The 57,671-nt window shown below is 43.5% G+C and carries 43 protein-coding genes and 3 pseudogenes (2 of these 46 only partly in view); 36 read left to right on the top strand and 10 right to left on the bottom strand.

Annotated features, from left to right (window positions below; all coding sequences use genetic code 11):
- The 5 genes from CHF41_RS06010 to CHF41_RS06030 all read left to right on the top strand — a co-directional run.
- On the top strand, positions 1-4,534 hold the 3' portion of the coding sequence (locus CHF41_RS06010) for a YSIRK-type signal peptide-containing protein (protein ID WP_119876432.1). 281 nt of this gene lie to the left of the window's left edge; 4,534 of the gene's 4,815 nt are visible here — the last part of the coding sequence; its start codon lies off the left edge, out of view; the stop codon is at positions 4,532-4,534.
- 597 nt (positions 4,535-5,131) lie between these two features.
- Positions 5,132-6,829, top strand: a complete 1,698-nt coding sequence (locus tag CHF41_RS06015; RefSeq protein WP_119876433.1) for an FAD-dependent oxidoreductase — start codon at positions 5,132-5,134, stop codon at positions 6,827-6,829.
- A gap of 2 nt (positions 6,830-6,831) precedes the next feature.
- Positions 6,832-8,148, top strand: a complete 1,317-nt coding sequence (locus CHF41_RS06020) for an APC family permease (RefSeq protein ID WP_119876434.1) — start codon at positions 6,832-6,834, stop codon at positions 8,146-8,148.
- A gap of 19 nt (positions 8,149-8,167) precedes the next feature.
- On the top strand, positions 8,168-9,430 hold the full coding sequence (locus CHF41_RS06025; RefSeq protein WP_119876435.1) for a YeeE/YedE family protein: 1,263 nt from the start codon (positions 8,168-8,170) through the stop codon (positions 9,428-9,430).
- A gap of 113 nt (positions 9,431-9,543) precedes the next feature.
- On the top strand, positions 9,544-10,200 hold the full coding sequence (locus CHF41_RS06030; RefSeq protein ID WP_162911924.1) for an ArsR/SmtB family transcription factor: 657 nt from the start codon (positions 9,544-9,546) through the stop codon (positions 10,198-10,200).
- Between the two features lie 265 nt (positions 10,201-10,465).
- Here CHF41_RS06030 and CHF41_RS06035 read toward each other — a convergent pair whose 3' ends face one another.
- On the bottom strand, positions 10,466-11,470 hold the full coding sequence (locus CHF41_RS06035) for a lactonase family protein (protein ID WP_119876437.1): 1,005 nt from the start codon (positions 11,468-11,470) through the stop codon (positions 10,466-10,468).
- Between the two features lie 144 nt (positions 11,471-11,614).
- On the opposite strand from CHF41_RS06035, the gene CHF41_RS06040 reads away from it, so the two are divergent.
- From CHF41_RS06040 to CHF41_RS06055, 4 genes are all read left to right on the top strand, one after another.
- A complete protein-coding gene (locus CHF41_RS06040; protein ID WP_119876438.1) occupies positions 11,615-12,787 on the top strand; it encodes an AI-2E family transporter in 1,173 nt (390 codons plus the stop codon).
- Complete coding sequence (locus CHF41_RS06045) at positions 12,777-14,006, top strand: tetratricopeptide repeat protein (protein ID WP_119876439.1); 1,230 nt, start codon at positions 12,777-12,779, stop codon at positions 14,004-14,006. The genes CHF41_RS06040 and CHF41_RS06045 overlap by 11 nt, the downstream gene beginning before the upstream one ends.
- Positions 14,007-14,009: 3 nt before the next feature.
- On the top strand, positions 14,010-14,726 hold the full coding sequence (gene budA, locus CHF41_RS06050; protein ID WP_119876440.1) for an acetolactate decarboxylase: 717 nt from the start codon (positions 14,010-14,012) through the stop codon (positions 14,724-14,726).
- Positions 14,727-14,949: 223 nt separating this feature from the next.
- Positions 14,950-15,180, top strand: coding sequence for a hypothetical protein (locus CHF41_RS06055; RefSeq protein ID WP_119876441.1), 231 nt, complete (start codon positions 14,950-14,952; stop codon positions 15,178-15,180).
- A gap of 270 nt (positions 15,181-15,450) precedes the next feature.
- Here CHF41_RS06055 and CHF41_RS06060 read toward each other — a convergent pair whose 3' ends face one another.
- From CHF41_RS06060 to CHF41_RS06070, 3 genes are all read right to left on the bottom strand, one after another.
- On the bottom strand, positions 15,451-15,921 hold the full coding sequence (locus tag CHF41_RS06060) for an 8-oxo-dGTP diphosphatase (protein ID WP_119876442.1): 471 nt from the start codon (positions 15,919-15,921) through the stop codon (positions 15,451-15,453).
- Positions 15,922-15,953: 32 nt separating this feature from the next.
- Positions 15,954-17,603, bottom strand: coding sequence for an Rqc2 family fibronectin-binding protein (locus CHF41_RS06065; RefSeq protein ID WP_119876443.1), 1,650 nt, complete (start codon positions 17,601-17,603; stop codon positions 15,954-15,956).
- A 121-nt stretch (positions 17,604-17,724) separates the two neighbouring features.
- Positions 17,725-18,678, bottom strand: a complete 954-nt coding sequence (locus CHF41_RS06070) for an IS30 family transposase (protein WP_119875415.1) — start codon at positions 18,676-18,678, stop codon at positions 17,725-17,727.
- Between the two features lie 648 nt (positions 18,679-19,326).
- Here CHF41_RS06070 and trpX point away from each other — a divergent pair.
- The 3 genes from trpX to CHF41_RS06085 all read left to right on the top strand — a co-directional run bounded on the left by trpX (position 19,327) and on the right by CHF41_RS06085 (position 22,027).
- The gene (gene trpX, locus CHF41_RS06075; RefSeq protein WP_119876444.1) at positions 19,327-20,325 is read left to right on the top strand and encodes a tryptophan ABC transporter substrate-binding protein; all 999 of its coding nucleotides are present in this window, start codon (positions 19,327-19,329) and stop codon (positions 20,323-20,325) included.
- An 80-nt stretch (positions 20,326-20,405) separates the two neighbouring features.
- The gene (locus CHF41_RS06080) at positions 20,406-21,272 is read left to right on the top strand and encodes an ABC transporter permease (RefSeq protein ID WP_119876445.1); all 867 of its coding nucleotides are present in this window, start codon (positions 20,406-20,408) and stop codon (positions 21,270-21,272) included.
- On the top strand, positions 21,269-22,027 hold the full coding sequence (locus CHF41_RS06085; RefSeq protein WP_119876446.1) for an ABC transporter ATP-binding protein: 759 nt from the start codon (positions 21,269-21,271) through the stop codon (positions 22,025-22,027). Before CHF41_RS06080 ends, CHF41_RS06085 begins: the two co-directional genes overlap by 4 nt.
- 100 nt (positions 22,028-22,127) lie before the next feature.
- Here CHF41_RS06085 and CHF41_RS06090 read toward each other — a convergent pair whose 3' ends face one another.
- Positions 22,128-23,093 carry a DDE-type integrase/transposase/recombinase gene (locus tag CHF41_RS06090; RefSeq protein ID WP_119876081.1) on the bottom strand — a complete coding sequence of 322 codons (966 nt, stop codon included), beginning with the start codon at positions 23,091-23,093 and terminating at the stop codon, positions 22,128-22,130.
- Positions 23,094-23,283: 190 nt separating this feature from the next.
- On the opposite strand from CHF41_RS06090, the gene CHF41_RS06095 reads away from it, so the two are divergent.
- The 7 genes from CHF41_RS06095 to CHF41_RS06125 all read left to right on the top strand — a co-directional run bounded on the left by CHF41_RS06095 (position 23,284) and on the right by CHF41_RS06125 (position 33,126).
- Positions 23,284-24,237, top strand: a complete 954-nt coding sequence (locus CHF41_RS06095) for an IS30 family transposase (RefSeq protein WP_119876374.1) — start codon at positions 23,284-23,286, stop codon at positions 24,235-24,237.
- A gap of 180 nt (positions 24,238-24,417) precedes the next feature.
- Entirely contained in the window at positions 24,418-26,079 is a 1,662-nt protein-coding gene (locus CHF41_RS06100) for a ribonuclease J (protein WP_119876447.1), read from the top strand.
- A gap of 372 nt (positions 26,080-26,451) precedes the next feature.
- The gene (locus CHF41_RS06105) at positions 26,452-27,237 is read left to right on the top strand and encodes an alpha/beta hydrolase (RefSeq protein WP_119876448.1); all 786 of its coding nucleotides are present in this window, start codon (positions 26,452-26,454) and stop codon (positions 27,235-27,237) included.
- A gap of 36 nt (positions 27,238-27,273) precedes the next feature.
- Positions 27,274-29,178, top strand: a complete 1,905-nt coding sequence (locus CHF41_RS06110) for an ABC-F family ATP-binding cassette domain-containing protein (protein ID WP_119876449.1) — start codon at positions 27,274-27,276, stop codon at positions 29,176-29,178.
- Positions 29,179-29,392: 214 nt separating this feature from the next.
- The gene (locus tag CHF41_RS06115) at positions 29,393-30,466 is read left to right on the top strand and encodes a galactose ABC transporter substrate-binding protein (RefSeq protein ID WP_119876450.1); all 1,074 of its coding nucleotides are present in this window, start codon (positions 29,393-29,395) and stop codon (positions 30,464-30,466) included.
- A 124-nt stretch (positions 30,467-30,590) separates the two neighbouring features.
- Positions 30,591-32,123, top strand: a complete 1,533-nt coding sequence (locus CHF41_RS06120) for a sugar ABC transporter ATP-binding protein (RefSeq protein ID WP_119876451.1) — start codon at positions 30,591-30,593, stop codon at positions 32,121-32,123.
- On the top strand, positions 32,116-33,126 hold the full coding sequence (locus tag CHF41_RS06125) for an ABC transporter permease subunit (protein ID WP_240622940.1): 1,011 nt from the start codon (positions 32,116-32,118) through the stop codon (positions 33,124-33,126). The genes CHF41_RS06120 and CHF41_RS06125 overlap by 8 nt, the downstream gene beginning before the upstream one ends.
- A gap of 681 nt (positions 33,127-33,807) precedes the next feature.
- On the opposite strand, the pseudogene CHF41_RS06130 reads toward CHF41_RS06125, so the two are convergent.
- From CHF41_RS06130 to murT, 3 genes and pseudogenes are all read right to left on the bottom strand, one after another.
- Positions 33,808-34,056, bottom strand: a pseudogene (locus tag CHF41_RS06130) (LapA family protein); the annotation flags it as partial.
- 9 nt (positions 34,057-34,065) lie between these two features.
- Positions 34,066-34,854, bottom strand: a complete 789-nt coding sequence (gene gatD / locus CHF41_RS06135) for a lipid II isoglutaminyl synthase subunit GatD (RefSeq protein ID WP_119876453.1) — start codon at positions 34,852-34,854, stop codon at positions 34,066-34,068.
- 1 nt (position 34,855) lies between these two features.
- Entirely contained in the window at positions 34,856-36,199 is a 1,344-nt protein-coding gene (gene murT, locus CHF41_RS06140) for a lipid II isoglutaminyl synthase subunit MurT (protein WP_119877152.1), read from the bottom strand.
- Positions 36,200-36,378: 179 nt separating this feature from the next.
- Between murT and cdaA the strand changes: the two genes are divergently transcribed.
- The 14 genes from cdaA to CHF41_RS06210 all read left to right on the top strand — a co-directional run bounded on the left by cdaA (position 36,379) and on the right by CHF41_RS06210 (position 51,366).
- Entirely contained in the window at positions 36,379-37,233 is an 855-nt protein-coding gene (gene cdaA / locus CHF41_RS06145) for a diadenylate cyclase CdaA (protein WP_119876454.1), read from the top strand.
- On the top strand, positions 37,223-37,939 hold the full coding sequence (locus CHF41_RS06150; protein ID WP_119876455.1) for a CdaR family protein: 717 nt from the start codon (positions 37,223-37,225) through the stop codon (positions 37,937-37,939). The genes cdaA and CHF41_RS06150 overlap by 11 nt, the downstream gene beginning before the upstream one ends.
- Before the next feature lie 19 nt (positions 37,940-37,958).
- Positions 37,959-39,311: a phosphoglucosamine mutase gene (gene glmM, locus CHF41_RS06155; protein ID WP_119876456.1), complete on the top strand. Its 1,353-nt coding sequence runs from the start codon at positions 37,959-37,961 to the stop codon at positions 39,309-39,311.
- A 104-nt stretch (positions 39,312-39,415) separates the two neighbouring features.
- On the top strand, positions 39,416-40,957 hold the full coding sequence (locus tag CHF41_RS06160) for an ABC-F family ATP-binding cassette domain-containing protein (RefSeq protein ID WP_119876457.1): 1,542 nt from the start codon (positions 39,416-39,418) through the stop codon (positions 40,955-40,957).
- A 246-nt stretch (positions 40,958-41,203) separates the two neighbouring features.
- Complete coding sequence (gene pepV / locus CHF41_RS06165) at positions 41,204-42,601, top strand: dipeptidase PepV (RefSeq protein WP_119876458.1); 1,398 nt, start codon at positions 41,204-41,206, stop codon at positions 42,599-42,601.
- Positions 42,602-42,670: 69 nt separating this feature from the next.
- Positions 42,671-43,255 carry a uracil-DNA glycosylase family protein gene (locus tag CHF41_RS06170; RefSeq protein WP_119876459.1) on the top strand — a complete coding sequence of 195 codons (585 nt, stop codon included), beginning with the start codon at positions 42,671-42,673 and terminating at the stop codon, positions 43,253-43,255.
- Between the two features lie 37 nt (positions 43,256-43,292).
- On the top strand, positions 43,293-44,078 hold the full coding sequence (locus CHF41_RS10270) for a TPM domain-containing protein (RefSeq protein ID WP_119876460.1): 786 nt from the start codon (positions 43,293-43,295) through the stop codon (positions 44,076-44,078).
- Between the two features lie 110 nt (positions 44,079-44,188).
- The gene (locus tag CHF41_RS06180; RefSeq protein WP_119876461.1) at positions 44,189-44,767 is read left to right on the top strand and encodes a LemA family protein; all 579 of its coding nucleotides are present in this window, start codon (positions 44,189-44,191) and stop codon (positions 44,765-44,767) included.
- Positions 44,768-44,896: 129 nt separating this feature from the next.
- On the top strand, positions 44,897-45,571 hold the full coding sequence (gene rpiA, locus CHF41_RS06185; RefSeq protein WP_119876462.1) for a ribose-5-phosphate isomerase RpiA: 675 nt from the start codon (positions 44,897-44,899) through the stop codon (positions 45,569-45,571).
- 86 nt (positions 45,572-45,657) lie between these two features.
- Positions 45,658-46,869 carry a phosphopentomutase gene (locus CHF41_RS06190; protein WP_119876463.1) on the top strand — a complete coding sequence of 404 codons (1,212 nt, stop codon included), beginning with the start codon at positions 45,658-45,660 and terminating at the stop codon, positions 46,867-46,869.
- A gap of 1 nt (position 46,870) precedes the next feature.
- Complete coding sequence (locus tag CHF41_RS06195; protein WP_119876464.1) at positions 46,871-47,410, top strand: ClbS/DfsB family four-helix bundle protein; 540 nt, start codon at positions 46,871-46,873, stop codon at positions 47,408-47,410.
- Positions 47,401-48,210 carry a purine-nucleoside phosphorylase gene (locus tag CHF41_RS06200; RefSeq protein WP_119876465.1) on the top strand — a complete coding sequence of 270 codons (810 nt, stop codon included), beginning with the start codon at positions 47,401-47,403 and terminating at the stop codon, positions 48,208-48,210. The genes CHF41_RS06195 and CHF41_RS06200 overlap by 10 nt, the downstream gene beginning before the upstream one ends.
- 11 nt (positions 48,211-48,221) lie before the next feature.
- Positions 48,222-48,932 carry a purine-nucleoside phosphorylase gene (gene deoD, locus CHF41_RS06205; protein WP_119876466.1) on the top strand — a complete coding sequence of 237 codons (711 nt, stop codon included), beginning with the start codon at positions 48,222-48,224 and terminating at the stop codon, positions 48,930-48,932.
- A 169-nt stretch (positions 48,933-49,101) separates the two neighbouring features.
- Entirely contained in the window at positions 49,102-51,366 is a 2,265-nt protein-coding gene (locus tag CHF41_RS06210; protein WP_119876467.1) for a glycogen/starch/alpha-glucan phosphorylase, read from the top strand.
- Positions 51,367-52,247: 881 nt separating this feature from the next.
- On the opposite strand, the pseudogene CHF41_RS06215 reads toward CHF41_RS06210, so the two are convergent.
- Positions 52,248-52,846, bottom strand: a pseudogene (locus CHF41_RS06215) (transposase); the annotation flags it as partial.
- Between CHF41_RS06215 and CHF41_RS06220 the strand changes: the two are divergent.
- Both CHF41_RS06220 and pcrA read left to right on the top strand, forming a co-directional pair.
- A pseudogene (locus CHF41_RS06220) lies at positions 52,835-53,524 on the top strand (ISAs1 family transposase); the annotation flags it as partial. The pseudogenes CHF41_RS06215 and CHF41_RS06220 sit on opposite strands and share 12 nt — an antisense overlap.
- Positions 53,525-53,715: 191 nt before the next feature.
- Positions 53,716-55,992, top strand: coding sequence for a DNA helicase PcrA (gene pcrA, locus CHF41_RS06225; protein WP_119876468.1), 2,277 nt, complete (start codon positions 53,716-53,718; stop codon positions 55,990-55,992).
- Positions 55,993-56,035: 43 nt separating this feature from the next.
- Here pcrA and CHF41_RS06230 read toward each other — a convergent pair whose 3' ends face one another.
- A complete protein-coding gene (locus tag CHF41_RS06230; protein ID WP_119876469.1) occupies positions 56,036-56,239 on the bottom strand; it encodes a hypothetical protein in 204 nt (67 codons plus the stop codon).
- Positions 56,240-56,398: 159 nt separating this feature from the next.
- Between CHF41_RS06230 and rexB the strand changes: the two genes are divergently transcribed.
- A protein-coding gene (gene rexB / locus CHF41_RS06235; RefSeq protein ID WP_119876470.1) for an ATP-dependent nuclease subunit B crosses the window boundary here: on the top strand, positions 56,399-57,671 show its 5' end (the start). It continues 1,973 nt past the right edge of the window; only the first 1,273 of its 3,246 coding nucleotides appear in the window; its start codon is at positions 56,399-56,401; its stop codon lies beyond the right edge, outside the window.

Genomic DNA, 57,671 nt, shown 5'->3' on the forward strand with positions numbered 1-57,671 from the left:
TGATCCAGACCAAGATGACGATCAGGATGGCTTGACCAACAAAGAAGAACTCTATGTCTACGAGGTAGAGGGTAAGAAATATTATGGCTATCATAGCCATCCCAAGTTAGCAGATACGGATGGCGATGGATGGTTGGATGGTGACGAGGCAAAACAGCGCCAGACAAATCCACGAAAATGGGAAGACATTACGGATCGTGAAGCAGTCCTATTTATGGAATTGGTCTACCGAGACGATGCCTATATTCGTCACGTTCTTGATCCGACTCTTTACACGATTGATCGCTATCAAGGGCGTAAAGAGTATGAGATCATGCATAAAGAACTAGCTCCATTTTGGGCTGTGAAAGAGACCTATCATGAGGCTAATGGTTTTGATGCGGTATTATTTGAGAACCGATTCCATAGGGAAAAGTATGGGGAAGTTCCAGGAGACTACTTAGACGATGAGAAACTCCAAGTCCTTGCCATTAGAGGAACTGCAGGGGCTGAGGATGTGAGAGACGATGCAAAGATTGCCTTTGGACTCAATCCTAGTCAGGCACAGTCCATCAGTAATTTGCTCAAGAAATTAAATGATGAAAAAATGGTGGACAATCTCTACCTCACAGGTCATTCTTTAGGAGGTTATTTAGTCCAGCGTGGTATGGTTGAAGCTCATGACAAGGGTTATTCCTGGATTCGGAAAGGTTACACCTTTAATGCACCGAAGATTTCAGGGAATATCTTTAATGGGCTAAACAACGTTGCAAAAAGAGGAGATAAACTCACAGAGGTTGGAAAGGTCACGCATTATGTTGTTTCTAATGATAATGTCACATCTTGGACTGGTAATTTTAAACATTCTATCAATGTCGGTCGTACGCAGGAGGGGCACGGTTCCAGAAGTTATTTCGAGGATCGGATTTCAAGAGAGTTTCCAGGATTTGTGAATGGGAAAAAGGGCAGTTTGGCAGGTACTGGCTATCAAGACGAGTGGCTTTATCATTTGAAATTTACTTCAAAAGAGGATGATTCGACACGCTATCAACCGACTGCTAAGGAGGAGTCGATTGTTCTGCCAGTTGGTTCATCGCTACCAGCAAGTCTGCCAAATTCAGAAGAGATGATAACAAATCGGCAGGAGCTGCCACAGTCCGACACCTATCTCTACTGGGATTTGACTACCTTGCCAGATTCTAGCACCGCAGGAAGTAGGACTGCGACGCTGATTGTAGAGTATCCAGATCGGTCGAAGGATTTCATTGAGGTACCGATTACCTTCGTTGGACCTACCAAGCCAGTTGAAGCCCCAGAAGATAGTACAGAGCCAGCTCAGACAAATCCAGCGGATTCAAGTCCCGCTACTGAAAATCAACCCGATACCCCAGAAGGAGGCACCTCTGACACTCCAGCATTACTTGATAATCCTAAAGCAACGAATCCAGCACCTGATACGGATAGCCCTGCCCTTGCAGAGCCTGATTCGGAATTGCCAACTGAGACTGTGGAGATTCCAGTTGACTCACCTGATTCGTTAACGCCGACTGAGGAGGAACATTCTACTGACACAGAAGATAAACCTGACTCTGCAACTGAGGAGCCAGCAAGTCCAGCTGAGCAACCAGATACTCCCGAACCATCTGACAAAGAAACCGAGACACGAGAACCCGATTCGGATAAAACAGGGTCTGAAATTTCAGAGCCCAAAGTCGATGAGAACAAGCCTGCACCAGCAGAGCCAGATTCAGAACTACCGACTGAGCCGGAAGAGACTCCAGTTGACTCACCTAATTCGGCAACTCCGACTGAGGAGGAACATTCCACTGACACAGAAGATAAACCTGACTCTGCAACTGAGGAGCCAGCAATTCCAGCTGAGCAACCAGATACTCCCGACCCATCTGACAAAGAAACCGAGACACCAGAACCCGATTCGGATAAAACAGAGTCTGAAACTTCAGAACCCGAAGTTGATGAGAACAAGCCTGCACCAGCAGAGTCAAACTCGGGAACACCAGCTGATGCTTCTGACAAGAAGAATGATTCTCCAGTAACTGACTCAGACAACAGCGCCCCAGACACACCAAGCGAAGAGCCTACCGAGACTGAGTCATTAAATTCTGAAACTGAACAAGCTGATTCAAGTATAGCTGAACCGTCAGATACTGATGAAGCCAAGTCAGAGGAATCTTCTGACAAAGAAAACGAGACACCAGAACCCGATTCGGATAAAACAGAGTCTGAAATTTCAGAGCCAGAAGTCGATGAGAACAAGCCTGCACCAGCAGAGCCAGGTTCAGAACTACCGACTGAGCCGGAAGAGACTCCAGTTGACTCAACTAATTCGGCAACTCCGACTGAGGAGGAACATTCCACTGACACAGAAGATAAACCTGACTCTGCAACTGATGAGCCAGCAAGTCCAGCTGAGCAACCAGATTCTCCCGAACCATCTGACAAAGAAACCGAGATATCAGAACCCGATTCGGATAAAACAGAGTCTGAAGCATCAGAACCCGAAGTTACTCCAGCTCAACCTATTTCAACTGATCCTAGCGCAACTAATCTTGATTCAGAAATCCTGACTGAATCAGTGGAAGACAAACCAGCAGAGCCTGATTCGGAATTGCCAACTGAGACTAAAGAGACTTCAGTTGACTCACCTAATTCGGCAACTCCGACTGAGGAGGAGCATTCGACTGACACAGAAGATAAACCTGACTCTGCAACTGAGGAACCAGCAAGTCCAGCTGAGCAACCAGATACTCTCGAACCATCTGACAAAGAACCCGATTCGGATAAAACAGAGTCTGAAATTTCAGAGCCAGAAGTCGATGAGAACAAGCCTGCACCAGCAGAGCCAGGTTCAGAACTACCGACTGAACCGGAAGAGACTCCAGTTGACTCACCTAATTCGGCAACTCCGACTGAGGAGGAACACTCTACTGACACAGAAGATAAACCTGACTCTGCAACTGAGGAGCCAGCAAGTCCAGCTGAGCAACCATATTCTATCGACCCATCTGACAAAGAAACCGAGACACGAGAACCCGATTCGGATAAAACAGGGTCTGAAATTTCAGAGCCCAAAGTCGATGAGAACAAGCCTGCTCTTGCAGAGCCTGATTCGGAATTGCCAACTGAGCCGGAAGAGACTCCAGTTGACTCACCTGAGCCAGCAACTCCAAACGTGGAGGAACACTCTACTGACACAGAAGATAAACCTGACTCTGCGACCGAAGATTCAAATTCTTCTGAGGTAGCTGAAAAAGAACCAGGAACTCTAGAACCAGACGCCGCTCCAGCTCAACCTAATTCAGCAAACTCGACCGAATCAGGTGAAGACAAACCAGCTGATACTTCTGATAAAGAGAATGATTCTCCAGTAACTGACTCAGACAGCAGCAAGCCAGTCACCCCAATTGAAGAAACAACCTCTACTGAACCATCAAATTCTGAAACTGGTCAAGCTAATACCAACACCGATGAATCACCAGAATCAGATACACCTGTTGAGGTTAGCCCGACTGAAAGCTCTGACAAAGCTCCTGAAACCTCAGAACCAGAAGTCGATGAGGACAAGCCTGTTACAACAGAGTCAGACTCAGAACGACCAACAGAGCCAGAGGGAGAAGTACCAGATGAATCACCTGAACCAGCAACTCCGACCGAGGAAAATAATTCGACTAACACAGAGGACAAACCTGACTCTGCAACTGATGAGCCAAATTCTTCTGAGGTAGCTGACAAAGAGCCCGAAATATCAGTACCAGATACAGTTACAGAAGCTCCAGAATCTGAAACTACAGAGTCAGAAGTTGATGAGGACAAGTCTGCACCAGCAGAGTCAGACTCAGAACTATCAACCGAGTCAGAAGGTGAGAAGCCTGTTGAGTCAACCAATCCGATAACTCCGACCGAGGAAGGCAGTTCGACTAACACAGAAGATAAAACAGACCCTGCGACCGAAGATTCAAATTCTTCTGAGGTAGCTGAAAAAGAACCAAGAACTCTAGAACCAGACGCCGCTCCAGCTCAACCTAATTCAGCAAACTCGACCGAATCAGGTGAAGACAAACCAGCAGAAGTTGTTGAACCATCAGAGACTAAAGGCGGGAAAGATAATTCATTTGGAGACAGCTTACCAAATTCTCCTGCACCATCACAATCCATCCAATCTTCTCAAGCGGGGACATCTGACGGGAAGTCGGATACCAACCAGTTTGCTGATACAGACACCCAGTCGCAAGAAATACCTCCATTAGCAGAGGATGGATTAAATATGTCGCATGATTTGGGGCTCACAAAATCTAAGGAAGTTCCACATGTTAACCTCTCTACTGACTCTATGGACAACTTAACAGCACCTAATAGCTCGAGTAGCTCAGATATGGGAGAAGTAAAAGCTAGTCAGGGTGCTCAGGGAAGCCAACATAAAAGGTTGCCTAATACAGGTAGTACCTCCACTCTACCAACAGCAGGGCTTATGCTCCTCTTTGCTACCCTATTAGGGCTTCCAAATCGGAAGCGGAAAGAGAAGCCTGAAGAGTGAGGTATCTATAGGCGGCTCATTTTTCGAAGCAACTCAGCGGATTGTAAACACTAAATGCTACTTCACATTCGCATATATAAACCCTATCTGATTGTCTGTCAGATAGGATTTTTTTCGCTGAAGAAGATATATTCTGCAAGTTATCATTATAAAATATGAGGGAAATGGAATGCGAGCAGTCATCAATTGCCCCAAGCTATGGTTATGATGGGATGAGAATATATATATCGCACATACGAAGAACCTAAGAAAAGAATCAAGATTCTCTATTATTGACACTATTTAGAGAGGTGAGATTTCTCCTTGGGAAGCCCCCTAATTATTTCTTGAGAACTTATACGGTAAATGACTTAATAGAGGTAATGAAGGAGGCCTTGTAAGCTGAAAGACCTTGTCAGAAAGAACTGGCAAGGTCTTTTTGTCTCGCATTATCTCCGCACTGTTTTTAGTAATTGCTCCTCAAATTGTGCCTGTTGCGTAGCTATTTAGGAGGGAGATAAAAAAGATGATGATATATTTATTTGAAAACGTTGACAAACATTCAATTGAATGTTAAAATAAGTTTGAAAAAAATATCACAAACTCAGGAGGATGAAAATGACGAAAAAATATATTGTCGTCGGTGGTGTCGCAGGAGGAGCTTCTGTTGCGGCTAGACTGCGCCGACTCGATGAACAGGTGCCTATTCAAATCTACGATAAAGGATATGACGTTTCCTTTTCAAATTGTTGCTTGCCCAACTACTTCAGTGGAGAAGTAGCGGACATTGAAGATTTGATTTTCTATAATCCAGCTAGTCTAAAACAGACTTATAACCTAGACGTCAAGGTTCGTCATGAGGTGGTGAAGATTCTTTCAGATGAGCACAAGGTCGTAGTGAAAAATCTGGAAACTGGTGAGGAGTTTGAAGACAGCTATGATGCCCTGATTCTATCACCCGGAGCAAAAGCAATCTTGCCACGCTCTATCAAAGGAATTGACAGCTCCCATGTCTTTAGCTTGAAAAATGTGTCTGATGTTCGAGCGATTGACCAGCATTTGACAGTAGCCGATGCAGCAGAGGTCGTTGTTGTTGGGGGTGGCTTTATCGGTGTAGAAGTTGCCGAATGCTTGAAAAAGGCCGGTAAAACTGTTCACTTAGTCGAAGCAAGTGCGCAAATTATGACACCTTTTGATGAGGACATGGTGCAGATGTTGCACAAAGAACTTCTAGATAATGACGTCAACCTTATTTTGGAAGACGCGGTAGAGGAGATTACAGCAGATAGCGTACGTCTCTCTAGTGGTAATACCCTATCTGCTCAAGCAGTAATCATGGCAATTGGTGTCACACCAGATGTTGATTTTGCTGTTGCCTCTGGTATTCAGCTGGGTGAAACAGGAGCGATTGCGGTTGATGCGACCTACCAGACCAATTTACCAGATGTCTATGCGATTGGAGATGCAATTGAAGTGACCAATCGTCAGACAGGCAAGAAAATGCGCCTGCCGTTAGCGGGACCTGCCCAAAAGCAAGCACGTAATCTAGCAGATTCCCTAGCTGGTCAACCACAACCAAATCGTGGAGTGATTGGTTCTTCTTGTATCCGAGTTTTTGGTCTAAACGCTGCAGCTACTGGTCTCAATGAAAAGACTTGTCAAACCCAAGGAATTGATTATCGGGTTGCTCTCGTGATTCCAAATGATCGTGTTGGCTTAATGCCAGAAGCTTCGCCCATGCACTTTAAACTCGTTTATGAATACCCAACTGGTAAGGTTCTAGGTGCCCAAGCTATTAGTAAGGGGAATCCAGTTAAGAATATCAATGTCATTGCGACTGTCATCAGCATGGGTGGCTATCTAGAAGATTTGAAAGACTTGGAATTGTGTTATGCGCCAGCCTTTTCTACAGCGAAAGATGTCGTGAATTTTGCAGGAATCGTTGGCTTGAACTACTTACACGGTGTCTATGAGCAAGTACCTGTTACAAGCGTTCGCAGTTTGGTTGAACAGGGCGAATTTATCCTCGATGTTCGTGGGAAAGAGGCCTTTGACGCTGCTCATGTCAAGGGTGCAGTTAATATTCCGCTCGATGAAATTCGTGAGCGTCTGGATGAAATTCCAAAAGACAGACCAGTCTACATTCATTGTCGGACTTCTTGGAATAGCTACTATGCCATCTGCGCTCTAAAAGGATATGGATATGATAATATCATCAATATCCAAGGCTCTTTCTTAATGCTCAGCTATTATGAGTACTTTAAAGATCAGACGACAGGGCGTAAGCCGATTGTCACAGGCTACAATTTTGATTAGCTATGTCAAAGGGATTATCGAAATTAGACGTGATTGCCCTCGTGATTGGAGCTGTGATTGGTTGGGGGTCCTTCTACCTGCCGGGCAATAAATTTTTACCAGAAGCAGGAGTAATCAATACTGCCATTGGTTTTGTGGTTGGAGGTATCTTAATCTATGCCATTCAAGTCGGCTACCATACGATGATGTTTCACCATCAGGAACAAGGAGGAGAATTCTCCTATACGCTGGTTCATCTCGGAAAGAAACACGGATTTGTCGTTGGTTGGGCACTCAGCTTTTGTTACCTAACGCTGATTTCCTTAAATGCAACAGCCGTTGTCTTGGTGCTTAGAGAAATCTTGGGGACTGTTTCCTATGGCTATCTCTACACGATTGCAGGCTATCCTGTTTACCTATCAGAGATTGGCATAGGGATGGGCATTATCTATTTCTTTTACTGGATTAACAAGCGCGGTTTAGTCCTGTCGATGACCTTTCAAAAAATCTTGATTCTCTGTTTGGTTGCAACGGTTGTTATCTTGAGTATATGGATGTTTTTCCATGGAAATAAGCAGCAGTTCTACGCGTCTTATGTCGCACATTATCAGCTTGATTGGGCAGCGATTATCAGAGTGGTCGCCATTATCCCCTTCTTATTTGTTGGCTTTGATATTGTCCCTCAGGTGATGACGGATTTAGGCTTTTCCATCAAGGCGGCGACCAAGGTGACCCTGCTTGCGACAATGGTCGGTGTCTTGATTTATAACTTGTTAAATCTGATGACGGCTCTGGCCTATTCACCTACTCAGGCCAAACACCTAGCCTGGGCAAGTGGCAGTGCAGTCTTGACCTATGCAGGCTGGTTAGGCTTTGGAGCTCTTTGTATCGCCTTGTTTGCAGCGGTTGTGGGCGGAATTAACGGCTTTCTAATTGCAAGTAGTCGGGTGGTGTCCTCGCTTGCTCTTTATGAGTTGCTGCCGAGTCGCTATGCACAACAAAATCGACACCAAGTAGCAGAGCAGGCCTTGAAGTTTGTATCGCTGATTGCAGCTTTGCTCTTATTTTTAGGGCGCGAGGTCATCTTGTATATTGTCGATTTATCAAGTCTCATGGCGGCAGTCACCTATGCCTATGTTTGCTTTATCAGCGCTAAACTGGCTAAAAGTCCAGTTGATAAACGATTGAGCCAGTTAGGTGTTGCTATTAGTTTCTTCTTTATCGGATTACTTCTAGTACCAGGTTCTCCTAGTCAACTAGGTGGTATTTCGATGGGGATTTTAGTTGGTTGGATATTGCTAGGCTTTTTATACTTTAGAGTGACTAGCAATCGGAAATAAAAAATTTAGGAGAATAAAAATGAAAAATCTCGAACGTACTATGGGAATAGTAGGGATTGTTGCTATTTTGCTTTTTGGGCACTATTATCTGTCATCAGACATGCTATTTTTCCGCTTAGTGATTGGTGCTGGTCTAGGTTATACCTTAAGTAGAGGTTATACGGGCTTTGCAGGAAGTGTTAATCGTGCCTATCGAACAGGTTCTACGCGTCTTATGCGGACGATGATGATGATGTTCTTTATTACCTGTTTGCTCAGCGCAGCTTTCTTATTCAATGTGGATGCTTCCACTTACGATTTATGGGTCAATCCAATTAACTGGGGCTTGTTGCTAGGAGGTATTCTCTTTGGATTTGGGATGACGTTCTCATCTTGTTGTGCTTCAGGTGTGTTGACCGATTTGGTTACAGCTCTTCCTAGAGGACTCTTAACCTTGATTTTCTTCTGTTTGGGTGTCTTTATCGGATTCCCTATCCAAAACAGTGCTTCTTGGATTCAAAAATCTTGGGTAACAAGTGAAACTGGTGAGAAACTTTACGGTGGAGTCTACTTGCCTGACCTCTTTAAGTTTGACGGCTTGGATGGTTATCTAGGTGCACTCGTATTGACAGGTGTCTTGTGTCTTATCGTGATTTGGATGGCCTATCGTTATGAAGCTCGTCGCAAACAAGAGGGGACCTACTCTGGTCACTTTGGCGAAAAAATCCAAGATATGGAAGTTGCAGAAGCAACTACTGAAGCACCTGTAACTGCAGGAGATTGGTACGATCGTCTATTTGTAAAAGCGTGGTCTTTACGGACAGCAGCAGTTGTACTTGCTATTCTCTTTACTCTCCTAATGGGGATTACCAAGGCTGGCTGGGGTGCAAGTACCCCTTATGGTCTCTGGTTTGGACAGGTATTGCTATTGTTTGGTGTAGATGCTAGTAGTCTTGCAAGCTTCACCCTCATGCCAGAAGGAGCCTTTACAACTCCATTTTTAGAACATCCTATCAGTGTTCAAAACTTGGGAATTGTGCTTGGTACAATCGTCTTCTTGCTAACTTCAGGAACCTTCACCAAGGTCTGCAAATCTGAACTACGGATTACAGGCAAGCAATCCTTCTTCTATATTCTCGGAGGATTCCTCATGGGATTTGGAACGCGTTTGGCAAATGGATGTAATGTCGGTGCTCTCTTTACACCGATTGCAAATTTCTCTTTATCTGGCTGGGTCTTCCTCATCTTCCTTGTGAGCGGTGGTATTCTTGGAAATATGGCTGCGAAAAAATTTGATGTCTAAGATACAGTTGCTCTTTCTTCTACACGGAAGGAAGAGCTTTTTTCATTCAGATAAAAAAAGATATGGTATAATCAATACTGAAGAATGAATGGGGAAGAGGAGTGTCAAGGACTTTGGTAGATAGTAGACAGTACATGGATCAGATTTTCAAGGAATACGTGCGCATTGGAAAAGCATTATCCAGTGAAAAACGATTAGAAATCTTACATAGGCTTATCCATGGTCCGAAATCCGTAGAGCAGCTGGCTAGAATGACGGATATGACCATTGCGAATACCTCTCGGCATTTGCAAGTGTTGAAAGAGGCTAGTTTAGTCACTTTACAAAAAGAAGGGAAATATGTCTGGTATAGTGTTTCATCAGAAATGGTTGAGCGCTTGTTACGAGATATTCATCAGATTAGCGAAGAGCAGTCACCGATGTTAGAGTTTATTGAGCAGCGATTTATTGCGACGGATAATCAGATAAAGACCATTGACTTGGCAGAAGCTAAAAATAAGGTCTTTGCCCGCCAGGCCCAACTAGTTGACTTGCGGTCTGAGGTCGAGTTTGAAATTGATCATGTAGAAGGTGCGCTCAATATTCCCTATGCCGTGTTAGAGGATAATTTAGAAAAACTGGATAAGGATAAGACAATCATCTTATACTGTCGAGGCTTGTTTTGTACCTATGCTAACCAAGCGGCCGCGGTTTTAAATCGCAGTGGCTTTGAAGCTTACAGCGTCAACGGGACCCATTTTGATTGGAAACGGGAAGATGAAGAAAAATAAGAGCAGGGTTTGGCATGGCTTTCGAGTCATGCCAATTCTTGCTCTTTTGCGTTTAGATGTTAGGGAGAATGTGGTCTTAGACAGCTCTAACTCTGGTATTTTTCCCTGAGTCTGCTTTCCCTAAGCTCTAGTCTTTGTGTTTGTCATTGAAACTGTGTTTCCTAGGTTCTCAGTCTGCTATTTTTCCTTGAATCTCTCTTCCCTGAACTCAAGTCTAGCTAAAAAAGCTTAAAACCAACGACAGGTTTTAAGCTTTTTTAGTTTTTTAGTCAAATGTGACGCAGACAGCTTCAGGGACGATAAAGTCTGAAGAAAGGCTAGTCAGTTTGCCTGTTTCTGCATCGCGCCTAAAGACGCTGATGTTATCTGAGTCTTGGTGAGCTACAATCAGGAAGCGATTGTCAGGGCTAAGGATGAAGTCGCGCGGGGTTTTACCAAGGCTCGGTACGATTTCGACCAACTCAAGGCTAGCGTCTCCTAGTACCTTGTACACTGCAATTGAATCATGACCGCGGTTTGAGCCGTAGAGGAATTTCCCGTCGTTTGACAGGCGGATGGCTGCGGTGCCATTAAAGTCTGTGTAGTCTTCTGGCAGGGTAGAAATGGTCTGCATATGCTCAAATTCCCCTAAGCCGTCGTAGATGAGTACCTCAATGGTTGAGTTCAATTCGCAGATAAGGTAGGCAATTTTAGCCGTTGGGTGGAAAATGATGTGACGAGGACCAGCACCTGGTGTTGCATGATAACGGGCGAGCGGTGCTAGCTTTCCTTGGTCGGATACCTTGTAAGTCACGACTTCATCCGTCCCTAAATCGCAGGTGACAAGATGCTGATCAGGCGTCAAACCAGCGAAATGCACGTGTGGGCTCGCCTGATTCTCATGAGGACCTGAGCCTTTATGCTGCTGAACGTCTGTGAGTGTCAGTCCCCCATTTTCCAATCGTTTGTAGGCCAAGACTTGTCCCTTGTGGTAGTTGGCACCGTAGACAAGACCACGTTCTTCATCAACAGATACGTAGCAGTGTGGCGCACCTTCTGTGACGGAGTGATCAATGAGGTCAAAGCTTTGCGAAAAAGCGGCTAGTCCGCCCTGACCGTCCTTAGCTCCTACAGAATAAAGAGCATGATCGTTTGCAAAGGCAAGATAGGTTGGATTTGGTTCAGCTACTACCAAACGACGGTTGGTCAATTCACCTGTTGCTGAATCAAAGTCCGCTGCATAGATACCTTTTGAATCTCTTCGAGTATAGGTTCCAAAATAAAGTGTCATGATTTCTTCCTCACTTTGTTTTCTTTTGGAAATTATATCATATTTTGAGGATAAAGTCCCTTTCCACTGATTTCTATGACCCGAAAATCAGGGATACATGGTATAATAGAAGCAACTATACGACTATACAAGAAGAGGTTTACTATGAACGATAAGAAACAGAAGTTTTACACGTCTTGGTTTTTCAAATGGTTTGTCAACAATCAAGCTGTCACTTTTTTTCTCGTGACGCTCTTAGTTCTGTTGACCGTCTTGGTCTTGACTAAAATTAGTTTTATTTTTAGTCCGATTAAAAGCTTTTTAGAGATTATTCTTCTGCCGATGCTACTGACAGGGTTGCTCTATTATTTGCTTAATCCAATCGTTGATATACTGGAAAAATACAAGGTATCACGAACCGTTGCTATTGGGATACTTTTTGTCATAATCGTCTTTCTATTGGTGTGGGGCTTGGCAGTTGCGATTCCTAGCATTCAAAAACAAGTCGTTAGCTTTGCTCGCAATCTCCCGACCTATATTCAGGACATTGAGCTACAAGTGACTACTCTGCTACAAGATGATCGCTTTGAGCAGTTCCGTCCGACGGCCCTTGAAGTATTAGAAAATGTCAATAGCCATATTATCTCCTTTGCACAAAAATTGTCGTCAAGTGCAGTCGATTGGGCTAAAAACTTGATTAGTGCGACCTCGCAGGTGGTGGTAGCGGTCTTGATTATGCCCTTTATCCTCTTTTACCTCTTGCGGGACGGGCAATACCTGAAAGCTCATATTACCAAATATCTCCCAACCAAATGGCGTTCTTCTATCGGTGATGTCTTGACAGAAGTCAATAGTCAACTCTCTAATTATGTTCGTGGACAGGTAACAGTCGCAGCGATTGTGGCCTTGATGTTTTCGATTATGTTTTCTGTGATTGGGCTTAGCTATCCGATTACGTTGGGAATCGTGGCTGGTTTCTTGAATCTGATTCCCTATCTTGGGTCTTTCCTTGCCATGATTCCAGCGCTAATCTTGGGAGCTATTGCAGGGCCGTTTATGCTGATTAAGGTCGTCATTGTCTTTGCGGTGGAGCAGACGATTGAAGGACGGTTTGTGACACCGTTGATTATCGGTAGTTCCTTGAATATCCACCCAATTACCATTCTCTTTGTTCTCCTGACAGCTGGGCAGATGTTTGGCGTAGTGGGAGTCTTGCTTGGAATTCCAATCTATGCTTCTATCAAGGTGGTTTTAAAAGCGATTTTTGAATGGTATCAAGAATACAGTGGCTTGTATGGGCCAGAACAAGAAGTAGTTGAGGGTCTCGATGAAGAATAGTGAAAAAATGTTGGTATGCTTAGAGCAACAAGAACTGCAAAAAGCGATGAAATATTTTCAGCGCGCCTTGGAGACGGACTCCGATGAGGTCTTGCTAGACTTGGCAGTGTATTTAGAAAGCATTGGTTTTCTTCCACAAGCAAAGGAAATCTACCTGCGTTTGCAGGATAGCTATCCTGAGCTTGCCATTCAGCTCGCCCAAATTGCCAACGAGGACGGTTTGACAGAAGAAGCATTTGGCTATCTGGAGATGATTCAACCAGACAGTCCAGCCTATCTAGAAGCCTTGCTAGTCAAGGCGGACTTGTATCAGTCAGAGGGGCTAGCGGACGTAGCACGAGAAAAACTCTTGGAAGCGAGTCGATTGTCTGATGATCCGGTCATTTTGTTTGGTCTAGCCGAGCTAGACATGGAGTTGCAGGAGTACAAGGAAGCAATTCAATACTATGCCCAGTTGGATAATAGAGATATTTATGAGTGGACAGGCGTGTCCACTTATCAACGGATTGGGCTTGCCTATGCCAGTCTTGGAAAGTTTGAAGTGGCCATTGAATTTTTAGAAAAAGCAGTAGAACTGGCTTACGATGATCAGACAGTCTTTGAGCTTGCGACCTTGTTGTTAGACCGAGAAGACTATCAGAAGTCAGCCCTTTATTTCAAGCAATTAGACACCATGAATCCAGAATTTGAAGGCTATGAGTATGCCTATGCTCAAGCTCTTCATGGGGAACATAAGTTGGCAAAAGCGCGTGAAATGGTGGCAAAGGGGCTTGCGAAAAATGAATATGACCCAGCCCTGCTATTGCTGGCTTCTCAGTATGCTTACGAGGACCACGATGTCAAGGCAGCAGAAGCCTATCTCCTACAGGCGAAGCCTGATGTGGAGGATGAAAATGAAGTTGTTCTGCGCTTGACCAACCTTTACTTGGAACAGGAACGGTATGAGGAGACTATTGCTCTTTATTCGGAAGAGTTGGACCATGTCCTAGCGGTGTGGAATATCGCAAAAGCCTATCAGGCCTTGGAACGAGAGGAGGAAGCACTTGCTCTCTTTGAACATTTGCAGCAAGATTTGACTGAAAATCCAGAGTTTTTAGCAGATTACACTGAGCTCTTGCGGCAGTTGGGAAGACGAGAAGAAGCGAAGAATGTGGCAGGTCGGTACCTACACTTGGTGCCAGATGATCTCCTCATGCAAGAATTTTATAATCAAGGGTAATAAATGGAAGCAAACAAATTATTTCAGTATAATACACTAGGCGCCTTGATGGCTGGTCTGTACGGTGGTTCGTTGACAGTCGGTGAATTGCTCGAACACGGTGATTTAGGACTTGGAACGCTTGACTCGATTGATGGAGAGTTGATTGTTCTAGACGGGAAAGCCTATCAGGCCAAAGGTTCAGGCGACAAGCCAGAAGTGGTTGAGGTATCACCAGATGTTAAAGTTCCCTATGCAGCTGTCATTTTTCATCAGGCAGAAGTGATTTTCAAGCAGCGTTTTGCAATGACAGATAAGGAATTGCAGGCACGTATCGAATCCTACTACGACGGAGAAAATCTCTTTCGCTCGATTAAAATCCGTGGTCATTTTTCCAAAATGCATGTGCGGATGATTCCCAAATCGACGTCTGATATGAAGTTTGCAGAAGTCGCAACGCATCAGCCAGAATACACCGCAGAAGATATCTCAGGCACTATTGTGGGAATCTGGACACCTGAGATTTTCCATGGGGTCAGTGTCGCAGGTTATCATCTGCATTTTATCTCAGATGACTTCAGCTTTGGCGGGCATGTCATGGACTATGTCATCGACCAGGGCTTTGTGGAAGTGGGCGCCGTTGACCAACTGGACCAACGCTTCCCTGTTCAAGACCGCCAATTCCTCTTTGCCAAATTCAACGCCAAAGAAGTACGGGAAGATATTGACAAGGCGGAGTAATCGTTTTTACGAGCTTGGGACAAAAGTCTGATTAGAAAAGTAAAAAACGAATAAAGGAAGAGCTAAAACCTTAAGACTCTCTCTTTGTTCGTTTTTTTGTATATATTTTAGTAAAAAAGACTATGTGAAATGATTGAATTTCTAACGTGGAACTCTTTTGTTCTAAGCTCATTTTGACATGTAGTGCATTGAATAAAGGTTAAGACCTCGTTAAGTCGCTTTGATGAATACCAATGCCAGTTTTATCTGTAGCTCCTTGTCTTGTCCAATTTCTTTCGCAATCCACTATACCATTGCTGTCCTTCGTGGTCTCGGCTTTGAAGTATCAGATAGGTGTGGTATCTTACCAGAAAATGACTCTACCGAAGAAGATTTGCGCTTCTATTTTTCTCCAGAAATATGGCAGGAAGTCTTGGCAGATATTCAGCAGTATGAAAGAAAAAGAGGCAACTAGCCTCTTTCAAAATGTAGAAAAAACCGAGATTTATTTAAACAAATTCAAGAGTTCTGCTAACTGAACAGTTGATTTTTACGATTTTCGCGAGCGGAGCGAGCCTCATCAGATACTTTTCTCTGTGGTAAAAGTAGCGTCATGACTGGTCCTGACGCTACTCGGAAATGTTGAGACTTTAGGCTCAACATTTAGGTATGGAATTCCGTAGGAAGTCGCTACCGTCCGCACCACCTAAGAAAAGTATCTCAAAAAACTTTTTCCTTTTATCATCTAATCGTACAATATTTCTTTCGTATGGGAGATGCAGTGGTTTTCTTCATCCCAGTAGTGGATGCGCTCAAATGAGCCTTTGCGCCAGTAAAGGGGCAGTCGTTCACGGATGTCATCTTGCATGTCAAGCTGATCGAGTTGGTCAATTTGCCACCATTTTGGTGTACCTTCGGGTGAGCTTTTTAGAACCTCGCCGTCGAACTCCTCGCAGAGAAAGTCGTAGTAGACATAGCGCTCATTTCCGATTGGATTGGTAAATCCTGAAATCCCTTTGAGTTGCAAGTTGAGAACAGTCAGACCTGTCTCTTCCTTGACCTCACGGACTGCTGCTTCAAAAAAGCTTTCGGGAAATTCCACCTTGCCACCAGGCTGAATCCAGCCCTTGAAATCATCATGTTGACGGTCTAAGAGCAGGACTTGGTCGTCCTTTTTAATACAAACATTGACATAGTTTTTAATCGTTTCGCGCATAGTCCCCTCTTTTTTGCTGTGAATACAGATCCTTATTGCTTCATGGACTTAATCTTTGTTTCATCTGGTGTCACTCGGAGTGTTTTTTGCCCTCGGTAGGTGACAAAGCCCGGTTTTCCGCCAGTTGGTTTATGCAATTTCTTGGCTTCAATCATGTCAACCTGTACTAGATTGGAATAGCGGGCCTTGGAGAAGTAGGCCGCTAATTCTGCGGCATCGGTCTTGACTTCGTCACTCGGGTCCAGATTGTCCGTGATGATGACATGGCTTCCTGGAATGTCCTTGGCATGGAACCATAATTCCCCTTTTTTTGCCATTTTAAAGCTCAATTCATCATTTTGGAGATTGTTTTTTCCAACGAGAATAATGGTTTTTCCGTCTGTTGCCAGATAGCGTTCTGGCTTTTGGCGTTTAGCAATTTTTTCCCGATGACGGCGCTTGAGATACCCTGTCTCAATCAGTTCTTCTCTGATTTCTTCAATTTCAGAAAGACTCGCCTGTCCTAGCATGGTATCCACACTTTCAAGGTAGTCAATTGTTGCCTTGGTTTCCTCAATCAGGTTGTTTAAGTGCTTGACTGCTTCCTTTAATTTTTGATATTTTTTAAAATAACGCTGAGCATTTTGGCTAGGGGTAAGGGCTACATCTAGCGCAATGGTCAAGGGCTCACTGGTATAGTAATTGTCTAAAGTGACACTTGCCTGGTCGTTGGGTACTTGGTGGAGATAGGTCGTCAGTAATTCCCCTTTTTGACGGAAGAGTTCGGCACCTTCGGTGTCAAGGAGTTCCTGCTCCTGCTTGAGGAGTTTCTTGCGATTTTTCTCTAATTCACTCGCCACCCGTTTGATCAATTCCTGCGCTTGCTGAGCCACCCGATCTCTTTCTGCCTTGTCCTGATAGTAGTAGTCAAGGAGCTGAGAAAGGCTGGAAAATGTTTCCTGACTGTCTGCAAACGATGCGGCGGAATAGGATTTCGTCGTTATCGTCGGCTTACAGGCTTGTCCAAAAAAGTTGCGGAAGGTCTTGAGTTTGTCTGTGGTCAAACGCTCTGCCAATTCCGTTGCGGTATCGCGACCCAAGCCTTGAAAAAGTACTTGAAGTCGCTTGGGGACGAGTTCTTCTGTACTCAAGAGTTCAAATAATTTCTCATCACCGATCGTAAAGGGATTGAAGCTGTTGGTCTCAGGAGGGCGGACATAGCTCGACCCCGGTAGAATGGTCCGATAGGAATTTTGTGAAAAGCCGACGTGCTTAATAGCTTCGATAATCCGCTCCTCGGCCTTATCAATGAGGAGAATATTACTGTGTTTGCCCATGATTTCAATGATGAGACTGACCTTGATATGATCGCCAATCTCGTCTTTGTTCGATACGACAAATTCCAAAATACGGTCATTGTCCCACTGGCGGATAGTCTCGATAATGGCGCCCTGCAAGTATTTTCGTAAAATCATAGTAAAGGTGTTTGGAACCTTAGGATTGGTAAATTCAGTCTGGGTCAGCTGGGCGCGACCAAAGACTGGATGAGCAGAGAGTAGTAGTTTGTGGCTTGTCCGATTGCTACGGATATGGAGGACGATTTCCTGCTCAAAAGGTTGGTTAATCTTCTGAATTCGACCGCCCTCAAGTGCCTCTTGCAATTCAGCTGTCATGTGATGTAAAAAAAATCCGTCAAAAGACATGTCTATTCCTCGTGTTTCTAGTACCTGTAGAGTCGCTTATTTTTATATCTATTCACTTTTATCTATCCTAAAAAGGCTGTACAGCGACTTCGCCTCCCAATTGGCAAATTTCAAGTTCAAGTTAGCCAGTCTGTAAAAATTCTCTAGGAGATTTGTAACCCAATATCTTCTTTGGATAGTTGTTAATCCAGTTTTCAATAAATGCGACTTGTTGCTGCGTCGCCTTTTTGCTTCCCTTAGGCAACCAACGCCTGATGAGTCTATTATGATTCTCATTAGTTCCACGCTCCCAAGAGGAATAAGGGTGGGCATAGTAGATATGATCGGGGCCAAAAACTTCTGCTAAACGACTGAATTCAGTCCCGTTATCAGCTGTGATTGAGTTAATTTGATAATCTCTGAGGATCATTTTCAGAGCTTGATTGACTGAAGACGCGGACTTATCGGGAATGAGTCGGATGATTTGATAACGACTCTTTCTATCAGTTAGAGTCAACAGACACTCATTTTTTGCCCGTGTTTGAATAACCGTATCAATTTCAACATCACCAACATTCTCACGTTGATTAATGCTTTCTGGCCGTTCCTCAATCGATTTTCCAGCCGGCTTAAAGTTGGGACTCGCTTGTTTTTTCTTCGTTTTCTCCTTGCGAGGATAAAGCATGCCATCCTTGGTCAATCCTAAGTGTCCATGATGAATCCAGTAGTAAATGGTGGAGACGGAGACAGATATCCCTTTTGCTTTTACCATCATCTCAGGAGAGTATTTCTGCTTGATATAGTGAAGAATCTTTTCTTTGAGTTCCTTGGTTAGGGAAGTCTGCCTCACAGAATGTTTACGATTATTTTGATAGTTTTTTTGAGCGAAGTCAGCTGAGTAGATTATTTCAAATTTTCCTTTACGCACTTGTTGCCTAACCAGACCACGTTTGACTTCGTTGTGAATGGTTTGAGGAGCCTTCTCTAATCTTCTAGCGATTTCACGATTTGAGAGCCCTTCTTGAAGCCAACGCTCAATCATTCTACGTTCAGCTAGTGTCAAATGTTTCCTTTTTGGTGTATAATAGTGTTGCATCTCAGAGTCTTTCTAATTGTTCTTGTGGTGATTACAATTATATCTCTCTGAGATGTTTTTTTATACCCTTGAGTGGCTAACTTCATTTTAGAACTTTCGTTCGCCTCCCAATTATAACATTTTTTAGAAAATTTACAAAAAACTATTGACAAAGTAAAAAAGAAGCCCTATAATGTTTACTAATCAGAAGAAGTAGTAAACGAGAAGTTTTCAGGAAGCTTGTGGGTATTGCGAACAAGCAGCGGACGTTTATGAAATGGGCTGAGGATTTATATTGAATTCAAAACAATGAGAATTCGGTTGGCACCCCTTACCGTGCAACTCCTTGATAGAGGAGCTTGAGATATGGAGAGATTCTAGACAATCTCCATAAGTGAGGTGGCACCGTGTCATTGACGCCCTCGCATACAGTTTTTGTATGCGGGGGCTTTTTCTATAGTGTTATGGATAACATAGCGCTGTATAAGGAGGATAATATCATGAACAAGCGATGGCGTTGGCAGTATGTGTCAAAATGACTTTTTAGAATGATGGATAGTCAGCTTAGAGGAAACTGGTGTCACTAGCCTTATCTTCTATCTAAATATCAAAAGGGTAAATAGAGCCTAAACATATATAAATAGTTTGTGAACCAAAGGGAGATTGGATATGAAAAACAAGAATTTATTGTTAACGATTGTAGCGTTAGTAGCCGTTGTTGTTGGGGGAATTTTCCTCACTAACAAAAAGGATGACAAGAAAACCCAGACCGAGGGTGAAGCGGTTAAGGTTGGAGTGCTTCAGTTTGTAACCCATGAAGCGCTTGATGAGATTTACCGTGGGATTCAAGACGGCCTTGCAGAAGAGGGGTACAAAGGCGATAAGATCAAGATTGATTTTATGAATGCTGAGGGTGACCAAGGGAAAATCGCAACCATGAGTAAGCAATTGGTCTCAAACGGCAACCAAGTCTTGGTCGGAATCGCTACACCAGCAGCTCAAGGTCTTGCCAACGCAACCAGTGATTTGCCAGTTGTGATGGGAGCTATCACAGATCCGGTCGGTGCGAAATTGGTTAAAACTCTTGAGGAGCCAGGTGCCAATGTAACAGGAGTTGCCTGCCCAGAGCCGATTGCTCAGCAACTTGATTTGATTAAAAAAATTACGCCAAATGCAAAAACAATCGGTGTTCTCTATTCAAGCAACGAAGACAATTCAAAACTGAATGTGGAAAAATTCACCGAGTTAGCAGAAAAAGAAGGCTATACTGTACTTGCTTATCCGGTACCGTCTAGCAATGAAATTGCTGCAACCATGTCTGTCATGACCAGCAAGGTCGATGCCATCTGGATTCCACAAGACAATGCGATTGCTTCAGCCTTTAAGACAGTAGTTGCCAGCAACAAAGAAGCAAAAGTGCCAATCTTCCCAAGTGCGGACACCATGGTCAAAGAAGGTGGTTTGGCATCTGTTGTTGTCAGCCAACACGGTCTTGGAGTTTCAACAGGAAAAATGGTAGCGAAGATTTTGAAAGGTGCAAAACCAGCTGAGACACCAGTTGATGTGGTGGATCAAGGTGCACCAATCATTAACAAAAAAGTAGCAGCAGAATTAGGCATTACCATTCCAAACGATGTCGAAAAAGCTGCTGGTGAAATTGTCGAGTAAACACAAAAAAGAGAAGAGAGTGAGGATGTACTATCGACTCAATTGGATCGCTCTTTTCTTACAAGTAATAGGAAGAAAATATGATTGTATCAACAGTATCACAAGGTCTCGTCTGGTCTATCTTGGGGCTTGGCATTTACATGACCTTCCGTATTTTGAATTTTCCAGATATGACAGCAGAAGGAAGCTTTCCTTTGGGAGGAGCGGTAGCGGTCACTCTGATTAGTAGTGGTATCAATCCCTTTCTTGCGACCCTCTTAGCTGTTCTTGCAGGTTGTGTGGCAGGCTTAGCAACGGGGCTCCTTTATACAAAGGGGAAAATTCCAACGCTTCTTTCAGGAATCTTGGTTATGACCTCTTGTCACTCCATTATGCTGATGATTATGGGACGGGCCAATCTTGGACTGTTAGGAACGAAGCAGATTCAGGATTATCTCCCCTTTAGCAACGCGGTTAACGACTTGGTTGCAGGCCTGATTTTTGTGGTATTGGTCATTGTCGCCCTTCTCTTTTTCCTTGACACCAAGCTAGGACAAGCCTATATCGCAACAGGGGACAATCCTGATATGGCACGGAGTTTTGGTATCAATACGGACAGCATGGAGCTGATGGGCTTGGTCTTATCAAACGGGGTGATCGCTTTAGCAGGGGCTCTGATTGCGCAACAAGAAGGCTACGCAGATGTCTCACGTGGAATAGGGGTTATCGTTGTTGGTCTTGCCAGTCTGATTATCGGAGAAGTTCTCTTTAAGAGCCTGACCTTGGCCGAACGCCTGATGACGATTGTGGTCGGTGCGATTGCCTATCAATTTCTTATCTGGGCGGTGATTGCGCTTGGCTTTAACACGAGCTATCTCCGCATTTATAGCGCTGTAATCTTGGCAATCTGCCTCATGATTCCAACCCTAAAAGCAAAATTCTTCAAAGGAGTGACCATTAGCAAATGACAGCAATTGTAGAATTAGAAAATGCCACCAAAGTGGTCAATAATGGCTTTGATGAAGAAAAGATTATCTTAAATCAGGTTTCTTTGACCATTCATGAGCATGATTTTATCACGATTTTAGGGGGAAATGGAGCAGGAAAATCAACGCTTTTCAACGTGATTGCAGGGACCTTGTCCCTTACGAGCGGGACCATTCGCATCATGGGCGAAGATGTGACTAACCTCTCACCTGAAAAGCGGGCCAAGTACCTAGCACGGGTCTTTCAAGATCCTAAAATGGGAACAGCCCCTCGGATGACGGTTGCAGAAAATCTCTTGATTGCCAAGTTCCGTGGTGAAGGGCGTGGACTTGTGCCTAGAAAGCTTGCCAGCTATAAGGAAGAATTTCAAACGACCATTGACCAGATTGGCAACGGACTTGAAAAACATTTGGACACGCCGATTGAATTTCTCTCAGGGGGGCAACGCCAAGCCTTGAGCCTCTTGATGGCGACCTTGAAACGCCCAGAATTGTTGCTCCTAGACGAGCATACAGCAGCTCTTGACCCTAAGACGAGTGTAGCTCTCATGGAATTGACAGACCGCTTTGTCACAAAGGATCAGCTGACAGCTCTTATGATTACCCACCAAATGGAAGATGCCCTCAAGTACGGTAATCGTCTTCTTGTCATGAAAGATGGACAGATCATCAAAGATCTAAACAAGGCTGAAAAAGAAGCTATGACCTTGGAAGATTACTACCATTTGTTTGAATAAACGATTATCCCCAGTTAGGCGAGAGACTGGGGATTTTTTGAGCTATGTACCTTTGTCAATGATGTGAGACCAAACTTTAATTTTTAGAAACCATGATATGCTATTCTATCTCCAAGGAGCTAGCTCCTTGGAGAAATTTTCTTGTTTCAATAGGGGATTTCCAACCTAGGCTCTGCATGGGGAGTCTGTTAGAGGTGTAGAGGTATCGTTTCATCTGCCTGATGAGGTCATCGTAGGAGTAGAATCGCAAGTGTTGGTAAAAGCGTCTGTTATCGTTTCTGTGGCTGCGTTCCACTTTGCCGTTGTGTCTAGGTGTTCGCGGTCGAATGAGCTTGTGCACCATGCCCAGCTCTTTACAAAGCACATCCAAGGGGTGAATCTGCTTGGTTTCCTTGAAGTGAGTAAACTCAAATCCATTGTCGGTCTGAATAATTTGTGGCTTGTAGCGAAAGTGTTTAATGGCCATTTTGACAAACTGGACAGTGGAGTAAGAGGACTGTTCCTTGAAGGGATAGATAAATCGCTCTCTGCTTGCTTCGTCAATGACAGTGTACTGGTAAAATTTTTCAGGCATCGTGCCAGTGTAACAGTGCTTAGGGACGTACTTCACGTCCATTTGCCACTTGATTCCTAATTTCGTGGGTGTATCATAGGGTTTAGGAACATAGGCCTCTTTCTTGGTTTCAGCCGCCTTGAAGAATCCCATTTTTCTCAAGAGCCGAAAGAGAGAGCAAGGGTGTCTGTCGTATCCCTTGTTGGCTCTTAGCTTGTAGAAAATCTCGATGAGGGTTGCATTTGGATTTCTGCGGATGCAGTTTTTAATCCACCTGATTTCTTGCTCAGTATGAGCTTTGGGGTGAGTTTTGTGTGGTCTGTGGGACTTATCTTTGAGAGAGTCCTTGGTTCCGTCAAATCGCTTATTCCAGCGCATGAGAGAGGCTTTTGAGACCTTATACCGCCTGCAGATGAATGCGACAGAAGCCCCACCACGATACGTTTTCACCGCGTGGTAACGTGTGTCGAGCGTGTGTGGCAAATAACGAAGGTTTTGTGGTATACTAGTCATGAGAAGATTCCTTTATGAGAAGTGTGGTTACTTTTATCATATCAGGTTTCTTCTTTTTTGTACTCAGGTCTCACATCTATTGTAAGGTAACCGAAAGTTCTACAATGAAGTTAGCCAGTCAAGGGTATAAAAAAACATCTCAGAGAGATATAATTGTAATCACCACAAGAACAATTAGAAAGACTCTGAGATGCAACACTATTATACACCAAAAAGGAAACATTTGACACTAGCTGAGCGTAGAATGATTGAGCGTTGGCTTCAAGAAGGGTTCTCAAATCGTGAAATCGCTAGAAGATTAGAGAAGGCTCCTCAAACCATTCACAACGAAGTCAAACGTGGTCAGGTTAGGCAACAAGTGCGTAAAGGAAAATTTGAAATAATCTACTCAGCTGACTTCGCTCAAAAAACCTATCAAAATAATCGCAAACATTCTGTGAAGCAAACTTCCCTAACCAAGGAACTCAAAGAAAAAATTCTTCACTACATCAAACAGAAATACTCTCCTGAGATGATGGTAAAAGTAAAAGGGATACCTGCCTCCGTCTCCACCATTTACTACTGGATTCATCGTGGGCACTTAGGGTTGACCAAGGCTGACATGCTTTATCCTCGGAAAGAGAAAACGAAGAAAAAACAAGCGAGTCCTAACTTTAAGCCGGCTGGAAAATCGATTGAGGAACGACCAGAAAGCATTAATCAACGTGAGAATGTTGGTGATGTTGAAATTGATACAGTTATTCAAACACGGGCAAAAAATGAGTGTCTGTTGACTCTAACTGATAGAAAGAGTCGTTATCAAATCATCCGACTTATTCCCGATAAGTCCGCGTCTTCAGTCAATCAAGCTCTGAAAATGATCCTCAGAGATTATCAAATTAACTCAATCACAGCTGATAACGGGACTGAATTCAGTCGTTTAGCAGAAGTTTTTGACCCCGATCATATCTACTATGCCCACCCTTATTCCTCTTGGGAGAGGGGAACTAATGAGAATCATAATAGACTCATCCGGCGTTGGTTGCCTAAGAGAAGCAAAAATGTGACTCAACAACAAGTCACATTTATTGAAAACTGGATTAACAACTATCCAAAGAAGATATTGGGTTACAAATCTCCTAGAGAATTTTTACAGACTGGCTAACTTGAACTTGAAATTTGCCATTGTAAGGTAACACGAGAGACTGGGGATTTTTTGAGCTATATTTTGAAAAAATACTGAAAAAAGGGTATAATAGTATGGATATGCAAGAAATTGCAAGACTGTAATTCGACTTGGAACTCCAAGGACCGTTAGTAATTATCATCAATTAAAGGAGTTATCATGACTGACATAAAAATTATGGCTTTGGGCGGTGTCCGTGAGAATGGGAAAAATCTCTACATCGCTGAAGTCAATGAGACGATTTTCGTCTTGGATGCTGGACTGAAATATCCAGAAAATGAACAGCTTGGTGTCGATGTAATCGTACCGAACTTTGAGTATTTAGTGGAAAATAAGAAGCGGGTAGCGGGTGTATTTTTAACCCACGGACATGCCGATGCGATTGGGGCTTTGCCTTATCTACTAGAAAATGTACGAGTACCTGTCTTTGGCTCTCATTTGACCATTGAACTCGCTAAATTAGTCGTTAAAAACTACAATGCGACTAAGAAATTTAAAGATTTCCACGTAATCAATGCCGAAACAGAGATTGATTTTGGAACATCTATCGTATCTTTCTTTAAAACGACCCACTCGATTCCTGAAAGTTTAGGAGTTGTCATTAAGACCGATGAAGGAAATATCGTCTATACAGGCGATTTCAAGTTTGACCAGGCGGCAGATCCCTTCTACAAGACTGATTTTGGTCGCTTGGCAGAAATTGGAAACGAAGGGGTGCTTGCGCTCTTATCTGATTCTGCTAACGCAGACAGCAACATTCAAGTAGCGAGCATGCACGAAGAAGCAGAAGAGATTTTCAACACCATTGCGGATTGGGAAGGGCGTGTCATTGTGGCTGCCGTTGCAAGTAATATTGTCCGTATCCAGCAAATCTTTGACGCTGCTGAAGCAACGGGTCGCCGTGTGGTCTTAACGGGTCACGATGTGGAAAATATCGTCCGCACAGCTATTCAGTTGAAAAAATTGCGCTTGGTCAGCGAACGCTTGTTGATTAAGCCAAAAGAAATGAATAAGTTTGATGACAATGAGTTGATTATCTTGGAAACAGGTCGTATGGGTGAGCCCTTGAACGGCTTACGCAAGATGTCAGTCGGTCGTCACCGCTATGTTGAGATCAAGGACGGAGACTTGGTGTACATTGTCACAACCCCAACTATTTCAAAAGAAGCAGTTGTGGCGCGGGTGGAAAATATGATCTACCAAGCAGGTGGTGTGGTCAAATCCATCACCAAGAATTTACGTGTATCGGGTCACGGAAATGCGCGTGATTTGCAATTGATGCTCAATATCTTGCGTCCGAAGTATTTGTTCCCAGTGCAGGGAGAATACCGCCAACTCGACGCGCATGCACGAGCAGCGCTTGAAATCGGCCTTTATCCAGAGAATATTTTCATTGTTAAGCGTGGCGATATTATGAGCTATGAGCAGGGCGAATTTGTCCATAGTGGTTCTGTCCCTGCGGGCGATGTCATGATTGACGGAAATGCGATTGGTGATGTAGGCAATATCGTCTTGCGTGACCGTAAGATTTTGTCAGAAGATGGTATTTTCATCGTAGCAATTACGGTCAACCGTCGTGAGAAACGCATCATCTCAAAAGCCAAGGTCAATACGCGTGGATTTGTCTATGTCAAGAAGAGTCGCGACATTTTACGGGAAGCTTCTGAATTGGTTAATACAACGGTTGAGCAGTACTTTACTAAGGATAGTTTTGACTGGACAGAGCTCAAATCGTCTGTCCGCGATGAACTGGCAAAATACCTCTTTGACCAAACCAAGAGACGACCAGCGATTCTGCCTGTTATCATGGAAGTGAAATAGATACTCGTCAAAAATCAAACTCTGACGTTGTTAACTCACCTTGCTGAACTGTTGAGAAAAGTAGTTATTTTTCTTATTTCCAAACTCTCACAATCTTCAATTGCAAGGAGCGAGCTACGCTTGTTTTATTTCTTACCTTTCACAATTCTTAATTGTGCAAGGTAGTCAGACTTTTGTTTTTATAGAGTATCCGTTTCTATTGATGATATTGTAAACGCTTCTTGCTTCGACAGTCCAGTAGGAATGTTGAAGATCGGAAACAAGAATGATGGACTGGCTGATAGACTATAAATAGCATACAAGAATAAAGAGAGAAAGGTGGCAGCTGCTTGAACAGGGCAGCACCTTTTTCTATTGAAAAGGAGAAAAACGATGGCCCTAATGAGTATTACCTACTATTCCCCAGTGATGGACTTGGACTTGTCGGTGCAGGTCTTGTACCCAGACAAGGGGCGGGTGGACAATCCTGATGATACGGATATTCCTGTCTTGTATTTGTTACACGGAATGGGTGGGCGTGATACGACTTGGTTGCGATTGTCCGCCTTGGAACGCCTGGTGCGTAAGACCAATCTTATCGTCGTGATGCCAGATACCCACAATGGCTGGTATGTCAATACCCAGTACGGATATCCGTATTTTGATGCGATTGCTGTCGAATTGCCAGATGTGTTGAAACGCTTCTTTCCTAATATGACAGATAAGCGGGAAAAAACCTTTATTGCAGGGCTGTCTATGGGTGGCTACGGTGCTATGCGCTTAGCCTTAGAAACCAATCGTTTTTCTCATGTCGCTAGCTTATCAGGGGCGCTGAGTTTCAAGGATTTTGATCCGAGAAAGGAAAGTCTGGGCAGCCCTGCCTATTGGACAGGGACTTTTGGAGAGATTGAAGACTGGGAAAGTCCAGAAAATTCGCATTCTCTCATTAATCTTGCCAAAACAGCCGACAAAAAAACGCGGATGTATATCTGGTGTGGTGAGCAGGATTTTCTCTATCCTGCCAACAACTTTGCAGCACAAGCTTTTAAGAAACTGGGCTATGAGGTGGACTATCAGACAGCACCTGGCAAGCACGAGTGGTACTACTGGGACAAGCAGTTAGAGGTGCTCTTAGCTTGGTTACCAATTGACTTCCAGCTAGAAGAACGCTTGTCTTAATCAAGGATAAGACAGAAGATGTGATACAATAAGATTATGATTATATTACAAGGAAATAAGATTGAGCGCTCCTTTGCTGGGGAGGTGCTCTTTGAAAATATCAATTTGCAGGTGGACGAGCGGGATCGGATTGCCCTTGTCGGGAAAAATGGTGCTGGTAAGTCAACCTTGCTAAAAATTTTAGTGGGTGAAGAAGCACCGACCAGTGGCGAAATCAACCGCAAGAAAGATTTGTCCCTGTCTTATTTGGCGCAAAATAGCCGTTTTGAATCAGAAAATACAGTTTATGATGAAATGTTGCAGGTGTTTGCTGGACTGCGTCAGACTGAAAAGCGCCTGCGGGACATGGAATTACAAATGGGTGAATTGACAGGGCAAGCCCTTGACCAGTTGATCCAGACCTATGACAGTCTCTCAGAAGAATTTCGTCTCGCAGGCGGTTTTACCTACGAAGCAGATATTCGGGCTATTTTAAACGGCTTCAAGTTTGACGAGTCCATGTGGCAGATGAAGATTTCGGCTCTCTCAGGTGGACAAAATACCCGTCTAGCTTTGGCGAAAATGCTACTTGAAAAGCCAGAACTGCTAGTCCTTGACGAGCCGACCAATCACTTGGATATTGAAACGATCGCCTGGCTGGAAAACTACTTGGTGCATTACAAGGGTGCGCTGATTATTGTCAGCCATGACCGTTATTTCTTGGATAAGGTGGCGACCATTACGCTCGATTTGACAGCGACTTCTCTGGACCGTTATGTGGGGAACTATTCGAGCTTTGTAGAGTTAAAAGAGCAGAAGTTGCTGACTGAGTGGCAAAATTATGAGAAGCAGCAAAAAGAAATTGCCAAACTAGAAGACTTTGTCCAGAAGAATATCGTTCGAGCGTCCACCACCAAGCGGGCTCAAGCAAGGCGCAAGCAACTGGAGAAAATGGAGCGTTTGGATAAGCCGACCCAAGGTCAAAAATCTGCTAACATGGCCTTTCATTCAGACAAGACATCTGGAAACATTGTTTTGACAGTTGAGCAAGCAGCGGTGGGCTATGATGGCCAGATTCTCTCTGAGCCGATACACATTGACCAGCGAAAACTCGATGCGATTGCCATTGTAGGGCCTAACGGTATCGGAAAAACAACCCTCTTAAAATCAATCATTGGTCACATTCCCTTTATCAAGGGGGAAGCAAAATTCGGTGCCAATGTTGAGGTAGGCTACTATGACCAGACCCAATCTGCCTTGACCCCGTCTAATTCGGTGTTAGAAGAGCTATGGTCTGCCTTTCCAACGACTCCTGAAGTGGAGATTCGTAATCGTCTAGGAGCCTTTCTTTTCTCAGGTGATGATGTCAAAAAATCGATTGCCATGCTCTCGGGTGGGGAAAAAGCGCGGGTTCTCCTTGCAAAATTGTCTATGGAAAACAATAATTTTCTGATTCTGGACGAGCCGACCAATCACTTGGACATTGATAGCAAGGAAGTCTTGGAAAATGCTTTGATTCAGTATGACGGCACCCTACTTTTTGTTAGCCACGACCGCTATTTTATCAATCGGGTGGCGACCAAGGTCCTCGAATTGTCCGAGACAGGAAGCACCCTCTACCTGGGTGATTATGATTATTATTTGGAGAAAAAAGAGAAGCACTCAGTAAGTTCGAAAGAGCAAGCAGAAGCAGTCAGCATAGCCAGTTCTAGTGGTGCGATTGACTACCAAGCGCAGAAAGAAAACCAAAAAGAGCAACGAAAAATCGCTCGCCGTATTGAGCAAATCGAAAGCGAGATTGACCAGCTAGAAACTCGCTCTGCTCAGCTTCAAGCAGCCATGCTTGAGACCAATGACGTGGGTGAATTGACCGATCTCCAAAAAGAACTTGACCAGTTGTCGCACCAGCAAGAGGAGCTGATGCAGGAGTGGGAAGAGCTTTCTGAGCAGCTAAATCTCTAAGATTTCCTTGATAATAGTCTGATATAGATTGTTTAAGAAGCATCTCTGCTAGTAGCGGGGGTGCTCTTTTTTAGTAAAAATAAGTAAAAAATAATAAAAATTTAGTAAAAATATGTTGACAAAATAAAATTGAAAATATACTATTGATATATAAAGAAATCGCTTTCAGAAAAATAAAGGTTGTCTAATATCCTATAGAAAGGAAACATTTAGGATGAAAAAACTATTGAAATATGTAGCGATTGCCTTTGTGGCAGTGCTATTAGTTGCCTGTGGTGCGAACAAGAGTGGAGGCGGATCAAGCTCTGGCAAGACCTATAATGTCGGTGTTGCAATCTATAAGTTTGACGATAATTTCATGACTTTGTATCGTGAAGAATTGGAACACTATTTTGGCGAGTTGAGTAAGAAAACAGGCGATAAATATGTCCTTGATATTCAAGACGGCAAGCAAGACCAAGCGACCCAGACAGAACAAATCAATAACTTTATCGCTCAAGGTAAAGATGTTATCTTAGCCAATCTCGTTGACCCAACAGCAGCTGGTAGCATTATTAACTCTGCTAAATCCGCTAATATTCCTGTTGTCTTAATTAACCGTGAGCCAGAAGTCTCTGAACTTGAAATCTGGCCAGGAAAGACCACCTATGTAGGAGCAGATGCGACACAATCTGGTACCTTTCAAGGAGAAATCATTGCAGCGACAGCTTCTAAAGGAGACTTGAATGGTGATGGTGTGGTCAATTATATTACCCTCTTTGGAGATCCAGCCAATGTCGATGCTCAACAACGGACAGCCTATTCTGTAAAAGCCCTTGATGATGCAGGCATTAAGCGCAAAGCGCTCGCTGAGCCATATCTTGCTAACTGGGATACAGCCAAAGGTCAAGAAGTAACAGCTTCCGCACTAGAGCAATTTGGCAATAAATTAGAAGTCGTATTTGCTAATAATGACGGTATGGCAGTTGGTGCAGTTACAGCTATTAAGGCCGCAAAACGGACCGTCGGAAAAGATATCCTTGTCGTCGGCGTCGATGCGATTCCAGACGCGATGGAGTTACTTGCCAAGGGAGAATTGACAGGTACAGTATTGAACGACCACTTTAACCAATCTCACACAGCAGCCAATGTTGCAGTTGATTTAATGAATGGTAAAGATGTTGAGTCTTACTACTGGGTGGACTATGTGAAAGTCACTAAGAAAGAAGATTCTCAGCTAAAAGAAGCGAAACCAAAAACAGAAACAACAAAAGAAGCCAAAGAACGTTACGCAAAACGTGACAAATAAGGCAAAATATAATAGATAACCAATTTGGAAAATGATTTCTTCTGTCCCACGGACTAAGGCACCACGGTGAAAGGATTGTGGGACAGATTTTTTGATGCTAAAAAGAAAGTAGGTCGAATGGAAAATGAGTGATTACATTTTGGAGATGAAGCATATCACCAAAACCTTTCCTGGGGTAAAGGCCTTAGATAATGTGACCTTCCGCTTGAGACCGGGGACCGTTCATGCTCTAATGGGTGAAAATGGTGCGGGCAAGTCTACTCTGATGAAGTGCTTGTTTGGTATTTATCATCGGGACGCGGGCTCCATTATCTTTAATGGGCAAGAGGTTGATTTTAAGGATTCAAAAGAGTCGATTAATGCAGGAATTTCGATGATTCATCAAGAATTACAACCCATTCGGATGATGACGATTGCAGAAAATGTCTTTTTGGGGAATTATCCTTTAGGGGCATTGAACCTAGTCAATCATGCCAAGATGAATGAAGAAACCAAGAGTTTGTTGGAGGAAGTCGGTCTTTCTATTGAGCCTACAACCCTGCTCAATGATTTAACCGTGTCTCAAATGCAGTCTGTTGAGATTGCAAAGGCTATTTCCCACCATGCAAAAGTGGTGATTATGGATGAGCCAACTTCTTCCCTCACAAGCTCAGAAGTGGAAAAATTATTTGACATTATTGAAAAGTTAAAAGCAAAAAACATAGGGATTATCTATATTTCCCATAAAATGGATGAGATTTTGCGTATCTCTGATGATATTACCGTCATGCGGGATGGTCAGTATGTAGGAACCTGGCCAGCCAAAGAAATGACCACCGCAAAGATTATCCAGGCCATGGTTGGTCGGGAACTGACTAGTCTATTTCCAGAGAAGACTAACCGCATTTCGGAAGAAGTGGTGCTGGAGTTACGCAACCTAACATCGCCAAATCCTCTTTCCTTTAAAAATGCTAGTTTTAGGTTACGTAAAGGAGAAGTGTTAGGTATTGGTGGCTTGGTTGGCGCTCAGCGAACGGAGTTGATGGAAGCCTTATATGGTATGAGAGTGCTACAAGAAGGAAAGATTTTCATCAAAGGACAAGAGGTGAGCATTAAACGTCCAGCTGATGCCATTAAAAATCGGATTGCTCTTGTGACGGAAGACCGGCGCTACAATGGAATTTTTGGGGTCTTATCCATTACAGATAATGCATCCGTCGCAGCCTTGAAACAATATGTCAGTCGGATGGGTTTACTCGATGAGAAAAAAATCAACCACGTAGTAGAAGGGAATGTGAATCGTCTACGGGTCAAGACCCCTGATAATAAAACAAGGATTGAGAGTCTGTCTGGCGGGAACCAGCAGAAGGTGATTTTAGCAAGATGGCTTGCCAACCATCCAGATATTTTGATTTTAGATGAACCAACGCGTGGGATTGACGTAGGCGCTAAATATGAAATTTATCAGATTATCAATGACTTAGCAGCAGAAGGCAAATCCATTATCATGATTACCTCAGAAATGTCTGAATTACTGGGCGTTTCAGATAGAATCATGGTCATGTGTGAGGGGCGAGTTGCAGGATTTTTAGACCGAGATACAGCTACGCAAGAGTCTGTGATGACCTTGGCCACAAAATTTATGGGATCCCACGAAGGAGGAACAGAAAGTGTTTAAAGTAGAGAGGCAAACATCAGCCAAATCATTTAATCTAGGAGATTTTTTAACGAAAAACTCCATGTATATTGTTGTTGCTGTGATGATTTTATATACTGGAATGACCCAGGATAATTTCTTTACAGTAGGAAATGCAGCCAATATCATGGCCAACACCTCTGTGCGCTTTATTATTGCGCTCGGTGTATCAGGCTGTTTGATTATTCGAGGAACCGACTTATCCGCTGGGCGGATTGTTGGCTTGACAGCCATTATTACCGCAACCTTGGTACAGCAGCCAGATTTTGCTGGCAAGTTTTTCCCCAATTTACCAGACTTACCGCTTGTTGTTCCTTTGCTAGCAGCCTTGCTTGTCGGAGCTCTTTTGGGCTTGATAAATGGTGCCATTGTATCCTTTTTGAATGTACCTCCCTTTTTAGCAACACTCGGTACGCAAATCATGACCTATGGTTTTGTCTTGATTTATTCTCAAAGTAAGCCGATTGGAACCTTTAAAGATGAATTTGTCGCCTTTGGCCAAGGGAAATTGTTTGGTTTTCTTCCATATGTGACGATTGTCGCTGCCATCATTGGGCTTGCGATGTGGGTCTTATACAATAAAACACGATACGGAAAATACATGTATGCCATCGGTGGTAATGAACATGCGGCAGAAGTATCAGGTGTCAATGTAGGCATGTCCAAAATCAAGATTTTCCTCTTAGCCGGTCTCTTGTATGGCTTAGCAGGCTTCCTACTATCTGCCAAAACGGGTTCGGCAGGAGCAGGGGCTGGTATGGGGTATGAACTAGATGCCATTGCCTCAGCAACCATTGGTGGTGTTTCAACTGCGGGAGGTCAAGGAACTGTTCCAGGTATTCTCCTTGGGGTGTTCGTCTTTGAACTGCTTAAAGTTTGTCTGACTTACCTGGGAGTCACCCCAGACATGACAAACGTTATCCAAGGTATTGTGATTGTCGTAGCAGTAGCACTTGATATTCGCAAAACCATGGTGAAAAAATAATACTCGTCCAAAATCAAACTCTGATGTCGTTAACTCGCCTTGCTTCAACAGTCCTGTGGACTGTTGAAGGTTGGAAATAAGGATTATGACATAATCCTCGGCTAATATCAGTCCTGTGGACTGTTGAAGGTTGGAAATAAGGATTATGACATAATCCCCAGCTACCATCAGTCCTGTGGACTGTTGAAGGTTGGAAATAAGGATTATGTCATAATCCTCAGCTAATATCAGTCCTGTGGACTGTTGAAGGTTGGAAATAAGGATTATGTCATAATCCTCAGCTAATATCAGTCCTGTGGACTGTTGAAGGTTGGAAATAAGGATTATTGTATAATCCTCAGCTAATATCAGTCCTGTGGACTGTTGAAGGTTGGAAATAAGGATTATGACATAATCCTCAGCTAACATCTAATCCCCGTTACGCCTACGGTGTCGCGCAGGTCAGTTTTACTAGCCCTATCTCCAACCTCTCACAATTCTCAATTGTGGAAGTTAATCAGATTTTGATTTTTATAGGGTGTAGTGGAGTAGAAATTAAAACAATCCCTCTATCATGAACGATAGGGGGATTTGATGATGTTCTTATTCGATTGTTGGCTCTTCTTGTGTAGTTTGATTAGCTAATAGCTGTTTTTGCTGGTCTAACTCCAGCTGGACCTGTGCGACTTTTTCTTCAAGTCGTTGTTTTTGGCCTTCCAATTCTTTCTTGGCTTGTTTGAGTTCGCCTTTGAGTGAGAAATGTTTGCTCATACCGATCAGGCTTGCAACAATCGCTCCGAGTAAGACAGAAACCAAAATGAGAATAATCAGAGGTAGTTTGAAATAGCCAAATAAGTAACTCACCTTGACAGTTTCCATATTAGCAAGAGATAATCCTGCAATTAGTAAAATCAAGAGTAGCACAACAATATAGTGCAGTTTCGTTTTCATAACCTTCTCCTATTCTTCTTCAAAACGGGCCTTGCTTTTTACATCGCCATATTCTTCTGGTCTTTCGAGGGCGAGAACCTCTTCGTAGGCAGGCAGAACAGTATTCTGCCCGTATTTGTTGCGCAGTGCAGTTGTAACAAGGCGGTAGGCAAGATTGGCATTGCGCGAGAGGATTGGGCCGTGGAAGTAGCTAGCAAAGGTATTTTTGTAGTGCATGCCCTCACCGCCGTCCTCGTTATTGTTGCCGTGTCCGTAAATGGTCTTGCCCAGCGGTTTTTGATTGTTCGCCAAGAACGTCCGTCCCTGGTGGTTTTCAAAGCCATAGTAGGTCTCGTTAAATTCTTCGTTATGAATCTTAATATCACCGATAAAGCGGTTGTTGATCTGATTGAGCGTATAGTGTCCGAGAATGCCTAGCCCCTCAATCTTGCGGCCGCCCGCTTCGATATAGTACTGGCCCAGTAATTGGAAGCCACCGCAGATAGCAAGCATAACACCATCATTTTCAATAAAGGCTGAGAGAGCTTCTTTTTTTGTCGGCAAGTCTTTTGCAAGAATGGACTGTTCAAAGTCCTGCCCACCCCCGAAAAAGGCAATATCATAGAAATCCTTGTCAAATGAATCCTCAAGCGATACGATATCCACTTGGACGCCTGCTCCGAGCTTTTCAGCCACGTATTTGAGCATGAGGATGTTACCATTATCGCCATAAGTGTTCATCAAGTCCCCATAGAGATGCGCAATATGGAGCTTATAGGCATAGTCCTTAGCAGGACTTGAAAGTGATGTATAGACCATATTATTTCATCTCCCTTCCAACGATTTGGCGCTGCGCGAGAATGTCGCGAAGTTCCAGCATAGCAGTGTAAGTGGCAAGGATATAGGTGTGCTTGGTCGTGCCTTTTTCAATCAAGTCCAAGATTTTTTCGATAGATTGGTCCTGACTCATGTCTTGAGGATTTGCCCCAGCTACCCGTAACCTACGTGCGATTTCAGAAGCACGTGCCCCACCCGCAAATACATGCGGAATCGGCATCAGGCTGATTCGTTCAAAATCGGCATCCCAAATCCAGCTAGTATCAATCCCGTCTGCATAGTTGGCATTGAGAAGAACAGCGAGGTTAAATTCGTAAGGCGCTAGTTGAATCATTTCAAGTGCTTGTGTTGCACCGACTGGATTTTTAATCAAGACCAGAGTGCAGTCCTTATCGCCTAAATTGAAGGTTTCTTGACGACCAAAGACGGCCTTGCTCTTGTCAAATCCAGTCTTGATGATTTCAGGTGATACACCTAGAAATTCAGCTACGCTGACCGCAGCAAGGGCGTTGTAGATGTTGTATAGCCCACCGATGTTGATTTTGTATTCCTGCTCGTCAATGACAAAGGTTGAAGAAACATGAGTAATTTCTTTTAAGTCGGTGAGCTTGTAGTCCAAGTCAGGACGAGCAAAGCCGCAAGACAGGCAAATGTAGCTCCCTAGATTGGCATAGGTGTTCATCTTGTATTGCAAAATCTGGTGGCAATGCGGGCAAAGGATTCCCTCGGTATTGTAATGAGCGAGTTGTGGCTCGTGTTCGTCTGTCGCAAATCCGTAGTATTTTATTGGATTGATTAACTTGGTTGAATGAAAGAGCGGACTGTCACCATTGGCAAGGACAGTTGCTTTAGGCGCTTTTGCAGCACCGTCAACAATCATCTGGTAGGTTGTATAAATCTCGCCGTAGCGATCCATCTGATCGCGGAAGATATTGGTAAAGACAATCAAACTTGGCTGAATAAACTCGGTTACTTTGGCAAGGCTTGCTTCGTCGATTTCAAGTACCGCAATTTTCTTCCCATTCTTATTTTTCTTAGCAGATAAGAACGTGGCGGTAATCCCAGTCAACATATTGGCCCCACTGGTATTGGTCGTGACTGCTCCAAAGGCCTCTTCCAAAATCCCGACCGTCAAGGCAGTCGTCAAGGTTTTGCCATTGGTCCCTGTAATGACGACGATTTCATAGTCTTTTGCAAGGCTATCTAAAATGTGTTTATCAAATTGAAGGGCAATTTTTCCTGGCAGAGTAGTCCCACGTCCTAATTTACTAAGGATTGCTTGAGATGTTTTTCCTGCAAGAAGCCCTAAAGCTGTATTTAGTTTCATCATAGGCTTATTCTATCATAAAATGGACGCTTTTTCTAGGAAGGAAAATCAATCCACTCGGAAAATTAATTTTGGCTAGAAAGAGGCTATTTTGAGCCAACAACAAGGCCGTTTTATGAAAAAATTTGTCCAAGTATGGTATAATAGGAACAGCAAGAAATAGAAAGTATGTGAAGTGGATGCTCAATTATAGTCAATTATTTGATGTCAATTACTGGTCTAGTTTGTCAGCTAGTCCCTGGACTGCTTTGATGCACCTAGTCGATATAACACTGGTCAGTTATCTCATTTACCGTTTTAGTAAGGCCTTAGCAGGCACTAAGATTATGACCTTAGTTCGCGGGGTTTTTCTCTTTTTATTCTTCCAAATTTTGGCAACCTTGCTAGGACTTCAAACCATTTCCTGGTTGATGAATCAGGTTATTACCTATGGGGTCATTGCAGGTGTGGTGATTTTTGCACCGGAGATTCGGACGAGCTTGGAAAAACTTGGTCGGACGACCCAACTGTTTACAAGAGTAGAATTAAGTTCAGAAGAAACCCTTATTCAAGCTTTTATCAAGTCAGTAGCCTATATGGCTCCTCGGAAAATTGGAGCCTTAGTTGCAGTCGAGCGCACCCAAACCTTACGTGAATATTGTGCAACAGGTATCCCTCTTGATGCAGATATTTCTAGTGAATTACTCATCAATATTTTCATTCCCAATACCCCACTTCATGACGGTGCTGTGATTATAAAAGAAAATAAGATTGCTGTTTCGTGTGCCTATTTACCACTGACAGAGAGTGCTGGGATTTCAAAAGAATTTGGGACTAGACACCGGGCAGCAATCGGTCTAGCAGAAGTTTCGGATGCCTTTGTCTTTATTGTCTCAGAAGAGACAGGTAGCATCTCAGTCGCCTATAATGGACTGTTCAAGCATGGTCTTAGTTTAGACGAGTTTGAAAGCGAGCTACGGACAATCTTTACCCCTGATGACGTGAAAAAGAGAAGTTGGTTAGAACGCTTAGGAGGTAAAAATAATGCACGATAAATTAAAAAAAGTTGGACATTTGTTTCTTTCTGTTTTGATTGCGCTAGTGCTCTTCTTTTATGCAACAACGACCAATTATAAAAATTCAATTACAACTGCCAATACAACCAAGAAGGTCACCGAATCAGAAACCTATACTCATACGATTACCAATGTACCAATTGAAATGAAATACGACAATGAGAATTATTTCATCTCAGGTTTTTCACCAACGGTGACAGTTTCACTAACAGCCTCAAATCGTGTCATTTTACAACGTGAATCAGATGAATCGACACGTACCTTTTCAGTGGTAACAGATTTGAATGGATTGGCCAGTGGAACGCATGCTATTGAACTAGTAGCCTCTAATTTACCGACAGGAGTTAAGGCAAAACTGGCTCCCAACACTGTAACAGTTAAAATTGGGAAAAAAGTGAGCAAGAGCTACAGTGTTCAAGGTGTCATTACCAATAATCAATTAGCCGAAGGTTACAGTCTAGGAAAGGTAACGGTTAATGTGTCATCGGTGAAAGTCACAACGGATGAGGATACCATGTCTCATATCGACCATGTCGAAGCGGTTGTGCCAGATGCTAGTAATCTAGACACTAACTATAGTGGGACAGCCACCTTACAAGCTGTGGATAATCAAGGAAATGTCCTACCAGTTGTCTTATCGCAGGATGGTGCGACTTTACAGGCTACTATTACAAAAACAAAATAAGAAAGAGAGTTAGGAAACAATGGGAAAATATTTTGGAACAGATGGTGTTCGTGGAGAAGCAAATGTTGAGTTGACACCAGAATTGGCCTTTAAACTAGGACGGTTTGGTGGCTATGTATTGAGTCAACATGAAACCGAAACACCGAGGGTGTTCGTTGGCCGTGATACGCGTATCTCAGGACAAATGTTGGAAGCAGCCCTAGTAGCCGGTCTTTTGTCTGCTGGGATTCATGTCTACAAGCTAGGTGTCATTGCAACTCCAGGTGTGGCTTATTTGGTGCGGACTGAAAAAGCAAGTGCAGGAGTCATGATTTCAGCGAGTCATAATCCCGCCCAAGATAACGGCATAAAATTCTTTGCAGGTGACGGCTTTAAGTTAGATGATGCATTAGAAGCAGAAATTGAAGCGCTCCTTGATGCGGAAGAAGATACTCTACCTCGTCCGTCTGCTCAAGGACTAGGAGATGTGGTCGATTATCCAGAAGGTCTTAGAAAATACCAGGAATTTCTTGTTTCTACTGGATTTGATTTAGAGGGAATGAAGGTAGCTCTTGATACAGCAAATGGTGCAGCCAGTACCTCTGCTCGTCAGGTCTTTGCAGATTTGAGTGCTCAATTAGCTGTTATGGCAGAAAAACCAGACGGTTTAAATATCAATGAAGGTGTGGGATCGACCCACCCCGAAGCCTTGCAGGAATTGGTTCGGGAAACAGGAAGCCAGATTGGACTTGCCTTTGATGGGGATAGCGATCGCCTGATTGCGGTTGACGAAAAGGGTGACTTGGTGGACGGTGACCGTATTATGTACATCATTGGAAAATATCTAGCCGACCATGGTTTACTGGCTCAAAATACCATTGTTACAACAGTGATGTCTAATCTCGGTTTCCATAAGGCTTTGGACCGAGAAAGGATTGCGAAAGCTGTAACAGCTGTCGGTGACCGCTATGTGGTCGAAGAAATGCGCAAGTCAGGCTACAATGTCGGCGGTGAGCAATCTGGTCACGTTATCCTTATGGACTATAATACGACAGGCGATGGCCAGTTGACTGCTGTTCAGTTGACCAAAATCATGAAAGAAACTGGGAAAACCCTGTCTGAATTGGCTAGTGAAGTAACCATTTATCCACAAAAATTAGTCAATATTCGTGTTGAAAATAGCATGAAAGATCAGGCGATGGAAGTTGAAGCGATTGCAGCTATCATTGAAAAAATGGAGCATGAAATGGCTGGTAACGGTCGGATTCTTGTCCGTCCAAGTGGCACAGAACCCCTCTTACGGGTTATGGCAGAAGCGCCGACCGATGCAGAAGTGGACTACTATGTCGATACGATTGCTGATGTGGTGAGAGCAGAGATTGGTATTGATTAAAGCAATTGTCAGCTTGTGATGGAACAATAACATAAAGGGAAGTTTGGGACCCAATCACCGTCTCAAACTTCCTTTGATGTATAGATGATAAAAGAGGAGAAAACGTGAGTATTTTAGAAGTAAAAAATTTAAGTCATGGCTTTGGGGATCGTGCCATTTTTGAAAACGTCTCCTTTCGCCTTTTAAAAGGGGAGCATATCGGACTTGTAGGAGCAAATGGAGAAGGGAAATCAACCTTCATGTCCATTGTGACAGGTCAATTGCATCCAGACGAGGGAAAAGTTGAGTGGTCCCGCTATGTTACAGCAGGGTATCTGGACCAGCATGCTAAACTCGAAAAAGGGCAATCTGTACGTGCTGTTTTGCGAACCGCTTTTGATGAATTGTTTAAGACAGAAGAGCGCATCAATGAGATTTACCTATCTATGGCAGATGAAAATGCTGACATAGATGCCCTTATGGAAGAAGTTGGGGAATTACAAGATCGCTTGGAAAGTCGTGATTTTTATACCTTGGATGCCAAGATTGATGAAGTGGCTCGTGCTTTAGGAGTCATGGATTTTGGGATGGATAGCGATGTTACGGAGTTATCTGGTGGGCAAAGGACTAAGATTTTATTAGCCAAGCTCTTGCTTGAAAAACCGGATATTCTACTGCTTGATGAGCCGACTAACTATTTGGATGCTGAGCATATTGACTGGCTCAAACGCTATTTGCAAAATTATGAAAATGCCTTTGTTCTGATTTCCCATGATATTCCTTTCTTAAATGATGTAATTAACATTGTCTATCATGTGGAAAACCAGCAATTAACGCGCTACTCAGGTGACTATTACCAGTTCCAAGAGGTACATGCCATGAAGCGTGCCCAGTTAGAAGCAGCCTATGAGCGTCAACAAAAAGAAATTGCCGACCTTCAGGACTTTGTCAACCGTAATAAGGCCCGTGTTGCTACTCGTAATATGGCCATGTCTCGCCAGAAAAAACTTGATAAAATGGAGATTATTGAGCTACAGGCTGAGAAACCAAAACCGTCCTTTGATTTCAAAATGGCGAGAACACCGAGCCGCTTTATCTTTCAGACCAAAGATTTGGAAATTGGCTATGACCGTATTCTTAATCGCAAACCACTCAATCTGACCTTTGAACGCAATAAGAAAATTGCCATTATCGGAGCGAATGGGATAGGAAAATCTACCTTGCTAAAAAGTTTATTAGGCTTGATTCCGTCCTTAGGTGGTCAGGTTGAGCAGGGGGAGTATCTAGAAATTGGTTACTTTGAACAAGAGGCAGCTAGTGGTAACCGTCAAACGCCACTCGAAGCAGTCTGGGACGCCTTTCCTGCCCTTAATCAGGCAGAAATCCGTGCAGCCTTGGCTCGTTGCGGTCTGACATCCAAGCATATTGAAAGCCAGATTCAGGTCTTATCAGGAGGCGAGCAGGCTAAGGTTCGTTTCTGTCTCTTGATGAATCGTGAAAACAATGTCTTGATTTTAGACGAGCCGACCAACCACTTGGATGTTGATGCTAAGGACGAATTAAAGCGTGCCCTTCAAGCCTATAAAGGCTCGATTCTCATGGTCTGCCACGAGCCTGATTTCTACCAAGGCTGGGTGGATGATGTCTGGGATTTTAATGAGATGTAATAGAGTTATAGAAAAAGGTTGGGTCACCAACCTTTTTCTATAGAGTTCAGAGCATAGAGGGCAATTTTTCACTGCACCTGCTTTCTCTCGGATCTAATTCTGGTATTTTGTATTGAAAAATTTTTCCCTAGAGTTCAAGTCTCGCATGTTTCCTCTGGCATGTCCGTCTTTTTCTCGTCAAATGTATGAAATCTCTTTCACTTTATGATAGAATAGTATCAATTCATACTTGAAAAGGAGCATAACATGACGATTGATTTTAAAGCAGAGGTGGAAAAACGCCGTGAGGATTTGCTAGCTGATTTGTTTAGCTTGCTCGAGATCAACTCTGAGCGGGATGATAGCCTGGCAGATACCGAACATCCATTTGGACCTGGCCCTGTCAAGGCCTTGCACAAGTTCTTGGAGATTGCAGAGCGTGACGGTTATCCAACTAAGAACGTAGATAACTATGCCGGGCATTTTGAGTACGGTGATGGTGATGAAGTTCTTGGTATTTTTGCCCACATGGATGTAGTGCCTGCAGGAAGCGGCTGGAATACAGATCCTTATACGCCGACCATTAAAGACGGAAAACTCTATGCACGTGGGTCAAGCGATGATAAGGGACCAACTGTGGCTTGCTACTATGGTCTCAAAATCATTAAGGAATTAGGCTTGCCGATTTCCAAGAAAGTCCGTTTTGTCGTAGGAACAGACGAGGAATCTGGCTGGGCAGACATGGATTATTACTTTGAGCATAGCGGTGTCAAAGAACCTGATTTTGGTTTCTCACCAGACGCTGAGTTCCCGATTATCAATGGTGAAAAAGGAAATATTACTGAGTATCTTCATTTCGCTGGGAAAAATAGTGGCACAGCACGCCTGCATAGCTTTACAGGTGGTTTGCGGGAAAATATGGTGCCAGAATCTGCAACAGCCCTTGTCTCAGGTGCTCTTCCAGACCTAGCAGACAAATTGGTAGCCTTTGCCGCAGAACATCAAGTCCGTTTTGAACTCGATGAAGAAGATGATAAGTACAAAGTAACTATTATTGGAAAATCAGCTCACGGAGCGTCTCCACAATCTGGTGTTAATGGGGCAACTTATCTTGCTCGCTTCTTGAATCAGTTTGATTTTGCAGGATCGGCTAAGGACTATCTTGCTGTTGCCGGAGAAATCTTGTTTGAAGACCACAAGGGTGAAGCACTTGGTGTGGCGCACACAGACGAGAAAATGGGCGCATTATCCATGAACGCTGGTGTCTTCTGTTTTGATGAAGCAGCTACTGACAATACCATTGCGCTTAACTTCCGTTATCCAAAAGGCACAAGCCCAGAAGTTATTCAAGCCGTCTTGAAGAACTTGGCAGTGGCTGACGTAACCTTGTCAGAACATGGTCACACACCGCACTATGTCCCAATGGAAGATCCGTTGGTTGCGACCTTGCTGGATGTCTACGAACGCCAAACAGGTTTGCGTGGCCATGAACAAGTCATCGGTGGTGGAACCTTTGGCCGTCTCTTGAAACGTGGTGTGGCTTACGGCGCTATGTTCCCAGGCTATACAGACACCATGCACCAAGCCAATGAATTTGCAGATGTCGAAGACCTGATGCGTGCAGCAGCTATTTACGCAGAAGCCATTTACGAATTGGTTAAATAAGCAGTTTCAAACATAGTAGGTAGGAGCTGGGCGAATGTCCAGTTCCTTTTAGATAAGAGAGGTATCAAGATGTCCAGCATCGAAGAAATACGATCGGCCATTATGCAGGATGTTGAGAATCAAGGCTATACAGAACGAGGGATTCAGCCCCTGTTTCAAGTTGGAAGTGGAGCGAGGATACTGATTGTTGGTCAAGCGCCAGGTTTGAAAGCTGAGGAGCGCCAGCAACTATTTGCAGATCCGAGTGGCGATAACTTGCGGTCGTGGCTAGGGCTAGATAAAGAAACCTTTTATAATGCCAACCAACTAGCGATTTTGCCCATGGATTTTTACTATCCAGGAAAGGGGAAATCAGGCGATTTGCCACCGAGAAAGGGGTTCGCAGAAAAATGGCACTCAGAGCTGTTTGCGATGATGCCCCAGCTTGAGTTGACACTCTTGATTGGTCAATATGCGCAAGAATATTACTTGAGAGACAGACGAAAACGCACATTGACCGAAACAGTCAAAGCCTATGAAGACTATTTACCGCAGTATCTACCGCTCGTACATCCCTCTCCCCGCAACAATATCTGGCAGGCGAAAAACCCTTGGTTTCGGACGGAATTAGTCTCGAAATTGCAGGAAAAAGTAGCTCAAATCCTAGATAAATAGGGGAAATATGTTATAATAGTCAAAAGGAGGTCGTCCTATGAAAAAAGGTTTACGTTGGATTGTCGGATTGTTCCTAATCCCTCTGATGTTCCTGTTGCTTACTCCCTCCGTATATGCCCAAGTCCCTGATAGACCGCTAGAATCAACGGTGCTAGATGAGACCCATTCCCTATCAAGTGACACCATTCAAGCCATTGATAGTGAGAATCGTGCTTGGAAATCAACGACCGAGCAACTTCAGGTCGGGGTCTATATGACAGATTCCCTTTCAGGAGATATCGAATCCTTAGCGAATGAAGTGTTTCGCAAATGGCAGGTCGGGTTTTCAGGTACCAATAATGGTGTGCTTCTTGTCATCGCACTTGAAGATCGCAAGTTTCGGATAGAGACCTCAGATAATGCTGCAACTGTGTTGACAGATGTCGAAGCACGGCGTATCTTAAAGGACGCGCGTAGTTTTTTCCGAGAAGGGGATTACAATGGCGGTGTCCACTATATTGTGGATGCCATTGGCGATACCTTTTACGGAACGGACCGAGCCAAGGCACGCTTGGATGAATTTGAGGAAGAGCATGGCGGTGATAATAGCATCTCCTTCGGGCTTATTATCCTCGTATGTGTCATTATTGGTATCTTACTAGACCGCGGTGGTAGAGGCGGTCGTGGTGGCAGAGGCGGCCGTGGCGGTGGTGATGCCCTGCTCTGGATGTTGCTCAACAGCTCTAGCAGTTCTAGCGATCATTCCTCAGGATCATCTGGATTCGGCGGTGGTGGCTGGTCTGGTGGTGGAGGCGGTGGAGGCGGCGCCTCATCGGGTTGGTAGTATCGTCATTTCGTTTTTCTCTACGAGTCTTGCCTAATCTACCCTATGCCTGCGACTCACGATTGAATGTTAAATGAAAACGAAAAGACCGTAAAAAGAAAGGAAAAATAATGAACAAAAAATTACTCTATATTATCATTCCAGTACTAGCGATTGTCTTTATCGCTATGGGAGCCATTGGTCAATACAATGGTCTCGTTGATAGCTATGCTGAGGTTGAAAATGCCCAGTCCAATGTCGATACACAGTTGCAACGACGTTATGATTTGATTCCAAATGTTGTTTCTTCTGTAAAAGGAGCAATGGAGCATGAGACAGAAGTCTTTACAGCCATTGCGGATGCGCGTGCTAAAATCGGCTCTAGCAAGCAAGGTTCTGCCGAGTACAAGGAAGGGCAAAGCCAACTCGATTCAGCGGTTTCTCGACTCCTCGTCCTCACCGAAAATTATCCGCAATTAAATTCCAACCAACAAGTCTCTGACTTGATTACAGAGCTTGAAGGAACAGAAAATCGTCTCTTGGTTGCCCGTAAGGATTTCAATACCATTGCGACAGCCTACAATAAGAAAATCAAACGATTCCCAACAAGTATCTACGCAGGAATCTTTGGCTATGAGAAAGTAGATTTATTCCAAGCGACATCTGATGCCGCAACAACTGTCCCAAGTGTCAACTTGAAGGATAAATAAGCCCATCCAACACCTCTTTCTAGTGATAGCAGAGGTGTTTTTTTGACTTTTCAAAATGCAATTTTCATTTCCAATACGGATAGTAAAATGGTATACTGTAATGGAAAACGTTTTAAAAGGAGTATGGTCATGGTAAATTTGAAAGAGCAGGTCGGCTTGAAAGCTGCTGAATATGTGACGGACGGGATGATTGTTGGTCTGGGAACCGGTTCAACTGCTTATTATTTCGTGCAAGAATTAGGGCGCCGTGTCCAAGAAGAGGGACTTTCGATTGTCGGTGTGACTACTTCCCATGCGACAGCTGAGCATGCGGCATCACTCGGCATTCCCCTAAAATCGATTGATGAAGTGCCTTATGTGGATCTTACAGTAGATGGTGCTGATGAAGTAGACGGAGTCTTCAACGGTATCAAAGGTGGTGGAGCTGCCCTTCTCATGGAAAAAATTGTTGCGGTCAACAGCAAGGACTGCATTTGGATTGTGGATGAGTCGAAAGTTGTTGATACCTTGGGAGCTTTTAAATTACCAGTTGAAGTGGTGCAGTATGGGGCTGAGAATTTATTTAGAGCTTTTGAAGAAAAAGGCTATCGCCCAAGTTTCCGTATGAAAGATGGCGAAAAACTCGTGACCGATATGAAAAACTACATCATCGACTTAGACCTAAAAGAAATTGCCGATGCGGCTGCCCTAGCCAATGAACTAGACCATACCGTTGGGGTTGTCGAACACGGCCTCTTTATCCAACTAGTTTCCAAAGTCATCGTAGGCTATCCAGACGGCCCACGTTTTCTCCAAAAGCACTAGGGCAATCCAAACGCTTTACCTAGAAATGACTAGGAAAGCGTTTTTGTGTTATAATAGAATTAATCATTCATTTAAAGGAGAAAGAAATGGCAAAATTTAAACGCATGCACGTTGTTGTGTTAGATTCAGTTGGAATTGGTGCGGCGCCCGATGCAGACCAATTTTTTAATGCAGGTGAGCCAGATACGACCTCTGATACCCTAGGACATATCTCAGAAACAGCGGGCTTGACCGTGCCAAACATGGCTAAGATTGGTCTTGGAAATATCGAGCGTGACACACCGCTTAAAACTGTTGCTGCTGAAGAAAATCCAACAGGTTATGTGACAAAATTAGAAGAAGTATCACGTGGAAAGGACACCATGACCGGTCACTGGGAAATCATGGGACTCAATATCACTGATCCATTTGATACATTCTGGGATGGTTTCCCAGAAGAGCTTCTTCAAAAAATCGAAGCATTTTCAGGACGGAAAATCATTCGTGAGGCCAACAAACCGTATTCTGGAACAGCAGTCATCGATGACTTTGGCCCACGCCAAATGGAAACAGGTGAGTTGATTGTCTACACATCTGCCGACCCTGTTCTTCAAATTGCAGCCCACGAGGATATTATTCCGCTTGACGAACTCTACAAGATTTGTGAATATGCACGTTCGATTACTCTTGAGCGTCCGTCTTTACTTGGTCGTATCATTGCGCGTCCTTATGTAGGAACACCGGGCAATTTCACACGGACTGCCAACCGTCATGACTATGCTGTTTCTCCATTTGCTCCAACCGTGCTTGACAACTTGAAAGCAGCAGGTATTGATACCTACGGTGTTGGAAAAATCAACGACATTTTTAATAGTGCAGGAATTTCTCACGATATGGGTCATAATAAGTCCAACAACCACGGTGTGGATAATTTCATCAAGGTCTTGCAAAATGAAGACTTTACAGAAGGTCTGTCATTTACCAACCTCGTTGACTTTGACGCAGTCTACGGACATCGTCGTGATACAGCAGGCTACCGCGATTGCTTGGAAGAATTTGACGCACGATTGCCAGAAATCATCGCAAACCTTCGTGAAGATGATCTGCTCATGATTACAGCGGACCACGGAAATGACCCGACCTATGTCGGAACAGACCACACCCGTGAGTATGTGCCGTTGCTTGTATTTGGAAAATCACTTAAAGGTGCGGGCCATATCCCCGTTGGGCACTTTGCGGACATCTCAGCGACCATTGCGGACAACTTCGGTGTTGAAAAGAGCCAGATTGGAGAAACCTTCCTAGAACGCTTGGTGTAAGATGAAAGAATATGAATCTAAGGTAGCCTTACTAGCAGAAATAGAGAAAAAAGCAGCCCTCTTTATTGGAGAATTTTCGGTGATTTCTGATAAGGACAAGGATTTGCTGCTAGACGGGGTGGATCGCAGTCCCGCTCAGATGATTGCCTATCAATTAGGCTGGTTAAAACTGCTGCAAGGCTGGGAAAAGGATGAGCAGGCAGGGCTTGACGTGATTACACCGCATGGAGACTTTAAGTGGAATCAGCTCAGCGGACTCTATCAGCGATTTTATAGAGAGTATGAAAACTATTCTTTGCAAGAGTTGATAACGCAGTTTGAAAAAGAAGTGGGCGCTATCTTAGAGCAGGTAAATCGCTACACCGATGAGGAGTTGTTTCAGCCAGAAATCAGAAAATGGGCTAGTTCAACGCCCAGCAAGTGGCCTGTTTGGAAATGGATTCATATTAATACCGTTGCACCCTTTACCAACTTTCGAACAAAGATTCGGAAGTGGAAGAAAGAATATCAAACTAAGGAGAAAGAAAAAAGATGTCATTAATGGAAAAAATTCAAGAAACAAAGAACTTTTTGGAAGCAAAAGGTCTTATAGCCCCAGAATTTGGCTTGATTTTGGGATCAGGCTTGGGCGAATTGGCTGATGAAGTAGAAAATGCGATTGTCATCGATTATGCAGAGATTCCAAATTGGGGTAAATCGACTGTTGTCGGTCACGCTGGTAAATTAGTCTATGGAGACTTAGCTGGTAAGAAAGTGTTGGCTCTTCAAGGACGTTTCCACTTCTATGAAGGAAATCCAATGGAAGTAGTTACTTTCCCAGTTCGGGTGATGAAGGCACTTGGCTGCCATAGTATCATTGTGACAAACGCAGCAGGAGGTATTGGCTATGGCCCAGGAACCCTTATGATGATCAATGACCACATCAACATGATTGGAACCAATCCGCTCATTGGTGAAAATTTAGATGAGTTTGGTCCACGCTTCCCAGATATGTCAGATGCTTACAGCAAGGATTACCGTGCCAAAGCGAAAGAAATTGCAGAGAAGATTGGTGTTCAGGTAGAAGAAGGTGTTTATCTAGGAGTATCTGGTCCAACCTATGAAACACCAGCAGAAATCCGTGCCTACCAAACAATGGGCGCTTCTGCGGTCGGTATGTCAACTGTACCAGAAGTGATTGTAGCGGTGCATTCAGGGATGAAAGTTTTAGGAATTTCAGCGATTACTAACTATGCAGCTGGGTTCCAAAGCTCACTCAACCATGAAGAAGTGGTCGAAGTGACAACACGTATTAAGGAAGATTTCAAAGGCTTCATCAAAGCAGTCTTGGCAGGTTTATAAGAGGAGAAGAAATGTCTATTCATATTGGAGCAAAAGTCGGCGAAATTGCGGACAAGATTTTGTTGCCTGGAGATCCCTTGCGGGCAAAATTCATCGCAGAAAATTTCTTAGAAGATGCGGTGCTGTTTAACGAAATTCGAGGCATGTATGGCTACACGGGGACTTACAAAGGTGAACGTGTGAGCGTGATGGGAACAGGTATGGGAATGCCGTCTATTTCTATCTATGCGCGTGAGTTGATTGTGGACTACGGTGTGAAACGCTTGATTCGTGTGGGTACCGCAGGATCCCTTAATCCTGATGTTCATGTCCGTGAATTGGTCTTGGCCCAGGCAGCAGCGACCAATTCAAATATGATTCGCAATGATTGGCCAATGTATGACTTCCCACAGATTGCTAGTTTTAATCTACTGGATAAGGCCTATCATATTGCTAAAGAATTAGGCATGACCACGCATGTGGGTTCTGTCTTATCGACCGATGTTTTCTATTCAAATTTCTTTGAGCAAAACGTGAAATTGGGAACAATGGGTGTTCATGCTGTTGAAATGGAAGCAGCAGCGCTTTACTATCTTGCTGCGCAACATGGTGTAGAAGCTCTTGGTATTATGACCATTTCAGATAGCCTTGTTAATCCAGATGAAGATACAACAGCAGAAGAACGTCAAACAACCTTCACAGATATGATGAAAGTTGGCCTTGAAACACTGATTTCTAAGTAAGCTATTCCGGAAAAATTTACATCTCTAGGGGTGTAAATTTTTTCTTGCTCAAGACTTGCCTTTTTGGGTAAAATATAGTATAATATAATAGAAAGCGTTTCCAAAAAAAGCGGAAAACTTGCATATTTATTTCTATAAAAAATGAAAACGGTAGGAGTTTACAAAAACAATGATCAATTTACAAAATTTTGTTCAAACCATGTATGCAAAGCGTATTGAAGATTGCTCAGATCAGGAATTATATTATGCTCTTCTTGCCTTTACAAAGCAACGGAGTGAAGCAAAGTGCACCAATGACCAAAAGAAAAAAGTTTACTATATTTCAGCAGAGTTTTTGATTGGAAAACTCTTGTCTAATAACCTTATCAACTTAGGCTTGTATGACGAGGTCAAACACCAGCTAGCAGAAGCAGGCAAGGATTTGATTGCGATTGAAGAAGTGGAAATGGAGCCGTCTCTTGGAAACGGTGGCTTGGGTCGTCTTGCAGCCTGCTTCCTTGATTCGATTGCAAGTCTTGGTTTGAATGGAGACGGTGTGGGTCTCAACTATCACTTTGGGCTTTTCCGTCAGCTCTTCCAATACCACCAGCAATCAGCTCTTCCAAATGAATGGATTACCCCACGTTCTTGGTTGACAGAATCTCCGATTTCCTACCAAGTACCATTTGCGCATTTTATCTTGACCTCAAAACTCTATGACATTGATGTGCCAGGTTATAAGACCGAGAGGAAAAATCGCTTGCGCCTCTTTGATTTAGCATCTGTTGATGACAATATCATCGATGACGGAATCGATTTTGATATGGATGACATTTTCCGCAACTTAACCCTCTTTCTTTATCCTGATGATTCAACGGACCAAGGAAAAATCTTGCGGATTTTCCAACAGTACTTCATGGTGTCAAATGCTGCACAACTCTTGATTGATGAAGCAATTGCTAAAGGTTCAAATTTGCATGATTTGGCAGATTATGCGGTTGTTCAAATCAATGATACGCACCCGTCCTTAGTTATCCCAGAATTGATTCGCCTTTTGGAACTCCGCGGTATTGCCTTTGATGAGGCAGTAGAGATTGTCAAGAGCATGACCGCCTATACCAACCATACGATTTTGTCGGAAGCTTTGGAAAAATGGCCGCTTGACTTCTTGAATAAGGTTGTACCGCATTTGGTACCATTTATCGAAGAATTAGACCGCCGTGCAAAAGCCATTGAAGATAATCCAGCCGTGAATATCATTGATGAACACGGTCGCGTCCACATGGCCCACATGGATATTCATTATGGCTATTCAATCAATGGAGTGGCTGCGCTTCATACGGAGATTTTAAAATCATCTGAGCTCAAGGCATTTTATGAGTTGTATCCTGATAAATTCAACAATAAGACCAACGGCATCACCTTCCGCCGCTGGCTCATGCATGCCAACCCGCGTTTAGCGCACTATTTGGATGACTTGATTGGTCGTGATTATCACCGTCGTGCGGAGAGATTGGAAGACTTGCTTGGTTATAAGGATGACGCAGCCTTTAAGCAGGAATTAGAAAATATCAAACGCCACAACAAGCGGAAATTGCAACGCCATATTGCCCAAACACAAGGGGTTGAGGTAAATCCAGACGCAATCTTTGATGTGCAAATTAAACGGATGCACGAATACAAACGTCAACAGATGAATGTCTTGTACGTCATTCATAAGTATTTGGACATCAAGGCAGGCAATATCCCAGCTCGTCCATTGACTGTATTCTTCGGCGGAAAGGCAGCGCCAGCCTATACCATTGCTCAAGACATTATTCATTTGATTTTGGTCTTGTCTCAGGTGATTCAGCATGACCCTGAGGTCAGCCCGCACTTGCAATTGGTCATGATTGAAAACTACAATGTTACCGAAGCAAGTTTCATCATTCCGGCAGCAGATATTTCAGAGCAGATTTCACTTGCTTCAAAAGAAGCATCTGGAACAGGAAATATGAAATTTATGCTAAATGGTGCCTTGACAATTGGTACAGATGACGGCGCAAATGTGGAAATCCATGAGCTAGTTGGCGATGACAATATCTACATCTTTGGTCAAGATAGTCAGACGGTCATTGACCATTATGCAAATGGTACCTATCACCCACATCATTTCTATGAAAAGGAAGCCATTCGTCCGTTAGTAGACTTTATTACCAGCGATGTTATCCGTCAAGCAGGAGGAATTGACGAGCGCTTATGGAGATTGCAAGACAATCTCAAGCACAATGACCACTTTATGACCCTCCTCGATTTAGAAGAATACATTGAAACCAAGGAACGGATGTTGAGAGACTACGAAGACCGAGACGCTTGGTTAGAAAAAGTTATTGTTAACATTGCAAAAGCTGGATTCTTCTCAAGTGACCGCACAATTGAGCAGTATAACGAAGACATCTGGCATTTGGAGGAATAAAAAGGTCCGGTGGACCTTTTTATCTTGCGCTCAAGAAATGCTAGAAGCGCAATAAATGAGTTGTATGTTATAAGAGGATAAGAATAGAAGTTGCTTTCTGCTTCACTCTCTTTCTCATTCCCTCTTTCTGACGAAAAGGGGTGAGTGTGAAAAAGGTCCGGTGGACCTTTTTATCTTGCGCTCAAGAAATGCTAGAAGCGCAATAAATGAGTGGTATGTTATAAGAGGATGAGAACAGAAGTTGCTTTCTGTTTCACTCCCTTTCTCATTCCCTCTTTCTGACGAAAAGGAGTGAGTGTAAAAAAGGTCCGGTGGACCTTTTTATCTTGCGCTCAAGAAATGCTAGAAGCGCAATAAGTAAGTACTATGTTATAAGAGGAGGATAAGAACAGGAGTTGCTTTCTGTTTCACTCCCTTTCCCATGTGGACCTTTTTATCTTGCGCTCAAGAAATGCTAGAAGCGCAATAAATGAGTGGTATGTTATAAGAGGATGAGAACAGAAGTTGCTTTCTGTTTCACTTCCTTTCCCATGTGGACCTTTTTATCTTGCGCTCAAGAAATGCTAGAAGCGCAATAAGTAAGTACTATGTTATAAGAGGATGAGAACAGAAGTTGCTTTCTGTTTCACTCTCTATCTCATTCCCTCTTTTTGACGAAGAGGGGTGAGTGTGAAAAAGGTCCGGTGGACCTTTTTATCTTGCGCTCAAGAAATGTTAGAAGCGCAATAAGTGAGTACTATGTTATAAGAGGATGAGAACAGAAGTTGCTTTCTGTTTCACTCCCTTTCTCATTCCCTCTTTTTGACGAAGAGGGGTGAGTGTGAAAAAGGTCCGGTGGACCTTTTTATGGCTCTTTGTCAACTGTAGTGGGTAGATGTCAGCTAACATCTAGAGAGGACCAGCTTGGTCTTCTCTTTTTTGATATTGATGGCAATCAGAATCCGCTTTTTGAAGTTTTCAAAGTCCCGAAATCCAAAGGCATTACACTTGATGACTTTGATGATGTTATTTGTAGCCTCCAGTTTGGCGTTTGAATAGGGTAAAACCAAAGCCTTTTCAATCTTGTCCCTGTCTTTCATGAATGTCCTGAAAACAGTTTGAAAGAATGGATTGACACCCTCTATCTGTTCTTCAATTAAGTCAAAAAAATAGTCAGCTTGTTTCTCTTGAAAATGGAAAAGCAAGAGCTGGTAGAGGTCATAATGCCTCCTAAGTTCGTCAGAGCAGCCCAAAAGACGTTCGACTACTTCCTTGTTTGTCAAATGCATCCGAAATGTAGGGCGATAAAACCGTTTATCACTGAGTTTACGGCTATCTGCACCAGTTTCCAGTAGCGTTTGAGCGTCTTGTATTCATGTGATTTGCGGTCAAAAGCATTCATAATTTGGGTACGGACACGGTTCATAGCACGGCTGAGATGTTGCACAATGTGGAAACGTTCAAGTACGATTTTGGCATTCGGAAATAGCTGTCTAGCCAATTTATTGATGATTGCGCAGGTGAATTGGATAGTCGACAATCTTGGAAAATTCGCTATCCCTTATCAACCATTCTATTTCTTGTCTTCGTTTGTCAGTTAGCAGGTATTGAAACCTGGAAGGAGATGGAAAACTTTATTGAAATGAATGAACCATTGTTTGCGACCTACGTTGATTTGAGTGAAGGTTGTCCGCCTCATGATACCTTGGAGCGTGTGATTAGTCTTGTTCATTCAGACCGTTTAAAAGAGCTTAAAGTTAAATTTGAACAATCACTGACAAGCTTAGATGCGGTTCATAAACTGATTTCAGTGGACGGTAAAACGATTCGAGGCAATCGTGGTAAAAATCAGAAGCCTATTCATATTGTAACGGCTTATGATGGGGGTCATCATCTTAGTTTAGGTCAGGTTGCGGTTGATGAGAAAAGTAATAAAATTGTTGCCATTCCCCAATTATTTCGGACCATTGATATCTGTAAAAGCATTGTTACCTTAGGTGCAATGGGTACACAGACTGCTATTGTTGATACTATTATTAAAGGGAAAGCAGACTACTGCTTAACCGTCAAAGGAAATCAGGAGACACTTTATGACGATATTGCTCTTTATTTTAGTGATGTCAACTTATTGAAAGAGCTACAAGAAAAGGGACAGTATTATCAGAGCGTTGAAAAAGCTATCTTTTCAAAATTGATGTTAGGGCACAAAAGGACGAAAAGAAAGTTTTCATGCGTACGGCGTGAGAAAGAATACTTTCTGACTATTTCATTTGTCTAATTTTTGATATAATAAAGAAATTGGAAGTCTTGGGAAATCAATGTGGCAGTACCTGCTTGGTTTCTGATGAAGGTAAGAGATAAGGAGAGAAGATGAATCCGTTACTAAATGGAATGAATGACAGACAATCAGAGGCAGTTCAAGCGACTGAAGGGCCTTTGTTGATTATGGCAGGGGCTGGTTCTGGTAAGACACGGGTCTTGACCCACCGGATTGCTTATTTGATTGACGAAAAATTAGTCAATCCTTGGAACATTTTGGCGATTACCTTTACCAATAAGGCGGCTCGGGAGATGAAAGAGAGAGCTTTTGCACTCAATCCTGCAACCCAAGATTGCTTGATTGCAACCTTCCACTCGATGTGTGTACGGATTTTGCGTCGGGATGCTGATCACATTGGCTATAATCGTAATTTTACCATTGTAGACCCGGGTGAGCAGCGGACCTTGATGAAGCGGATTTTAAAGAATCTTAATTTAGATCCGAAAAAATGGAGTGAACGCTCCATTTTAGGTACAATTTCGAATGCCAAAAATGATTTGATTGACGAAGTAGCCTATGAAAGTCAGGCAGGTGATCTTTATACGCAGATTGTGGCCAAGTGTTACACGGCTTATCAAAAAGAATTACGCATGAGTGAGGCAGTGGATTTTGATGATTTAATCATGCTGACCCTACGTTTATTTGATCAAAATCCAGATGTACTAACCTATTATCAGCAGAAATTCCAGTATATCCATGTCGATGAGTATCAAGATACCAACCATGCCCAATACCAATTGGTCAAGCTCCTTGCTTCTCGTTTTAAAAATATATGTGTTGTAGGAGATGCAGATCAGTCTATCTATGGCTGGCGTGGGGCGGATATGCAAAATATCCTTGATTTTGAAAAAGATTATCCAGAGAGTAAGGTCGTTTTATTAGAAGAAAATTATCGCTCTACTAAGACAGTCTTGCAGGCGGCTAATGAGGTGATCCAAAACAATCGCAACCGTCGTCCGAAAAATCTCTGGACACAAAATGACGAAGGCGAGCAGATTACCTACTACCGAGCACGTGATGAGCAGGATGAGGCGCTTTATGTTGCTACTCAGATAGATGAAGTAGTACGAACTGGCCGAAAGTATCGGGATGTTGCAGTTTTGTACCGCACCAATGCCCAATCTCGTACCATTGAAGAAGCTCTTTTAAAAGCCAATATTCCCTATACCATGGTCGGTGGAACCAAGTTCTACAGTCGTAAGGAGATTCGCGATGTCATTGCCTATCTGAATGTCATTGCAAATTCTGCGGACAATCTGTCCTTTGAGCGGATTGTCAATGAGCCAAAACGTGGAGTGGGACCTGGTACGGTGGACAAACTTCGTGATTTTGCCCAAATGCAGGAGCTATCGTTGCTAGAAGCAAGTCAACAGATTATGTTGTCAGGTATTAAGGGTAAGGCTGCGCAAGCTATCTTTGACTTATCCCACTTACTCTATCAGTTGCGAGACCAGTTAGATGAGCTGTCGATTACAGATCTGGTAGAAGCTGTTTTGCAAAAAACAGGCTACATGGAGGTTCTTACCCTACAAGCGACCTTAGAAGCCAATGCTCGAATAGAGAACTTGCAGGAATTTCTCTCCGTGACCAAGCATTTTGATGAAGAATCGGAGGTGGAGGGTGAGTCAGGTCTTGATACCTTGAGCCGTTTCCTCAATGATTTGGCCTTGATTGCTGATACGGATGATGGAGACCGAGAGAGTTCAGAAGTGACCTTGATGACCCTACATGCGGCAAAGGGCTTGGAATTTCCAGTAGTATTTTTGATTGGAATGGAAGAAAATGTCTTCCCGCTCAGTCGAGCTGCTGAAGATGAGGATGAATTAGAAGAAGAACGCCGTTTGGCCTATGTGGGAATTACGCGGGCAGAAAAGCAGCTTTATTTAACAAATGCAAATTCACGTCTGCTCTTTGGTCGCAGTAGCTACAACCAGCCGAGTCGCTTTATCAGAGAAATCTCGAGTGATTTGTTGAATTACCAAGGCTTGGCAAGACCTGCCAATACTGCATTTAAGGCCTCCTATGTCAATGGTCAGACGAGCAAATTTGGTCAAGGCATGAGTTTACAACAGGCCATTCAGTCGCGCAAGTCTCAGATTCAGCCTCGTAGTTTGGGAGATGATTTGCCGTTTGGAAAATCCAGCTCCTCTGCGCAAACAGACTGGGCAGTAGGTGACATTGCTGTTCACCGCAAATGGGGACGAGGGACTGTCCTTGAAGTGACTGGTAGCGGAGCAAGTCAAGAATTGAAAATCAATTTCCCAGACTTGGGCCTTAAAAAAGTCTTAGCCAGTCTAGCACCAATTGAGAAAGAAACTGAAGCATAAAAAATCGCCTAGAAATCATGTTTTCTAGGCGGTTTTGTCTAGGTTAGTAATTACAACCTAGAAAGAGGAATGATAGAATGATGTAGAGCACGCACCCTAGGAGGGCTAGGTAGCCAAGGAGAAAAATTATTTTGACTGTTTTGGATAAAATTAAGGCATTGATTCGCTTGATAAAGATAATCCCAAATAGGATATAGGCGACAACAATAATCATCAAAAACAGATGAAAATAGAGTAAGATAGACATAATGGCTCCTTTCTGGTAAGTTGACTTGTCACGTAATCGTCTTCTACCATCAGTTTATCATTTTTTAGCATGTCGACTAATGAAGTAAAAGGGTATCTTTGTTTGACTTTTGGTATAATAGAGAAAGAGACTGACAGATTAGGAGAAATCAGGTAGCCCATGAAACTATACTACGCAGATATTCGCTATCCTTTGACCACTTTTTTAGCTAAAACAGCAAGGGATTATACACAGGAAGGCAAGCGTGTTTTTTATATTGCCCCCAATTCGCTATCCTTTGAAAAAGAGAGAGCCGTCCTTGCTAGTTTAGAGGAAAAAGGCTCCTTTGACCTAATGGTTACACGTTTTGAGCAGCTGGCGCGCTATTTTACTCTCAATCAGGTGGAGCAGGCTAGAACGCTTGATGACACGGGACTTGTCATGCTCTTGTTCAGGCTTTTGTCGCAAATAGAGGACACAGAGTTTCGGGTTTATGGTAAGGTCAAGCAGGATATTGCCTTTATTGAACAAGTAGTGGACTTGTATAAGGAAATGCAGCGGTCTAATGTAAGCGTTGCAGACTTGATGGAACTCGATTCGCCCGATAAAGAGGCAGATTTGGTGAAGATATTGACAGCTTTTGAGAATCTGATAATGACAGAAGGTTTTCAATTATCTACCAAAATAGCCCAATTTCGCAGAGCCATTGAATCCGGACAGCTCAATCAGGAATTAGCAGATGTGGTGCTGATTGTGGACGGTTTCACCCGTTTTTCAGCTGAGGAAGAAGCCTTGATTGCTGCTTTGCACGGTCGGATAGCAGAACTAGTGATTGCAACCTACGCAAGCCAAAAAGCCTATCAGGCGACTTATATTGAGGGTAATCTCTACCAGGCGGGTGTGGAATTTCTCCGCCATTTAGCCCAGACTTTTCAGACCAAGCCTAGCTATTTAGCTAGTTCTGATGAGCTCGATGCTCTTGGTAAGATATCAAGAACTATCGAGGGACGTTATGACTTTTCAGGTCGTACGGTAGAAGTGACAGATGAGGATAAAAAACATGTAAGGCTTTGGGATGTAACCAATCAGAAAGAAGAGGTCCGTCAGGTGGCGCTCAGCATTCGCAAGCTCCTTCATAAAGGCGTACGGTATAAGGATATAGTCGTGCTTCTGGGGGATGTGGAGAGCTATCGTTTGCAGCTTGGGAAACTCTTTGACCAATACGATATTCCCTACTACCTCGGGAGGGCTGAGGAGATGAGTCATCATCCTTTGGTGCATTTGATTGAGTCTCTGGAGCGTTTAAAGCGCTATCGCTTTCGGACGGAGGACATGCTCAATCTCTTGAAATCGGGCCTCTATCAAGAATGGTCTCAAGAACGGTTAGACCTCTTTGAACAGTATCTCTTGTTTGCAGATGTCAAGGGGCAAAGTCAGTTTGAACGTGCATTTA

This window comes from Streptococcus respiraculi, from assembly GCF_003595525.1.
Lineage (GTDB): Bacteria > Bacillota > Bacilli > Lactobacillales > Streptococcaceae > Streptococcus > Streptococcus respiraculi.

Bases quoted from the DNA above. Each gene is read 5' to 3' on its own strand.
- CHF41_RS06015 (WP_119876433.1), top strand. From the start codon at position 5,132: ATGACGAAAAAATATATTGTCGTCGGTGGTGTCGCAGGAGGAGCTTCT.
- CHF41_RS06020 (WP_119876434.1), top strand. From the start codon at position 6,832: ATGTCAAAGGGATTATCGAAATTAGACGTGATTGCCCTCGTGATTGGA.
- CHF41_RS06025 (WP_119876435.1), top strand. From the start codon at position 8,168: ATGAAAAATCTCGAACGTACTATGGGAATAGTAGGGATTGTTGCTATT.
- CHF41_RS06035 (WP_119876437.1), bottom strand. From the start codon at position 11,470: ATGACACTTTATTTTGGAACCTATACTCGAAGAGATTCAAAAGGTATC.
- CHF41_RS06040 (WP_119876438.1), top strand. From the start codon at position 11,615: ATGAACGATAAGAAACAGAAGTTTTACACGTCTTGGTTTTTCAAATGG.
- CHF41_RS06045 (WP_119876439.1), top strand. From the start codon at position 12,777: ATGAAGAATAGTGAAAAAATGTTGGTATGCTTAGAGCAACAAGAACTG.
- budA (WP_119876440.1), top strand. From the start codon at position 14,010: ATGGAAGCAAACAAATTATTTCAGTATAATACACTAGGCGCCTTGATG.
- CHF41_RS06055 (WP_119876441.1), top strand. From the start codon at position 14,950: ATGAATACCAATGCCAGTTTTATCTGTAGCTCCTTGTCTTGTCCAATT.
- CHF41_RS06060 (WP_119876442.1), bottom strand. From the start codon at position 15,921: ATGCGCGAAACGATTAAAAACTATGTCAATGTTTGTATTAAAAAGGAC.
- CHF41_RS06065 (WP_119876443.1), bottom strand. From the start codon at position 17,603: ATGTCTTTTGACGGATTTTTTTTACATCACATGACAGCTGAATTGCAA.
- CHF41_RS06070 (WP_119875415.1), bottom strand. From the start codon at position 18,678: ATGCAACACTATTATACACCAAAAAGGAAACATTTGACACTAGCTGAA.
- trpX (WP_119876444.1), top strand. From the start codon at position 19,327: ATGAAAAACAAGAATTTATTGTTAACGATTGTAGCGTTAGTAGCCGTT.
- CHF41_RS06080 (WP_119876445.1), top strand. From the start codon at position 20,406: ATGATTGTATCAACAGTATCACAAGGTCTCGTCTGGTCTATCTTGGGG.
- CHF41_RS06085 (WP_119876446.1), top strand. From the start codon at position 21,269: ATGACAGCAATTGTAGAATTAGAAAATGCCACCAAAGTGGTCAATAAT.
- CHF41_RS06090 (WP_119876081.1), bottom strand. From the start codon at position 23,093: ATGACTAGTATACCACAAAACCTTCGTTATTTGCCACACACGCTCGAC.
- CHF41_RS06095 (WP_119876374.1), top strand. From the start codon at position 23,284: ATGCAACACTATTATACACCAAAAAGGAAACATTTGACACTAGCTGAG.
- CHF41_RS06100 (WP_119876447.1), top strand. From the start codon at position 24,418: ATGACTGACATAAAAATTATGGCTTTGGGCGGTGTCCGTGAGAATGGG.
- CHF41_RS06105 (WP_119876448.1), top strand. From the start codon at position 26,452: ATGGCCCTAATGAGTATTACCTACTATTCCCCAGTGATGGACTTGGAC.
- CHF41_RS06110 (WP_119876449.1), top strand. From the start codon at position 27,274: ATGATTATATTACAAGGAAATAAGATTGAGCGCTCCTTTGCTGGGGAG.
- CHF41_RS06115 (WP_119876450.1), top strand. From the start codon at position 29,393: ATGAAAAAACTATTGAAATATGTAGCGATTGCCTTTGTGGCAGTGCTA.
- CHF41_RS06120 (WP_119876451.1), top strand. From the start codon at position 30,591: ATGAGTGATTACATTTTGGAGATGAAGCATATCACCAAAACCTTTCCT.
- gatD (WP_119876453.1), bottom strand. From the start codon at position 34,854: ATGGTCTATACATCACTTTCAAGTCCTGCTAAGGACTATGCCTATAAG.
- murT (WP_119877152.1), bottom strand. From the start codon at position 36,199: ATGAAACTAAATACAGCTTTAGGGCTTCTTGCAGGAAAAACATCTCAA.
- cdaA (WP_119876454.1), top strand. From the start codon at position 36,379: ATGCTCAATTATAGTCAATTATTTGATGTCAATTACTGGTCTAGTTTG.
- CHF41_RS06150 (WP_119876455.1), top strand. From the start codon at position 37,223: ATGCACGATAAATTAAAAAAAGTTGGACATTTGTTTCTTTCTGTTTTG.
- glmM (WP_119876456.1), top strand. From the start codon at position 37,959: ATGGGAAAATATTTTGGAACAGATGGTGTTCGTGGAGAAGCAAATGTT.
- pepV (WP_119876458.1), top strand. From the start codon at position 41,204: ATGACGATTGATTTTAAAGCAGAGGTGGAAAAACGCCGTGAGGATTTG.
- CHF41_RS06170 (WP_119876459.1), top strand. From the start codon at position 42,671: ATGTCCAGCATCGAAGAAATACGATCGGCCATTATGCAGGATGTTGAG.
- CHF41_RS10270 (WP_119876460.1), top strand. From the start codon at position 43,293: ATGAAAAAAGGTTTACGTTGGATTGTCGGATTGTTCCTAATCCCTCTG.
- CHF41_RS06180 (WP_119876461.1), top strand. From the start codon at position 44,189: ATGAACAAAAAATTACTCTATATTATCATTCCAGTACTAGCGATTGTC.
- rpiA (WP_119876462.1), top strand. From the start codon at position 44,897: ATGGTAAATTTGAAAGAGCAGGTCGGCTTGAAAGCTGCTGAATATGTG.
- CHF41_RS06190 (WP_119876463.1), top strand. From the start codon at position 45,658: ATGGCAAAATTTAAACGCATGCACGTTGTTGTGTTAGATTCAGTTGGA.
- CHF41_RS06195 (WP_119876464.1), top strand. From the start codon at position 46,871: ATGAAAGAATATGAATCTAAGGTAGCCTTACTAGCAGAAATAGAGAAA.
- CHF41_RS06200 (WP_119876465.1), top strand. From the start codon at position 47,401: ATGTCATTAATGGAAAAAATTCAAGAAACAAAGAACTTTTTGGAAGCA.
- deoD (WP_119876466.1), top strand. From the start codon at position 48,222: ATGTCTATTCATATTGGAGCAAAAGTCGGCGAAATTGCGGACAAGATT.
- CHF41_RS06210 (WP_119876467.1), top strand. From the start codon at position 49,102: ATGATCAATTTACAAAATTTTGTTCAAACCATGTATGCAAAGCGTATT.
- pcrA (WP_119876468.1), top strand. From the start codon at position 53,716: ATGAATCCGTTACTAAATGGAATGAATGACAGACAATCAGAGGCAGTT.
- CHF41_RS06230 (WP_119876469.1), bottom strand. From the start codon at position 56,239: ATGTCTATCTTACTCTATTTTCATCTGTTTTTGATGATTATTGTTGTC.